Source organism: Streptomyces sp. NPDC050610 (genome assembly GCF_040654875.1).
Taxonomy (GTDB): domain Bacteria; phylum Actinomycetota; class Actinomycetes; order Streptomycetales; family Streptomycetaceae; genus Streptomyces.
The window spans coordinates 287,662-343,344 of the sequence record NZ_JBFAIV010000005.1 but is presented as its reverse complement, the minus strand read 5'-3'; the positions used below and the strand labels follow the sequence as shown (position 1 = coordinate 343,344).

Below are 55,683 nucleotides of genomic sequence, written 5' to 3'. Positions count from 1 at the left end.
GTGGTATCGGTCCCCGCGCCCGTACGCACTCAGTCCACCGGCGTGCCCACGCGCAGCCGGTTGCCGTCGGGGTCGCGGAGTTCGATTTCGCGGGCCCAGGGGGCTTCTTCCACGGGCACGCCGAACTCGGCGGCGATGGCGTCGACGTCGCGGACGCGGAGGTAGATCAGCGTGTCGGGGCGGGCGTCGCCCTTGTGCTCGGAGAGGAACAGCCGCACCTCGCCCCGGGCGACCTCGACGAACGCGGGGAGGTCCGGCTCGAAGCGGTGCTCCCATTCCCGGGTGAAGCCGAGGCGCTCGTACCAGCCGAGGACGGCGGCGGCGTTCTCGACGCGCAGGATGGGGACGACTTCCTCGACGATTTCCTCTTGGGCCCGTGGTTCCTCTTGGGACTGTCGTTCCTCTTGGGCCCGTCGTTCCTCTTGGGGCTGTCGTTCCTCTTGGGGCTGTCGTCCCTCTTGGGCCTGTTCCTCTTGAGACTCTCGCATTCCGCCATCGTCCCAGGCCCGCCCCCGTCCCAGACCCGCCGCCGCTCCCGTACCCGTCCCCGTCCCCGTACCCGTGTCGCGGAGCGCCTCAGTGCTGGAGCACCTTCGAGAGGAACCCCTTCGCCCGGTCGGTCTTCGGGTCGCCGAAGAACTCCTCCGGCGGGGCGGACTCCACGATGCGCCCGCCGTCCATGAAGACCACCCGGTCGGCGGCTCGCCGGGCGAACCCCATTTCGTGGGTGACCACGAGCATCGTCATGCCCTCGTCGGCCAGGGCGACCATGACGTCCAGGACCTCGTTGATCATCTCCGGGTCCAGGGCGGAGGTGGGCTCGTCGAAGAGCAGGGCCTTCGGCTCCATGGCCAGCGCGCGGGCGATGGCGACCCGTTGCTGCTGGCCGCCGGAGAGCTGGGCGGGGCGGGCGCCGGCCTTGTCCGCCAGGCCGACGCGCTCCAGCAGGGCGCGGGCCCGTTCCTCGGCCTCGGCGCGGGAGACGCCCCGGACCTTCACGGGACCGAGTGTGACGTTGTCCAGGACGGTCTTGTGGGCGAAGAGGTTGAAGGATTGGAAGACCATGCCGACGTCGGCGCGCAGCCGCGCCAGGGCCCGGCCCTCCTCCGGCAGCGGGGCGCCGTTCACCGCGATGGTTCCGCCCTCGATGGTCTCCAGGCGGTTGACGCACCGGCAGAGGGTGGTCTTCCCGGAGCCGGAGGGGCCGAGCAGCACGACGACCTCGCCGGCGCGTACGTCCAGGTCGATGTCGTGCAGGACCTGGTTGTCGCCGAAGAACTTCTGTACGCCGCTGACGCGGATCAGAGGTTCGGCGGCGCTGTCGGGCGGCCCGCCCGCGACCGGCTTCGTCAACTGATTGCCCGTCATATCACTGTCCTCCGGGGCCGTCGTAGACGTTCCACGGCAGCGGCAGGTAGGGCGAGGAGCACGGCAGGCCCGCGACGACGTGGTACTCGCCGGTGGTCAGGTCCACGATATTGGAGGCGATGGTGCTCGTGTGCAGCAGCGGGTCGGTCTCGGCGACGGGGTGGTTGCACACCGAGTGCGGCAGCCCGAAGTGGTCGGTGAGGCCCTCCTCGATCACCTTGCGGATCTCCGCCGACTCACTGCGGTCGCGGGCCTGGCGGAGCGCGGCCTCGATGATCGGGACCCGGTAGAGCGAGTCGACCGAGAACGGCCGGTACGTGCGCTCCAACTGCGGCGGGACGGGGGCCTGGTAGTGGTTTCCGTGGACCAGCATCCCGTCCTGGGGGTACAGCCACTGGTGGCGGCCGGGAGTGGTCTCCAGGTCGATGGCGATGCCGTCGCGGTGGGTGAGGAGGAGGTTGGTGGGGATCTGCTGGCGGGCGGTGAAGGGGACCTGGAGGGCGTCCTTGTAGTTGGCCTGGTCCAGGATGCGCCGCCGGATGAAGGGCTGCGGCACGCCGATCTCGTCGCCGAACCGGCCGCCGAGGCCGTTGGCATTGAGGGCGATGCCGGCGGAGTTCGCGCCGTGCCGGCCGATCTGCCCGGCCTCGACCACCATCACGACGGTCGGCCGGGGCGGCTGGACGATGCGGAGCGCGACGAGGGTGGGTTCGGCGCCGGTGCGCCAGTCCCAGTTCTGCCCGCACCAGACGTGGCCGTCGCCGGCGGCGGGCGGCAGCAGGGCGAAGGAGGAGCAGCCGTCGGCGTCGGGCTCCTGGCCTTCCGCCGCCGGTCCCGCGGGCTCGTCGCTCGTAGCCCCCATCCGCGCGAAGGTGCGGTCGTAGACGATCTCGCCGCGGGCGTTGAGCGCCATGAGGTCGAGCAGCCCGGTGCCCGCGCCCTCGGCCACCCCGCGCAACTCCTCCAGCAGGTCCGGGGCGAAGTCCTCCACGCAGGGCAGCCAGAGTTCGGCGCGGCGGGTGACCTCGTGCCATTCGAGCCCGGGGGTCTTGGCGAACGAGGCGCGGTAGAACGAGAGCGCCGCCTCGATCTGGGGGCGGGCGGCCTCGCCGTACTGGCGGCCGCGTTCGCGGGGCGACCCGGATATCTCGATCAGCGGGATGGGAGGTGTCTGCATGGGCTTCCCTCAGAAGTGGCGCGCTCGGCGTGTGTAGCCGTCTGTAGCATCCGCTACGAGTTGTTCCGGCTCTCGTAGCCGCTTACGGCCCGATAGTAGCGAGCACTACAGAGGAGTCAATAGCTGTCATGAAAACTACCGCCACCGGTTCGGGCGATACCCCGGCCGGCTTCCACGCCCGCGTCGCCGAGCGGCTGGCCCAGCTCTCCCCGGCGGAGCGACAGGTCGCGGAGTACCTGCGCAACCACGTGCAGGACGTGCCGTTCGCCACCGCCGAGCAGCTCGGGCAGGCCGCGGGCACCAGCGATGCCACGGTGGTGCGTACGGCCAAGGCCCTCGGCTATACGGGCCTGCCGGAGCTCAAGCGCGAACTCGGCCGGCGCTTCGTGGACAGCAGCCGGCCGTCCTCGGTGCGCCGCCGGTCCACCTCCGGCGACACCGACGCGACGCTGGACCAGATCTTCGACGAGGCGGTGGACCGGCTCCAGCAGACCCGCCGGCTGGTGGACTCGGCGGCCTTCGGGCAGGCGGTGGACCTGCTGGCGGACGCGCGCGCGGTGACCGCCTTCGGCGTCGGCGCCTCCGAACTGGCGGCCCGCCACCTCGCGCTGCGCATGGGGCGGCTGGGCATTCGGACCCGCGTCGCGGCGGCCACGGGCTTCCAGCTCGCGGACGCGCTGCTGCCGGTGTCCGCGGGCGACGTCGTGGTGGTGTACGCCCCCGGCCGGCTGCTGACCGACATCGAGGTGGTGCTGGACCACGCGACGCAGGTGGACGCGGCGAGCATCCTGGTCACCGACTCGCTCGGGCCGGTGCTCGGCGACCGGGTCGACGTCGCCCTGACCGCCCTCTACTCCGGCGGCGGCATGGCCAGCGAGGAGCTGGCCTCGATCGTCCTCAACGACGCTCTGCTGCTGGCCCTCAAGGAGCGGGGCGGCGCCCGCGCGGCCGACGCGGGCGAGACCCTGAACCGGCTGCGCACCTCGCTGACCGGCCGCGATCCCGCCGTGTACGTACCGCGCAGACAGCGGCGGGACCGGCGCGCGGACACGCTCGGCGACTGACCGGCGACGGGCGGGAACCGCGGGGGCGGACCGGCGCGGGACGGTACGCGACCCTCCGCATACCGAACCCGAACAAACTCTTGACACGGTGCGGGGCCCGACTATGGTGAAGCGCACTACAGAGCTTCATGTGTTCGTAGTTTCTACGACACAGTCTCTGGTTGCCCCCTCCGCCCGGACGCCCCCTTCCAGGGGACAGGTCTACCGTCCGCGGCCGTGAAAGGAACCGGTCATGACTCTCCGGAGACCAGCTGTGCTCGCGGCCGCCATCGCCTGCGCCGCGTCCCTCACCGCCTGCGGCTCCTCGGAGCTGCCCGACAAGCCCGGCGACGGCGCGAAGTCGGGCGACTCCCTGCTCTCGCGCACCCCCGTGGGCAAGGACCTGCCCAGCACGCCCACCCTGGAGCGCATCCGCAAGAACGGCCATCTGACGGCGGCCACCTCGGACACCGACCCCGGCTTCTCCGAGAAGAACCCGATCAGCGGCAAGTACCAGGGCTTCGAGGCGGACCTGACGGCGATGCTCGCGAAGTATCTGCTGGGCAAGCCGGAGGTCAAGCACGTCTCGATCAACGCGGACACCCGCGAGGCGCTGCTCCAGAACGGCACGGCCGACGCGGTCGTCTCCACGTACAAGATCACGCCGGAGCGGATGCACAAGGTCGCCTTCGCCGGCCCGTACATGAACCTCGGCCAGGCCGTCCTGGTCCGCAAGGGGATGAAGGGCATCGACAAGGCCGCCGACCTCGACGGCCGCAAGGTGATCACGACGGCCGGCCCGTCCGTGGAATCCCTGAAGAAGGTCGCGCCGCACGCGACGCCGGTCATCTTCCAGACCATCAGCCAGTGCCTCCAGGCCCTGCGCGACGGCCGCGGCGACGCCTTCATCAACAACCAGGCGGTCATCGTGGCCCGGGCGCAGAAGGACACCGCCCTTGAGGTGCTGCCCTTCACCTTCGGCTCCGCCTCGTACGGCATCGGGCTGCCCAAGAACGACCCGAAGTTCACCGAGATCGTCGACGACTTCCTGCGCACCGTCGAGGAGCAGGGGCTGTGGAAGCAGTCCTGGAAGGACAACGTCAGCCCGCTGACGAAGCAGCCGGTCCCCGAGCCCCCCAAGCCGGGGAACGCGGGCGGCGACCCGTCCGCCCCGGCCAAGCCCACCGCCTCCACCGGCTCCTGAGAGGACGGCCGTGAACGTCGTCGCCGACCACTTCGGGGAGATCCTGACCGGGTTCGGACGCACCGTCCTGCTCACCCTCGTCAGCTTCGCCGCCGCCCTCATCCTCGGCGGCCTGCTCGGCCTGTGCCGGGTGTCGCCGCTGGGCGTACTGCGCTCGACGGCAGCCTTCTACGTGCACACGGTGCGCAACCTGCCCCTGCTGCTGGTCGTGGTGGTGACCGTGTTCGTGCTGCCCCAGCTCGGGCTCACGCTGTCGCTGAACACCTCCGTGACCGTGGGGCTGGCCGCCTACATCGCCAGTTACGTCTGCGAGATCCTGCGCTCCGGCATGGAGACCGTGCCGGCGGGCCAGGTCGAGGCGGCCCGCGCCGTGGGCCTGACCACCTTCCAGTGCCTGCGCCTGGTCGTCCTCCCGCAGGCGCTGCGCTCGATGGTGCAGCCGCTGGGCAACATGTTCATCGCCACCGCGCTGGGCACGGCGGTGGGCTCGGTCGCGGGCGTCAACGAACTGTCCGGGGTCATCCGGCAGCTGAACGTGCAGTACGTCGAACCGCTCGCGCTGTTCGCGTCCGCGACGCTGCTCTACGTCGCGCTGACCCTGGCGGGCGGGCTGATCACCGGAAAGCTGGAGCGCCGGCTGAGGATCCACCGATGAGCGGGACGACTCCGGGCGGGACGACCCCTGGTGGGGCAACCCCCGCTGAGACGCCCCCTGGTGGGACGGCCCCGGGCGGCACGGCACGGGGTACGGGCGGGACGGCGCCTCGGAGCACAAGCGCCTCGGCGCGGGGGAGCGCGAGGAACTCGGCACAGCAGCACACCAGCGGGACGGCACGGAGCACGGAAGAGAGCACAGCAGCGATGACCCAGACCCGGCCGCGGCCCCAGCCGGCGGGCCCCGCCCCGGCCGCCGGAGAAGCCCAAGAGACCAAAGAGGCCAAAGAGGCCGTAGCGGCCGGGCGAGGCGCGCGGGAGCGGCGCTCCCCGCGCCCGGACCGGGCCGGCCGCAGGCCGCTCGGCGGCGCGGCGGGCGTGCTGTTCGAGCCGCCCGGAGCGCGCGGCCGGCGGCAGCGGCGGATCGGATCGGCCGCCGCCGCGGCCCTGATCGCGCTGTTCGCCGCCGTCGTCCTGCTCCAGCTCGGCCGGCACGGCCAGTTGGACTGGGCCCGGTGGCAGCCGCTGACCCAGGCGTCGATCCAGCAGTTCCTGTTCAGCGCGCTGGGCGACACCCTGCTGGCCGGTGTGGTGTCGATCGCCATCGGGCTGCCGCTGGGCGCGGTGATGGGCCTGCTGCGGCTCTCCCGGCGACGGTTCGTATCGCTGCCCGCGGGGGCGGTCGTGGAGCTGCTGCGCTCGCTGCCGCTGCTGTTCGTCGTGTACTTCTTCCTGCTCGGGCTGCCCTCGCTGGGGCTGCGCATGCCGCCGTTCTGGCAGCTCGTCATCCCCATCGTGCTGCACGGCATCGGCAACTTCGCCGAGATCTTCCGGGCCGGTGTGCTCGCGCTGCCGCGCGGCCAGAGCGAGGCCGGGTACGCGATCGGGCTGCGGCACGGGCAGGTCATGCGGCTCATCGTGCTGCCCCAGGCCGTACGGGCGCTGCTGCCGACCATCATCGGGCAGGCCGTGCGCGCCCTGAAGGACACCACCTTGGGTTACGTGGTCAGCTACCCCGAGCTGATGCACCAGGGCAATGTGCTGGGCTCGTTCCTGGAGAACGACTTCCTCCAGGTGTACTTCGAGGTGGCGGTCATCTTCATCGTGATGAACTGGCTGCTGTCCCGGCTGGCCGAGTGGGTGGAGACCCGGACCGGCCGCACGCCCCGGCCGAGCCGCGCCGCCAAGGCGGCACGGCGGACGGCTTCGGCCTGACCCCATAGCGCCGATCGGGGTACGGCGGCGGCCGAATGCCGCCCCCCATATTGGAGTCCAAAAAACCAATTAGCTAGAATACGGACGTGCGACTGACCAAGAGCACCGACATCGCCCTGCGCATCGCCATGCGCCTGGCGGTGGCGGGCGACACTGAGGCCCCGACCACCCGCGAGGTGGCCGGGGCCGTCGGAGTGCCGTACACGCACGCCGCGAAGGTGGTCAGCAGGTTGCAGCACCTCGGCGTCGTCGAGGCCCGCCGAGGGCGGGGCGGCGGCCTCACCCTCACGCTCGCCGGCCGTACGGGCTCGGTGGGCGGCCTCGTCCGCGAGCTGGAGGGCGTCGGCGACGTCGTCGGCTGCGAGGACGATCCGCCCTGCCCGCTGCGCGCGGCCTGCCGGCTGCGTTCGGCGCTGCGCCGGGCCCAGGAGGCGTTCTTCGCCTCGCTCGATCCGATCACCGTTCAGGATCTGGTCGCCGAACCCACCGGTCCGGTCCTCCTCGGCCTGAGCCCCCGCCCCGGCAGCTGATCCCCCATGCCCTGTGCCGCCGGTCTTCCGCACCACCTAAAATACGAATTCAAAATGCAAGTTTGGAGCCGCTGATGTTGTCACCCACGTCGGCCGAGACCGTCCGCGCCACCCTGCCCGCGGTCGGAGGCGCCATCGGAGAGATCACCCCGCTCTTCTACGACAAGCTCTTCGCCGCCCACCCCGAGCTGCTGCGCGACCTCTTCAACCGCGGGAACCAGGCCAACGGCGCTCAGCGCCAGGCCCTCGCGGGCGCCTTCGCCGCCTTCGCCACCACGCTCGTCACCCACCCCGACACCCGGCCCGACGCGCTGCTCTCGCGCATCGCGCACAAGCACGCCTCGCTCGGCATCACCGCCGACCAGTACCCGATCGTGCGCCACCACCTCTTCGAGGCCATCGCCGAGGTGCTCGGCGACGCGGTCACCGACGAGGTCGCCGCCGCCTGGGACGAGGTGTACTGGCTGATGGCGAACGCCCTGATCAGCATCGAGTCGAAGCTGTACGCGGAGGCGGGCGCCCCGGACGGCGACACCTGGCGGCGCTACCGGGTCGCCGCCCGCATCCCGGAGACCGACGAGGTCGCGACCTACGTCGTACGGCCCGTGGACGGGGGCCCGGCGCCCGCCGCGCGGCCCGGCCAGTACGTCTCCGTGCGGGTGCGGCTCCCCGACGGCGCCGGGCAGATCCGCCAGTACAGCCTCTCGGGCGAGCCCGAGGGCGGGCTCCAGTTCTCGGTCAAGCGCGCCACCGGCTCGCCGGACGGCGAGGTCTCCAACCATCTGCACGACCACGTCGGACCGGGCGAGACGCTGCTGATCAGCGCCCCCTTCGGCGATGTCGCCCTGGCCGACGGCGACGGCCCCGTGCTGCTCGCCTCCGCGGGCATCGGCTGCACCCCGATGATCGGGATGCTCACCCGCCTCGCCGCCACCGGCTCCACGCGCCGCGTCCTGGTCGCGCACGCGGACCACAGCGAGCGGACCCACGCCTTCCGCGACGAGTTGAGCCGACTCACCGCCGTGCTGCCCGCCGCCACCGCGGACGTCTGGTACGAGGACCCCAAGGGCGACTGGCCGGCGGACTGTACGGGCCTGGCCGACCTGGCCGCGCTCGACATACCCGCCGGCACCGTCGCCTACCTCTGCGGCCCGCTCCCCTTCCTGCGCGCGGCCCGCACCCAACTGCTGTCCGCCGGGGTACGCCCCGCCGACGTCCACTACGAGGTCTTCGGGCCCGATCTTTGGCTCGGCGGGGATGAGTAATGGGTCGCCCGTCAGCCTGGCGAGACGGCCATCCACCACCGAGTGTTACCAGTCCGTAACTCGCTGATGGGTTACCCCAAGTAAGAACCTCTGGTGACTCTCCAGCCACTTCGGCACCCCCACAGTCATGCGAAGTCTGGAGCGGCTCATGGCGTCCCCACGCGTCCCCCACCCCCGGCAGCCCCTGCGCGCGGCAGCGGCCGGCGCCGTGTCCGCCGCCGCCCTCGTCGCGGCCGGCCTCGGCACGGCGCCGAGCAAGCCCTTCGGCGTCGATCTGGAGCTGTTCTCCACGATCAATAGGTGACCGTGATCCGGCGCGCCGGCCCGTCGACCCGGATTCGTCCTCCGACGGGGATCACGAACTGCGGGTCGGTGTGGCCGAGGTCGACGTCGAAGACCAGCATGGCGTCGGGCGCGTACTCCCGGAAGGCCCGCAGGACGGCCTCGCGCTGGCCCCAGCGGTAGCCCGCCTTCTCCTCACCGGCGAGCCGCTTCTCGAACGACCAGCTCTTGGCCCTGCCCATCAGCAGCGCGGGGAACTGCTGAAGCAGCCCGCGTTCGCCCATGTTCCGCAGAATCCGGTAGACCTCGTCGGCTGACGGCAGCTCCTCGGACGTCTCCAGGAAGAGCACGTCGCCGGCGTACGCCTCGACCGGCCGCACCTCCCGGTCGGCCATCAGCAGCCAGGAGATGATCTCCAGGTTGCCGCCCCAGCTGATGCCCTCGACCACCCGGTCGCCGTTGTGCCAGGTCCAGCCGTCGGCGGGTCCCAGCTCCGGTTCGGAGTCGAAGGTACGGGGGTCTTCCCAGGGCCGGTTGACGTCGCCGGACGCGCTCGCCGGGGTGAGTTCGTACGGGCCGGAGGTGAACAGCGCCGCCCTGAGCGAGTCCGCGGTGAGCGGGTGCATGGCGCCGGGGCGTCCGTACTCGGCCATCACCGTGCCGCCGTGGTAGCCGACGATGCCGGAGTTCCGCAGGAACAGCAGCAGGTTGGTGTTGTCGCTGTAGCCGAAGAACGGCTTGGGGTTGGCGCGGATCAGGTCGCGGTCGAGGTGGCGCAGGACGGTCAGCTGGTCGTCGCCGCCGATGCTGGCGATCAGCGCCTTGATGTCGGGGTCCGCGAAGGCCGCGTGGAGGTCGGCGGCCCGCTCCTCGGGCGTCGCGCCCATCGTGCGGGTGGTCGGGTACTCCACCGGCTTCAGCCCGAAGTCCTCCCGGAGTCTGCGCAGCCCCAGTTCGTAGGGCTGGGGGAAGACGCCGGGCAGGCCGGCCGCGGGGGACAGCACCGCGACCGAGTCTCCAGGGCGGGGCTTGGCGGGGTAGGAGGGGTCCGTCATCCGGTGATGGTAGGAGGCGCGGGGCCCTCGCGGCAGCGAATTTCGCCGGGCCCTCCCCCTCGCACGAGAAACCTTGCGTGGCACGCATCTTTGCGTGGCGCGCACTTTTTGCTACGGTCGTTCCATGGGGCTACGCGAACGGAAGAAGGCCGAGACACGCGCCGCGCTCAGCTGGGCGGCGGTACGGCTGGTCGTCGAGCGCGGGCTCGACGACGTCAAGGTCGAGGACATCGCCGAGGCGGCGGGCGTCTCGCCGCGCACGTTCAACAACTACTACTCCAGCAAGGGCGAGGCGATCGTCGCCCGCCACCTCGACCGCTGCCTCGGCATCGCGGAAGCGCTGCGCGAACGCCCGGCGGAGCCGCTCTGGGAAGCGATCCCCCGCGCCGTGCTCCCCCAGTTCGAACCGGACGCCGCGGCGGCGGCCCACCCCGTTCCCGACTCCGCGAAGTGGACGGAGGGCGTGCGCGTGATGCTCGCCGAACCGGCCTTGCAGGGCGAGATGCTGCGGGCAGGGGCCATCGCCGAGGCCGAGATCGCCGCGGCCGTCGCCGAGCGTACGGGCACCGACCTGGAGCAGGACCTGTACCCGCACCTCGTCGCGTCCGCGGTCGTCGCCGCCATCAACACCGCCATGGCCCACCATTCCCGTACGGACCCGCCGGTATCGGTACGGCGGCTGCTCGCGGACGCCCTCGCCCGAATGGCGGCGGGTCTGCCCACTCCCTGACCATCCATCGCGAAGGAACAGCCCGGCGGGCCGCCGGGCCGATGTTCCCTGCCCGGAAAAGGAGTTCAACCATGATCGACGTCGTCATCGCGGGCGCCGGCCCCAACGGCCTGATGCTCGCCTGCGAACTCGCCCTGGCCGGTGCGCGCCCGCTCGTCCTGGAGCGCCACCCCGAACCGGTCGACGAACAGCGCGCGAACGGCCTGGTCGGCCAGGTCATCCGGATGCTCGACCGGCGCGGCCTGTACGAGCGGCTGACCGAGCCGGGCGCCGTGCCCGAGCCGGCGCCCGGCTTCGTCTTCGGCGCGTTCCCGCTCGCACTGCACGACCTGCCGGACAACTCGCTCTACGTCCTGCCGGTGCCGCAGCTCCGGATCGAGAAGATGCTCGCCGAGCGCGCCGCCGAACTGGGCGTCGAGATCCGCCGCGGCCACGAGGTCGTGGGTCTGACGCAGGGCGAGCGTTCGGTAGTGATCGAGATACGCGACCGGGAGCCGGTCGAAGCGGCGTTCCTGGTCGGCGCGGACGGCGGGCACAGCGCCGTCCGCAAGCTCGTCGGGATCGACTTCCCCGGCGTGACCGCGGACGACTCGGTGTCGCGCACCGGCCATGTGAGCGTGCCCGAGGACATGGTCGGGGCCGACGGCGGGCTGACCGTGCCCGGCTTCGGCGTCGTACCGCCGTTCCAGCATCTGCGCACCGAGCGCGGCCTGTTCACCTGGGCGCCCTTCCCGGGCCAGGACCCGAAGGTCAGCACGGCGGAGTGGGACCAGCCGGCCGAGGGCGAAGCGTCGCTCGGCGAACTCCGGGCCAGCGCCTCCCGCGTCCTCGGCGTGGACGTGCCGCTCGCCCCGCCGACCGGCCCCGGCCCGCACCTGATCCGGCGGCTGTTCGGCGGCAACACCAGGATCGCGGCGCGGTACCGCGCGGGCCGTGTCCTGCTGCTCGGGGACGCCGCGCACGTGCACTCGGCGATCGGCGGTCCGGGGCTCAACATGGGCCTCCAGGACGCGGTGAACCTCGGCTGGAAGCTGGCGGCGGAGGTGCGCGGCCACGCGCCCGCGGGGCTGCTGGACACCTACGAGTCGGAGCGGTCCCCGGTGGCGCGGCGGGTCGCCATGCACACGCAGGCGCAGTCGCTGCTCACCCGGCCGGGCGGCGATGTGACCGCGCTGCGCGAACTGTTCGGGGAACTGCTCGGCCACCCCTCGGCCCGGCAGCACATCGCGGACCTGCTGTCCGGTGCGGACACCATGTACGACATGGGTCCGGCGGCCGGTCCGCTCGTCGGCCGCTGGGCGCCGGACCTGCCGGGTCTGCGCGAGCTGACCCGTACGGCCCGCCCGCTCCTCCTGGACCCGACCGGCGCCCTCGACACGGGCCCCTGGGCTCCGCTGGCCGACACGGTGACCGTCCCGGAACTCGACACCGCGCTCCTGCTCCGCCCCGACTGCTACATCGCCTGGCAGGGCACCACGGACGACGGCCTGCACAAGGCGCTGGGGGCCTGGTTCAAGCCCGCCTGAACAGCGCGAACGTGCCGCGGCCCCGCTACTGCTGCGGAGCGCCCGGCAGCAGCGTCCCCGGCTCGGCGGCGTTCACCTCCACCGCCTCCGTCTTGAGGTTGCGCTGCTGCCGCCTGGCGACCCAGTTGGCGAACCAGGACAGCAGCATGCACATGCCGATGTAGATCGGCGAGATCACCATGACGACGGGGATGAACGGCAGGTCGTAGTCCAGGTTGGAGGCGATCAGCTTGCCCGCGTGAAGGAACTCCTCATAGGTGATGAGGTAGCCGAGCGAGGTGTCCTTGAGGGCCACCACCAGCTGACTGATGATCGTCGGCAGCATGGCCCGTACCGCCTGCGGCACCAGGACATGCGTCATCACCTGCGTCTTGCGCATCCCCAGCGCGTAGGCCGCCTCGCGCTGCCCGCGGTCGACGGAGTGCACGCCCGTACGGAACACCTCGGCGAGCACCGAGCCGTTGTACAGCGTCAACCCGGTGACCAGGGCGGGCAGCGGCTGCACCTTGAGCGCCACGAAGACGAAGAAGATCATCACCAGTACGGGCATCGCACGGAAGAACTCGACCAGCAGCGTCGCCGCCCAGCGCACCGGCCGGTGCTCCGAGAGCCGCCCCGCCGCGAGCACGGCGGCGAGCGCCAGGGCGAGCACGGCGGAGTACGCGAACGCCTTCAGCGTGTTGCCGAGGCCGCGCAGCAGCAGCTCCTGGATGCCCTGGTAGATGAACGGCGTCCACTTGCGGGAAGTGAACTGGTCGGTGTCGAAGAGGAGGTAGAGGGCCCAGCCGATCAGGGCGAGGATCGCGGCGGTCGCCAGCAGCCCGTAGACCCGGTGGCGGCGCCGGGTCCGGGGGCCCGGCACGTCGTACAGGACGGTGTCGCTCATCGGGCCACTCCCCAGCGCTTCTCCAGCACGTTGAAGACCGCGCTGATGGTCAGGGTCACGATCAGATAGCCGACGGCGATCCAGACGAAGGACCAGATGATGCTGTAGCCCAGCTCGTTGAGCGTCTTGTACGTCCCGAGGAGTTCGGTGACGCTGAACGAGCCGGCGATCGCCGAGTTCTTGGCGAGGGCGATCAGCGTCGAGCCGATCGGCGGGATGACGGAGCGGAACGCCTGCGGCAGCACCACGCCGCCGAGCGTCTGCCCGAAGGTCATGCCGAGGCTGCGCGCCGCCTCGCCCTGCCCGACGGGCACCGTGTTGATGCCGGAGCGGACCGCCTCGCAGATGAAGGCGGAGGTGTAGCAGCCGAGCGCGAGGACGGCGAAGAGCTGGAAGGGCAGAACGAGCCCGAACCTCGGCAGTCCCAGCAGGACCGCGAAGAACAGCAGCGTCAGGGGGGTGTTGCGCAGCACGGCCACCCATACGGTCCCGAACGCGCGCAGCGAGCCGACCGGCGCGACGCGGAACGAGGCCATCACGAAGCCGAGCACGAGCGAGAGGAGCCCCGCGTAGACGGTGAGTTCGACGGTGCCGAGCAGGCCCTTGCCGTACAGGGAGAAGTTTTCGGTGAGTACGTCCATGGCGGTCCTTGCCTCAGCTCGCCGGGTAGCGGTCGACGGCGGGCGGCTTCGGGGCGGGGACCCCGGACAGGCCGAGGGTCGCGTCGTACGCCTTCTTCCAGTCGCCGTTCTTCTCGTGCGCCTCGATGGCGTCGTCGAGCGCGAGGCGCAGCGCGTTGTCGGCGCGCGGGACGCCGATGCCGTACGGCTCCTTCGAGAACGGCTTGCCCGCCAGCTTCAGCTCGTCGGGCACCTTGGCCGCGTAGCCCATCAGGATGCTGTCGTCGGTGGTGACCGCGTCCACCTGATAGGTGAGCAGGTTGTCGACGCAGATCGAGTACGTGTCGTACGCGACGGCGTCGGCCTTGGGGTAGTCGGCCTCCAGGCGCTGGAGCGGTGTGGAGCCCGCGGCCGAGCAGACCTTCTTGCCGTCGAGGTCGCGGGGGCCGTGGACGTCCTTCTCGTCGGTCCGTACGAGCAGCCCCTGGCCTGCCATGTAGTACGGGCCGCCGAACCCGACCTGCTTCTTGCGCAGGGCGTTCACGGTGTAGGTGCCCACGTAGTAGTCGATCTGGCCGTTCTGGAGCGCGGTCTCGCGGTTGGCGGAGGCGATGGTCTTGAACCGGATCGTCTTCGGGTCGAAGCCGAGGGAGGCCGACATCATCTTGGCGATCTCGACGTCGAAGCCCGAGTAGCGGCCGCTGGCGGGGTCCTTCTCGCCCAGATAGGGCTGGTCCTCCTTGGCGCCGACGACGAGGTGGCCGCGGGCGCGGGCGCGCTTCCAGGTGGCGGAACCGGGCAGCCGGAAGCCGTCGGCCACCCGGTAGACGGGCAGGGCGCTGGCCGGCGGGCCCTTGACGGGCGGGCTGCCGGACTTGCCGCAGGCCGCGGCGGCGAGGGCGAGCCCGGTGAGGGCGAGGGCCGCCGCGATCCGGCGGGGCCGGGGCGGGAGGCCCGCGGGGCGGGAAGCCGTGGGGCGGGCGGTCATGGATCGGACGGCCGTGGGGCGGACGGCCGCTGGGCGGGGAGTCGTGCGGCGGGAGGCCGTGCTGCGGGAAGCCACGGTTCGGGAAGCCGAGTTCATGTCCGCTCCCCCGCTCAGTGCTTGAGGATCTTGGACAGGAAGTCCTTGGCGCGGTCGCTCTCCGGCGCGGTGAAGAACTCCTCGGGCTCACGGTCCTCGACGACGCACCCGTCGGCCATGAACACGACCCGGTTGGCGGCCGAGCGGGCGAACCCCATCTCATGGGTGACGACGACCATCGTCATCCCGTCGCGGGCGAGTTGCCGCATGACCTCCAGCACCTCGTTGATCATCTCCGGGTCGAGCGCGGAGGTCGGCTCGTCGAAGAGCAGCGCCTTGGGGTCCATGGCGAGCGCGCGGGCGATGGCGACGCGCTGCTGCTGGCCGCCGGAGAGCTGGGCCGGATACTTCCCGGCGTGCGAGGCGAGCCCGACGCGCTCCAGCAGTTCGCGCGAGCGCTTGTCGGCCTGTTCCTTCTTCCGCCCTCTGACCTTGATCTGCGCCAGGGAGACGTTCGCCAGCACGCTCTTGTGGGCGAAGAGGTTGAAGGACTGGAAGACCATGCCGACCTCGGCGCGGAGCCGCGCGAGGCTCTTGCCTTCTTCGGGCAGCGGCTTCCCGTCGAGGAGGATGGTGCCGGACTCGACCGGCTCCAGGCGGTTGATGGTCCGGCACAGGGTCGACTTGCCGGAGCCGGAGGGGCCGATGACGACCACCACCTCCCCGCGGCCGACGGTGAGGTTGATGTCCCGCAGGACGTGCAACGAGCCGAAGTGCTTGTTCACATCACGCAGCTCGATCAATGGATCGACGGCCATACCCAGCTCTACCCACTCTCAACCGTGTCGCGGTCACCGCAAACTATCCATCCCAATACGGGACTTCCGGGACGACACGCACACGACGGGGATTAACCGACTTTTGGCGACAGAACCTAGGTACGCAGAGCGGGCCTGGGTACCTAGCCTGAGGGGCACTTCGTGCGAAAGGACCCCAGGTGTGTGACCTCAGGCCCGTCTACCAGCGCATCGCCGACGACCTCCGGCAGCGGATCGACGAGGGCTCCCTGAGCGTCGGCGACCGCATCCCCTCCCGCTCCGAGCTCAAGCGCGCGTACGACGCGAGCGATCAGACGGTGGACCGCGCGGTGCGCGTGCTGAAGGCCGCCGGGTACGCGGAAGGGCAGTTCGGGCGCGGGGTGTTCGTCAGCGACCGGGCGCCGCTCGGCGCGCTGCTGCGCTCCACCGGGGCCGTCGACTCCCCCTTCGCGACGGTGATCCGCGGGTACGACCCGGAACGCGAGCGCGACGCCGACATGTGCCCGCCGCTCGACCGGGCCGCTTTCGACCGGGCCTCTTTCGACCGAGCGTCTTTCGACGGGGCCTCGGACACATCGCTGACCTGGGAGGCCACCTCCACCGAGATGGCCGCGCCGGACCGGATCGCCGTCCGGCTGGGGCTGGCCCCGGACACCGGCGTGCTCTGCACCCAGTACGAGTACCTCGCCAACCGGCGCCCCGTGCAGCTCGCCACCAGCTGGGAGCCGCGGTCGGTGACCGAGGGCACGGACGTCGCCCACCCGGAGCGCGGCCCGTACGCCCGGCGCGGGGTGCGCGGGCGGCTGGCCGCCATCGGCATCCGGGTCGTACGGGCACAGGACCTGGTCGGGTCGCGGCCGGCGACCAGCCGGGAGGCGGAGGCGCTGGGCTGCGCGGTCGGGCAGTGCGTGACGGTCGTCGAGCGCACGCACTTCGACTCCGACGACCGGGCCGTGGAGACCGCCGACATCGTGGTGCGGGCGGACCGGTGGCGGCTGGAGTACTCGATTCCGTTCGTCAGCTAACGGGGCGGGGACCGGGAGGCGGCCGTCGGCCGACAGCCTTCCGGGGCCTGAGGACCCGTCGCCGACCGACAGTCTTCCGCGGTCCGAGAGCCCGACGTCGGCCGGCGGCTGTCCGGGGTCCGAGAGCCCCGTCGTCTGCTAAAGAGCCGTCCGGGCCCGAGAGTCCCGTCGTCAGCCAGGGGCAGTGCCCGAGAGCCCGTCATCCCTCCGTCCCGTCCCGTCCGCGCGCACGCAAGAGCGCCGGCATGCCGGGCGTAGTCCGCCGTCCGGACGGTCCTCCGTCCCACCGTGCCCGAGGGCGCCCGTCAGCTCTCCGCGATCTCCGCGTACAGCTGGGACAGCTCGGGCGCGCCCTCGGCCGCCCACGCCTGTCCCGCCTCGACCACGTCGGCCTCCCGGCCGTTGCCGAGCAGGACGACGGGCTGGCCGTCCGGCCGGACGCGCCAGCCCGCGCCGGCGACCGTGCGGACGACGACCGTGCCCAGATACAGTCCGGCGTCGTTGCCGAGCCACGGCAGCAGCTCCGGGTCCTCGCGCCAGCGCGGCTGCAACTGGTCCAGCGCCGCCAGCGACGCGGCCGAGTCGTCCAGCACCACCCCCGCCGACTGGGCCTGGGCGCGCAGCAGTTCGCACTCCGAGAGCAGTTCGGCGATGCCTTCCGGATCCATGTCGAGCGCCCCGGCCGGCGTCATCCCGTGTTCCGGCCCGTGCCGCTTGCGCCAGTTGTCCAAGAAGGGAATGTTCATACCGCACAGGTTCCCACCCGTGCGGACGCCCTCACCACAGGCGCGCGGCACACCCTCTTGGCCCATTGGGCCTCCTTGACGTCGCCCAGGCGCCTCTTTAGCTTCATCCCGCCATAGCAGGGTCGCCACCGGGGCCTCTGGAGCGCCCCCTCTTCACACACCGGCTTCATGGACCGGCGCGCGCACGGGCCGCACGGACCGGTTCACGCGCCGACGGGATACGGGAGGCAGCACACATGCTCGTACACACGTTCCACGGAGCGCGCGGCGGGAACGGCCGGCACAGACCCGCGGCCGCGGCCGGGCTCGTCGCGACGGGCGTCGCACTGACCCTGGCCGTCACGGGCGCGCCCGCCCTCGCCGCACAACGCCCCGCCGAGCCGCTCCCGTTGGAGCGGCTCTTCGACAATACGGCCGTCAGTGACGACGCCCGGCCCGGCGCCGCGGACTTCGACGGCGGCGGCAACTCGCTCTCCGCCCAGGACCTGGCCGCCGCGGGCTGGACGCCGGGCCGCGCCCTCGGCTTCGACGGGGCCCGGCTGCGGCTGCCGCGGTCCGCCGCCGGGACACCCGACAACGTGCGCGCCGACGGGCAGCGCGTGCGGCTGGCCGGGCGCGGCGACGCCGTCTCCTTCCTCGTCGCCGGTACGGGCGGCGGCGCGGCGAGCGGCAGCGGCACGGTGCGCTACCGGGACGGCTCGCGCGGTACGTACGTGCTGACCGCGCCGGACTGGCGGACCGGCCCGCTCGCGACGAAGGCGGTCGCGCTGCCGCACCTCAACTCCCCCGCCGGGCAGCGCACGGAGAAGGCCCGGCTGTACGTGGTGACGGTGCCGGTGGCGCGCGGCCGGGAGATCGCGTCCGTGGTGCTGCCGAAGGCCGCCGGCGCGGCGGCCGGTCTGCATGTGTTCGCGGTGGCGGTACGGGCCGAGCCCAAGGGGTGGACGGGGAGCTGGGCGGCGTCCGCGTCCGGGTACACGGCGGTCGGGCCGTGGCGGGACCGGACGCTGCGGCTCGTCGTGCATACGAGCGCGGGCGGGCCGCGGGCCCGTATCCGGCTGGCCAACACCTTCGCGGGGCGGCCCGTTGCGATCGGGCACGCGAGCGTGGCGCTCCAGGCGAGCGGCGCCGAGGCGGCGGGCCGGCCCGTGCCGCTGCGGTTCGGCGGCCGGGCGGGGGCCGAAGTCGCGGCGGGGGCCGAGCAGTTCAGCGACCCGGTGGGGTTCCGGGTGCCCGCGGGGGCCAATCTGCTGGTGAGCGTGCACCTGCCGGGGACGGTGAGCGCGCTGCCGGTGCACACCCTGGCCCTGCAGCGCTCCTATCTGAGCGCCGACGACAGCGGGGACCGTACGGGCGAGCGCGCCGGCGGCTCGTACGGCCAGTCGCTCGCCACCTGGCCGCTGCTGACCGGGGTGGACGTCGGGGGCGGGCCGGGGTCGGTGGTGACGCTCGGCGACTCGATCACCGACGGCGCCAACTCGACGCCCGACGCCAACCGGCGCTGGCCCGATCTGCTGTGGCGCCGGCTCGCGGCGCAGCACGCGGTGCCGCGGCTGGGGGTGCTCAACGAGTCCATCTCCGGGAACCGCGTGGTGACCGACCGCTATCCGGGGGACGGCGTGTCGACGATCGCCAGCGGGGTGAGCGCGCAGCACCGGCTGGACCGCGATGTGCTGGGCCAGACCTCGGCCCGTACGGTCCTCGTCTTCGAGGGCGTCAACGACGTGCGCGCGGGCACCTCGGCCGAGGAGGTCGTCGCGGGGCTGCAGGCCGTCACGGCGCGGGCGCACGCGCGGGGGCTGCGCGTGGTGATGGCCACCGTCGCGCCGTGCGCGGGCGAGACGTACTGCACGCCCGCGGCCGACAAGCAGCGTGTGAAGGTCAACGCCTTCATCCGCTCGGGCGAGGGCCGCTTCGACGCCGTGGTGGACTTCGACGCCGTGATCCGCGACCCGGACCGCCCCGAGCGGATGCTGCCCGCCTACGACAGCGGCGACCATCTGCACCCCAACGACGCGGGGATGCGGGCGTTCGCCGACGCGGTCGAGCTGCGGGATCTGCTGGGGTGAGCGGGGCGGGGCGTCCCGCCGCTCACAGGTCCAGGTCGACGACGACGGGGGCGTGGTCCGAGGCGCCCTTGCCCTTGCGCTCCTCCCGGTCGACGTAGGAGTCGGAGACGGCCTTGGCGAAACCGCCGTTGCCGTAGACGAGGTCGATGCGCATGCCCTTGTTCTTCGGGAAGCCGAGGGAGCGGTAGTCCCAGTAGGTGTACGGGCGGTCGTACTTGAGCGGGCGGGGCACCACGTCGGACAGGCCGGTCTCGCGGAGGGCGGCGAGCGCGTCGCGCTCCGCGGGGGTGACGTGCGTCGCGCCCTCGAAGAGGGCCCGGTCCCATACGTCCTCGTCGGTGGGCGCGACATTGAAGTCGCCGAGGACGGCGAAGGGGCGCTCCCCCGCGGCGTCGTCCGCGACCGCCGCCTTCAGCGCCTCGAACCAGCGGAGCTTGTACGCGTAGTGGGCGTGGTCGACCTCGCGGCCGTTGGGCACGTAGACCGACCAGACGCGGGCGGGGCCGCAGGTGGCCGAGACGGCGCGGGGCTCCTGCGCGCCGTCGTACTCCGGGCCGCCGGGCAGCCCGACGACCACGTCGTCGAGGCCGACCTTGGACAGCAGGGCCACGCCGTTCCACCGGCCGGTCGCGTTGACGGCGGCCTCGTAGCCGAGCTCGCGCAGCGCGTCGAAGGGGAACTGCGCCTCGGCGCACTTGGTCTCCTGGACGCACAGCACATCCGTGCCGCTGCTCTCCAGCCAGGCCAGCAGCCGGGGCAGCCGGGCGGTGATCGAGTTGACGTTCCATGTGGCGATGCGCATGCCCGTAAACCTACCGCCCGGGTCCGACAGTCACCGTCCGGCGGTGCCGGTCCAGGTCATCGCCCGAGTCACAGCCCCGGTCACGGCTCGGGCCGCGGCTCCCGTCACGGCTCGGGCCGCGGCTCCGGTCACGGCTCGGGCCTCAGATCCGGTCACGGTTCGGGCCTCAGCTCCGGTCACAGCCCGACGCTCTCGCCCGGGGCGAGCCGGAGGTGGTCCGCCCCGGCGACCCCGGGCCCGTCCGGGCCGAGCATCCGGTCGTAGACGGGCCGGGCGAGGCCGGTGAGCAGCGCGTCGTGGACGTCGAGGGCGCGCCGGGGCCCGATCTCGCGGACGTAGTCGATGATCTCGCCGACCTTGTTCCACGGAGCCATCACCGGGACCAGCAGAGTGTCCACGGACTGCCCGGGGAGGGTCAGCGCGTCGCCGGGGTGGAAGACGGAGCCGTCCACCAGATAGCCGACATTGGTGATGCGCGGGATGTCGGGGTGGATGACGGCGTGCAGCTGACCGTGGACCTGCACGTCGAAGCCGGCGGCGGTGAAAGTGTCACCGTCGCCGACGGTGTGGACGCGGCCCGGGAAGGCCGCGGAGACCTGGTCGGCGACGCTGCGCAGCGTCCAGATCTCGGCGGCCGGATTGGCGTCCAGGGCGGCCCGGAGCCGGCCCTCGTCGAAGTGGTCCGGGTGTTCGTGGGTGACCAGCACGGCGTCCGCGCCGACGGCCGCGTCCTGCTCGCTGAAGCCGCCGGGGTCGATGACGAGGGTCTGGCCGTCCTTCTCCAACCGGACGCAGGCGTGGCTGTGCTTCGTGAGGTTCATGCTTCCATCCTGCTACGCGTGCGGGCTGGTCTCCTCCCGGATCACGCGCTGCGCCACGGCGAAGGCGGAATTGGCGGTCGGCACCCCGCAGTAGACGGCGGTCTGGAGCAGCACTTCCTTGATCTCCTCGGGGGTGAGGCCGTTGCGGAGCGCGGCGCGGGTGTGGAAGGCCAGCTCGTCGAGGTGGCCGCGGGCGGCCAACGCCGTGAGGGTGATCACGCTGCGGGTGTGCCGGTCGAGTCCGGGGCGGCTCCACACCTCGCCCCAGGCGTAGCGGGTGATGAAGTCCTGGAAGTCGCCCGTGAAGTCGTCCTTGGCCGCTTCGGCGCGGTCCACGTGGGCGTCGCCGAGCACTTCGCGCCGTACCTTCATGCCCGCTTCGTACGCCTCAACGGCGGGGCCGCCGGTCGCGACGGGCTGCTCGGCGGAGGCGATGGCGGCGACGGGGCCGCTGGGCACGGCGGGCGCCGCGGTGGGCGGCGGCGGGGGCGTGAGCTGCGGCTTGGGCACGGGCGGGGTGATGGCGTGGGGGCCGGTCTGCTCGTAACCGCTCTGCCAGGAGGTGGTGAAGTGCCGGACCAGCAGATCGGTGACGGCGGCGGGCTGCTCGACGGGCGCGAGATGCGAGGTGCCGGGAACCAGGGCGAGCCTGGCGTCGGGTATCCCGGCGACCAGGACGCGCGCGTCGGCGGGCGGGCTGACCTGGTCTTCCGCGCCGACGAGCACCAGGGTCGGCACGCCGACGCGGCCGAGCTCCGCACGCACGTCGAAGGAGGCGAGAGCCTCGCAGGCGGCGATGTAGCAGCCGGGGTCGGTGGTACGGACCATCTGTACGGCCCATTCCACGATCGCGGGCTGGGCCGCGGCGAAGCCGTGGGTGAACCAGCGCTCCGGCGCGGAGCGGGCGATCGGGTCGAGCCCGTTCGTACGGACCACCACGCCGCGCTGCCGCCAGGCGTCCGCGGTCCCGAACCGGGCGGAGGACGCGACGAGGGCCAGCGAGGCGAGGCGGTGCGGGTGGCGCAGGGCGAGGTCGGCGCCGATCGCCCCGCCGATCGAGCAGCCGACGTAGCCGAATCTCTCGATGCCCAGCTGGTCGAGGGTGACCAGCAGCCGGTCGGTGAGGTCCCCGACGGCGGTGGCGGGGTGCGCGGGCGCACCGCCGTGGCCGGGCAGGTCGAAGCGGAGCACACGCCAGTGGCGGGTCAGCTCCGGGATCTGCCGATCCCACATATGCCAGGTCGTCCCGAGGGACGGTCCCATGATCAGGACCGGGGCCTGCTCCGGCCCGTCACACCGGTATTGCAGGGCTTCAGTCGTCGTCTCGCTCACGCTCCGCACGCTCTCATCTCTCACAATCAGTCACAACCGCCGGGCCGTGCCGCCTGCGCGTCCGGCACCGCCCAGGGGTCAGTTGTGCAGGTCGCGCCCGGTGCGGACCGTTTTGATGGTAGTCGCGGCCTGCCCGGCCCCGGTGCCGATCACCAGCCGATCGTCTCGACGGGAGTGGTCATGGTAGCGGTGCGCTCCGCGGACGCCCGGAGGTACGTACGTGCTCCTCTCGGCGGCGGGCCCGGGGAACTGGGCGCGGTACGGGAACTCGGCGGGCTCCGGGCCGTCCGGTGAAGGCCGGGTCGCCGGTCGCCGGGCACGAACAGGAACGTACGGGCGGCGGCGAGGGCGGCCGTCATCGGTCCAGTCTCCGCAGCGTGCCGGTCGCGGTTCGCCGCCCGTAGGCGTCGCGGACCGCGGTGACGGTCTCGCCGTCCTCGCCGGGGGCCGCGCCGACCACCATGCCCTGGTCGTCGAAGAGCGGGGAGGTCAGCCGGTAGTCGAACGACACCCGGCCGGAGACGCCGCCGGCGCGTGCCTTCTCGGCCATGGCGATCGCCTGCAGCGGGCCGTGCGTGAGCAGGCCGGGGTATCCCTCGACGTCGCGGCAGTAGTCGCGGTCGTAGTGGATGCGGTGCGCGTTGTACGTCAGGGCCGAGAACCGGAAGAGCAGTACGGGCGAGACGTCGATGGCCCATTCGTCCGGGGAGGCCGCCACGGGCGCGCCGGGCTCAGCGGCCGCGGAAGGCTCAGGGCGCTCAGCCGGCAGCGGCCGGTACACGATGTCCTGCTCCTCCTCTACGACCACCTCGCCGCGCTGTTCGATCCGGTGCCCGACCACCACGAACGTGAGCGGCCCGGAACGGCCCTTTTTCTCATGGACGGAGAGGACCTTCGTGCGGCGGACCGCCTGTTCGCCGCAGCGCAGCACGCCCCGCAGCCGGACGCGCCCGCCTGCCCACATGCGCCGGCGCCCGGGCCCCGGGTGCGCGGGGACGCCGCCGCGGAACGGGTGCCCGTCGGCGGCGAGGTCGGTCAGCGCCGGGCGGTCCAGCAGGTAGAGCCAGTGCCACAGCAGCGGCAGCCCCTCCCCCGCGTCCAGGTCGGGCACCGTGACGCCGAGCAGCACGCCCAGGTCCCGGGCGGGGCCGGGCAGGATGGTCTCCCGGCGTTCGACGGTTTCCTCCGCGTCCCTGCGCCCATCGGCCGCGCCCCCGTACCGCCCGGTCGCGCGCGGGCCGAACTCCGTACGCAGGGCGGTGTTGTGCTCGCCGAGGGCGGGCACCGGGCGCATCAGCGCTTCGCGGCCCTCCACCTCGACCGGTGGCAGCAGTGCGCGCACCGGCCCGCCCGGGGTGTCCACGGCCCGCCAGCGGTCGCGCGCGGTCAGCTGGGGGTGGCCGATCAACTCGTCCGGGGTGCGCAGCGTGGCGTTGGCGATTCCGGCGGCGTCGAGCAGGTCGACGGCTTCGGCGGCGGTCAGCCGGGCGAACGCCGACTCGATCGCCGCGGTGACCTCGGCGTCGTGCGCGACTCTGGCCACATTGGTCGCGAACCCGGGGTCGCCTTCGAGCTCCGGCCTGTCGAGCACGGTCCGGCACAGCGCGGACCACTCACGGTCGTTCTGGACGCCGAGGAAGACCGTTCCGTCGCCGGTGCGGTAGGGGCCGTAGGGCGAGATCGAGGGGTGCCGGGCCCCGGTCCGCCGTGCGAGTTCGCCGCCGTAGTGGGAGAAGTAGGCGGGCTGGCTCATCCATTCCCCGAGCGCGTCGAGCATGGCCACGCCCAACGTCGCGCCCCGGCCAGTGCGTTCGCGTTTGTACAACGCCGTCAGGATGCCGCTGTACGCGTACATGCCGGTGGCGATGTCGGCGATCGAGAGCCCGGCCTTCGCCGGTTCCGCCGGTGTGCCGGTGGCCATCACCAGCCCTGTCTCGCACTGTACGAGCAGGTCGTACGCTTTCTTGGCGCGGTACGGCCCGGTGGGGCCGTAGCCGGACAGCGAGCAGTGGATCAGTCCGGGCCGGGCCGCGCGGAGGGTGGCCGCGTCGAGCCCGAGGCGGTCGGCGGCGCCCGGCGCGAGATTCTGTACGAAGACGTCGGCACGGGCCAGCAACGCGTGGAGCAGCGCCCGGTCCTCGGGGGCCTTGAGGTCCAGTTCGACGCTTTCCTTGCCGCGGTTGAGCCAGACGAAATAGCTGGACTGCCCGTGCACCGTACGGTCGTAGCCGCGGGCGAAGTCGCCGGCGCCCCGGCGTTCCACCTTGATGACCCGTGCGCCGAGGTCGGCGAGCTGGCGGGTGGCGAACGGCGCCGCGACGGCCTGTTCGAGCGAGACGACGGTGATGCCGTCGAGCGGGTGCGACACGTCGGCCCCCTTTCAGGTGCTCGGATGCTGAGGTGGTGAGGTGCTCGGTCGCTCGGTTTCCCGGCTACTCGATTGCCCGGCTGCTCGATTCCTCGGAACGCTCAGATGCGGTGGCGCTTGACCAGTTGGCGGGCGATGACGTTGCGCTGGATCTCGTTGGTGCCCTCGCCGACGATCATGAGCGGGGCGTCCCGGAAGTAGCGTTCGACGTCGAACTCCGTCGAATAGCCGTAACCGCCGTGGATGCGAACGGCGTTGAGGGCCACCTCCATCGCCGTCTCCGAGGCGAAGAGTTTGGCCATCCCGGCCTCCAGGTCGGCCCGTTCGCCGGAGTCGTAGCGGCGCGCGGCGTAGCGCACGAGCTGGCGGGCGGCCTCCAGTTTGGTGGCCATGTCCGCCAGGTAGTTGCCGATCGACTGGTGCTGCCAGATCGGCTGCCCGAAGCTCTCGCGCTCCTGGGCGTAGCGCAGCGCGTCCTCCAGCGCCGCGCGGCCGACGCCGACCGCGCGGCACGCGACCTGGATCCGGCCGATCTCCAGGCCGCGCATCATCTGCGCGAACCCGTGGCCCTCCGCGCCGCCGAGCAGCGCGCCGACGGGGACGCGGAGGCCGTCGAAGGCCAGCTCGCAGCTCTCGACGCCCTTGTAGCCGAGTTTCGGCAGGTCGCGGGAGATCTGGAGACCCGGGCCCTGTTCGACCAGCAGGATGCTCACGCCCTTGTGGGCCGGTTCCGCCGAGGGGTCCGTCTTGCACAGCAGCGCGATCAGCTGGGAGCGGCGGGCGTTGGTGATCCAGGTCTTCGAGCCGTCCACGACGTACTGCTCGCCGTCGCGGCGGGCGACCGTGCGGATGGCCTGGAGGTCCGAGCCGCCGCCCGGCTCGGTCAGCGCCATGGTCGCGCGTACCTCGCCGGTCGCCATCCTCGGCAGGTACGTGTCCTGCTGCTGCCGCGTGCCGAACGCGGTGATCAGCTTGGCGACGACGGTGTGCCCGCCCATCGCGCCGGCCAGGCTCATCCACCCCCGGGCCAGTTCCTCGGTCACGGCCGCGTAGCACTGCGCCGACACCGCCGCTTCCCCCCAGGGCTCCGGGACCGCGAGGCCGAAGACGCCCATGGCCTTCATCTGCTCGATGAGCTGCTCGGGGTAGGTGTCGGTGTGGTCCAGTTCCCGCGCGACCGGCTTCACCTCACGGTCGACGAACTCGCCCACCAGCGAGACGATCGCGCTTTCCTCTTCGGTGAGCCCGTCCATGGTGTGGTCTCCGCTCCGCCTCGGAAGGTGCCGGCCCCGCCATCATGAATCATGATTCTCCGGGGAGAGAAATACCTTCTCGTGATGGAGGCATGCGCGGCCGCGATGGACCTGAGACAGCTCAAAGCCCTGGTGACCGTCGCCGAGGCGGGCAGTGTGACCCGCGCGGCGGAACTGCTGCATCTCGTCCAGCCCGCGGTGACCAGGCAGATCAAGTCGCTTGAGGACGAGCTCGCCGTCCCGCTGTTCGAGCGCACCCGCACCGGCATGCGGACGACCGAGGCCGGCGAACTGCTCGTGGCACGCGCCCGGCGGGCCTTCGCCGAGCTCGACCGGGCCCGTGCCGAACTCGCCCCGACTGCGGGTGCGTTGACGGGCATCGTGACGCTCGGGCTGCTGGAGAGCACCGCCGAACTGCTCGCCGAACCGCTCGTCGACCGGATCACCCGCGCCCACCCCGGCATCGAACTCCGGCTGCGGATCGCCTACTCCGGGCATCTGCGGCGCTGGCTCGACGAGGGCGACCTGGACCTGAGCCTGCTGTACAACCTGACCGGCTCACCGTCGCTGAACGTCACCCCGCTCGTCCGGGAACGGCTCTGGATCGCCGCGCCGCCGCAGGCCGGTCTGCGCCCGGACACGCCCGTACCGTTCGCCGACGCCGCCGCGCGGAAGCTCGTCCTGCCGGCCCCGGGCCACGGACTGCGCACCCTGGTCGACGGCGGCGCGCGGCGGGCCGGCGCCGCGCTGAGCAGCAGCGTGAGCACCAACTCGATGAGCCTGCAGAAGAAACTGACGCGCGCCGGTCACGGCTGGACGATCCTGCCCGCGGTCGGTCTCACCGAGGAGATCGCCGCCGGGCTGCTCTGCGCCGCTCCCCTGTGCGCGCCCGAGGTGTGGCGGTCGGTCGTGCTCGCACGACCGCGCACCGGGCGCGTACCGGCCGCGGTGGACGTCGTCGCGGGCGAAGTGATCCGGCAGGTCGGGGTCGCCGCCGCCGAGGGCCGCTGGCCCTCGGCGGAACCGCTCTCCGACGCCGGGCAGCGGTGAGCGCCCGGTCCGGCCCGTCGGCGGAAGGACACGTCATACGGGCAGCGGTGAGCGCCTGTCCCGCCCGTACCGCACGTGCCTCAGGCGAGTGTCTGTGCCACGCCTGTCATAGGAGGACGCCTGCGGCACCCGCGTCACACGCTCGTCCCCGCCCGGCGCGCGTCACGGTGCGCTGGTCGAGACGATGAACACCCTCGGGTGCTCCGGGTCGTCCGCGTTCGCCGTGATCTGGAGGGTCGGCAGCGGCTTCTTCTGCGTGTGCACGGTGCCGCGCCATTTGTGGTCGCCCTCGAACTTCCAGCCGACCTCGTCGGCCTGGTCGTCGTCGATGGTGACCTCGCCGTCCTTGAGCTCGTCCGGCGCGCTGCCGACCTTGTTCAGGAAGGTCTCGAAGCCCTCGGCGGAGGTCGTGAACTGGAGGTACAGCGAGCTGTGCTTCCAGGAGTTGGTCTCGTAGCTGGCCACGTCCGCGGAGTACGGCGGAATCCAGACGCCGTAGACGCGGCGCTGGAGCCGGGAGGGCCAGCCCTCCTCCAGGCCGGTCTTGGCGGCCTGCTCCTGCTTGGCGTCGCCGCCACCGCGGCTCTGCATCGCGGAGATGTAGAGGTAGCCGGCCGGGATCGCGATCAGCAGGAAGACGATGAGGGGCTTGAGCCAGCGGCGCGGCGGGCGGCGGCCGGGGCCCGTGGAGCCGCCGCCGCCCGCGTCGTGCGGCGGGTCGGACGCGGCGGTGCGGTCGGCGGCGATCATCCGCGGCCCGTCTGCCCGCGCGGCGCGAGCCGCACGGTGACCCCGGCGCGCTCGTACCGCTCCACGCGGCGGCGGTTCGCGCGCCGGAAGCGGCGGGCGACGAGCCGGGCCAGGTCGGCGGCGCCCACCATGCCCGCCTCAGGGCCCAGCTGGGCCTTGACGATACGGGCCTCCGGCCGGTAGCCGCGGCCGGTGAGGTGGCGGCGGAAGGCGTCCCGGGCCGGGCCGATAAGCAGGTCGTCGGCGGCGCTGACGCCGCCGCCGATGACGAAGCAGGAGGGGTCGAGGGCGGCGGCGAGGTTGGCGATGCCGACGCCGAGCCACTGGCCGATGTCCTGGAGCAGTTCGACGCACATGGCGTCGCCCTGTCGGGCCAGCTCGGTGATGAGCGGCCCGGTGATCTCGTGGACGTGGCCGCCGACCCGCTCGATGATGGTGTGCGCGACCGGGGAGTCGGCGGCGGCGAGCTCGCGCGCCTCGCGGACCAGGGCGTTGCCGGAGCTGTACTGCTCCCAGCAGCCGCGGTTGCCGCACGGGCAGCGGTGGCCGCCCGGCACGACCTGCATATGGCCGAACTCGCCCGCGACCCCGTATTTGCCCCGCTTGACCTGGCCGTCCTCCAGGATCGCGCCGCCGATGCCCGTACCGAGCGTGATCATGACGAGGTGGTCCTCGCCGCGGCCGGCGCCGAACCGCCATTCGGCCCAGGCTGCGGTGTTGGCGTCGTTGTCGACCATCACGGGCACCGCGAGCCGGCCGGCCAGCCGGTCGCGGAGTGGCTCGTCGCGCCAGGACAGGTGGGGGGCGAAGAGCACGCGGGAGCGGTGCGCGTCGACCCAGCCGGCCGCGCCGATGCCGACCGCGTGCACATCGTGCCGGTCGGAGAGGTCCAGGACCAGCTCCGTGATGGTGTCCTCGACGACCTTGGGGCTCTTGGACTTGTCCGGGGTCTCGGTGCGCACCTGCTCCAGGATGTTGCCGTCCGCGTCGACGACCCCGGCCATCACCTTGGTACCGCCGATGTCGATGCCGACGGTCGGCACCCGGGGCGCGGTCAGGTGCGAGCGCCGCTCGCGCGTCCCCACGGTCTTGAGCACGGTCGCCCGGGCGGAGCCCCGGTGCACCCGTTCGCGGTACATGCTCATCGCCTGCCCCCTTCGCCGGATTCTGCGCCGGCCGCTCTGCGCGCCGCGCTCGCCGCGCGGCCGGTGCGGGCCACGCTCACGGTGCGGGCGGTGCGTTCGCCTGGGGTGCGTGGTCGCACGAGTCGTCGTCCCTGCGGGTGTCTCGGGAGGCGCGTCGCCTCGGTCCTGCGGTCGGGCGTGGCGGGCTCGGCCCGCCGTGGCCGATTGTGCCTCACACGTGGTGTGCGGCGCGCGGTCACTCCTGGTCGCGGTCCGCCGTGGAGGCGCCGGACGGCCGGTCGCCCCTTTCGCCGGACGGCGGTACGTCTTCCGCGGCGTCCCCCTCGACCGGTTCTTCCACCGCGCGGCCCCCGATGACGTCCGGGCCCGGCGCGCGCGCCAGCTCGTGGCTGAGCTGCTCCAGCTCGCTGCCGCCCGCCATCTGCCGGGTGAGCTCGTCCAGGGCGATCTCGGATTTGGCGTGGCTGCCGGCCATCGCACCGCGCTTGAGCAGGATGAACCGGTCGCCGACGAGGTAGGCGTGGTGCGGGTTGTGCGTGATGAGGACCACGCCGAGACCGGCGTCACGAGCGGCGGCGACGTACTTGAGCACCACTCCGGACTGCTTGACGCCGAGCGCCGCGGTGGGCTCGTCGAGTACGAGCACCTTGGCGCCGAAGTAGACGGCGCGGGCGATGGCCACGCACTGCCGCTCGCCGCCGGAGAGGGTGCCGATCGGCTGGTCGACGTCGCGCAGGTCGATGCCCATGCGCAGCAGCTCGGCGCGGGTCGTCTCGCGCATCCGCTGGACGTCGAGGCGCTTGAAGGGCCCGGCGCCCTTGGTGGGCTCGGAGCCGAGGAAGAAGTTGCGCCAGACCGGCATCAGGGGGACGACGGCGAGGTCCTGGTAGACGGTGGCGATGCCGCGGTCCAGGGCCTCGCGCGGGGAGCCGAGGCCGGCCGGTTCGCCCTCGATCTCGAAGGTGCCCGCGTCGTGCCGGTGCAGCCCCGCGATGATCTTGATGAGGGTGGACTTGCCGGCGCCGTTGTCGCCCAGCACGCAGGTGATCTCGCCCGCGTGGACCTCCAGGGACACCCCTTCCAGGGCGCGGATGTTCCCGTAGAACTTGCTGACGTCGGTGAGCTCGACGAGAGCCGTCACTTGCTTGCCTCCGCACGCTTGCGGACCCATGCGTTCAGCAGGGTCGCCAGGAGGAGCATCCCTCCGAGGAAGAACTTGAACCAGTCCGGGTTCCACTGCGCGTACACGATGCCCTTGCTGGTCATGCCAAAGATGAACGCGCCGACCGCGGACCCGATCGCCGAGCCGTAGCCGCCGGTCATCAGGCAGCCGCCGATGACGGCCGCGATGATGTAGAGGAACTCGTTGCCGACGCCCTCGCCGGACTGCACCACGTCGTAGGAGAAGAGCAGGTGCTGGCCGGAGACCCAGGCGGCGAAGGCGACCGCCATATAGAGGCCGATCTTGGTGCGGTTGACGGGGACGCCGACCGCGCGGGCCGCGTCCGCGCCGCCGCCGACCGCGAAGATCCAGTTGCCGACGCGGGTGCGCAGCAGCACCCAGGTGGCCAGCGCCACCAGGGCGAGCCACCACACGATGGTGACCTGGAGGTCGACGGGGCCGAGGGAGAAGTGCGAGGCGAAGAGGGCGCGGGCCGAGGAGAAGCCCTCCATGTCGCCGATGGACTTGGTGGAGACCGTGCCGCTGATCAGCTTGGTGAACCCCAGGTTCAGGCCCGTGAGCATCAGGAAGGTGCCGAGCGTGATGATGAAGCTGGGCAGCTTGGTGCGGGTGAGCATGAAGCCGTTGAAGAACCCGATGGCGAGGGTGACCAGCAGGGACACCCCGACGCCGACCCAGACATTGGCCGTCATCTGGTAGCTGAACATCGACGAGATCAGCGCCGACGAGGTGACCATCACGCCCGTCGACAGGTCGAACTCGCCGCCGATCATCAGCAGCGCCACCGGCACCGCCATGATGCCGATCGTCGAGGACGCGTACAGCACGGTGCTGAGGCTGGACGCCTGGAGGAAGTTGTCGGCGACGATCGCGAAGAAGACGAAGACGGCGATCGCGCCGACGACCGAGCCCAGCTCGGGGCGGCCCATCAGGCGGCGCGCCGGCGAGCGGTGCACCAGTCTCTCGTCCCCCGCGGCCGGTGGTGTGTCGGTCGGCGGGGCGCTCATCGGGTCCCCCGCTTCGTGTACTTCTCCAGGTCGGCCGAGTCGTCCTTGGTGATGATCTGGGGGCCGGTGAGGACCGGCTTGCCGCCGCCGAGCACGTCGGCGTTGTACTTGTAGAGCCACAGCACGTCGACGGCCTCGTACCCCTGAAGGTACGGCTGCTGGTCGACGGCGAACCCGAGGGAGCCGTCCGACAGGGACCGGGCGACCTTGGCGTTGAGGTCGAAGGTGTCGACCTCGGCCTTGCTGCCGGCCTGCTCGGCGGCCTTGACGGCGGTGGGGGCGAAGGGTGCGCCGAGGGTGACGACGGCGTCGACGTCCTTGTCGGACTGGAGCTTGGCCTCGATGGAGGCCTGGACGTCGGGCATGTTGGTGCCGTCGACGTAGAGGTTCTCCAGGTCGCCCTTGAAGGTCTTCTTCGTGCCCGCGCAGCGCTGCTCGTGGCCGACGTTGCCCTGTTCGTGCAGGACGCAGACGGCCTTCTTCTTGCCGCGCTCGTTCAGCTCCTCGCCGACGGCCTCGCCGGCGATCGTCTCGTCCTGGCCGATGTGGGTCAGCGCCCCGAACCGCTTGGACTCCTCGGAGCCGGAGTTGACCGTGATCACGGGGATGCCGGCCTTCTCCGCCTTGGCCACGACGGCCTTGAGCGCGTCGGGCTTGGCGAGGGTGACGATCAGCCCGTCGACCTTCTGGTCGATGGCGGCCTGGACGAGCTGGGCCTGCTGGTTCGCCTCTTTGTTGTGGGAGTAGAGGAATTTGATGTTGTCCTTGGCGGCGGCCTGCTTCGCACCGTTCTGCACGATGTCCCAGAAGGTGTCGCCGTCGCCCGAGTGGGTGACCATCGCGAAGGTCCAGCGCGGCGTGTCCACGGCGGCCCGTCCCTGGGCGGCCTTGGCGGCCCGCTCCTCCGCCCGTTTGCCGCCCGTACTGCTGCACCCTGCCAGGGTCGCGCCGAGCACCGCTGCCAGCACGGCGCTGAACGCACGTACCCCTGTCCGAACCCTTGCCACGAGGACTTGCCCTTCTCACTGTCTGTCACGGTGCGGCCGGGCCCGAAAGGATTCGGGCCCGGCCGCCCAAGTATCCGTTACCAGTGTTCGCCGGGGGGCCAGCGGGTCCCGCGAGCGGCGAACTCCTCCAGAGCCGGCACGTCCGTATCGGTGACGGCGGCGGGGCCCGCAGAGAGCGGTTTTCCGCCATCGGGGAGGTCGCGCGGTCCGCGGCGAGGCCGCCGGCGCGCGTACCGGGAGCCGCTGCCGTACGGGTCCTACGCATCGTGGTCCGCCTTCCGCCGCGGCCGCCCGATGGCGGCTGGGGGTGTTCTAACGGCGCGCGGACCGCCGCGTCAAGACTTTGTCAGAACATTCTGACCGCCGGGCCGCACGGGCGTACGCGCCGAAGTGCGGCCGAGCACTCACGGCCGACGGCCCACGACCGACGGCTCACGACCGACCGCTCACGACCGTACGAGCAGCTGGAACTCGAAGGCGTACCGCGAGGCGCGGTAGACGTGCGAGCCGAACTCGACCGCCCGCCCGGTGTCGTCGAAGGTCGTCCGCTCCATCGTCAGCAGCGGAGCGCCCACCGGCTCGCTCAGCCGCTCCCCCTCCTCGGCGGTGGCGGCGCGGGCCCCGACGGACTGCCGGGCGCTGTGCAGCGTGATACCGGCCGCGCGCATGAGGCGGTAGAGGCCGGTCTCCTCCAGCGCGGCGCCGTCGAGGTCGAGCAGCCCGGCGGGCAGGTGGTTGCGCAGGTGGGCCATGGGTTCGCCGTGGGCGAGGCGCAGCCGCTCGACGAGGACGACGTCGGCGCCCTCGGGGACGCCGAGGGCCGCCGCGACCTCCGCGGTGGCGCTCTCGGCGGAGTGGCGCAGCACGCGGGTCGCGGGTCGCTGGCCCGCCGCTTCGAGGTCGTCGTAAAGGCTGCTCAGCTCCAGCGGGCGCTTGACCTGGCTGTGCAGCACCTGGGTGCCGACGCCCCGGCGGCGGACGAGGAGCCCCTTGTCGACCAGCGACTGGATCGCCTGCCGGACGGTGGGCCGGGACAGGCCGAGCCGTCCGGCCAGCTCGATCTCGTTGCCGAGCAGGCTGCCCGGCGCCAGCTTGCCGTGCTCGATCGCCGCTTCGAGCTGCTGGGAGAGCTGGAAGTAGAGCGGCACCGGACTGCTGCGGTCCACGCTGAACTGGAGGGGTTGATCCTTCGCCACGCAGGGAGCCTAGCCGGATGAACTGATGACGGGAAGTCCTGAGGTCTGATTGTCCGGACAAATGAGACCGGGGTGAGCCGGTGCCTTGGGACGTCGGCGGGACGGGGTGTCTAATGATCGCCGTCCGCGGCCGCCCGGCCCGGACAGGGCGACGCGGAAGGACTGGCTTGATGAACGGCATGAACAGCATGAGCGGCATGAACCGGCGCGCGGCGCGCCTGGCCGTCGTGGGCGCACTCGGCGCGATGTTCGCGGTGGCGCTCCCCGCCGCTCCGGCGCTCGCCAAGAGCGGCACCGAGATCCGGATATCCCAGCACATGGTGCGGGTGGGGCACATGTTCGGAGTCCGCGTCAGCGGCTCCGAGAGCGGCGGCCGCGGCCGCTACCTGCGGGCCTGTGTGCAGGGGCGCTCGGGCTACCACGGCCGCTGGCGGACGGTGAAGTGCGGCAAGGTCACGGCGCACCGGGCCCGCGTCGACGCCCGGCTCACGGGCCGGCACCGCGGCACCTTCCAGTTCAGGGGCGTGCTCTACGTCCTGTCCGGGCCGCACGACACACACCCGAAGGCGGGGCCCGCCTCGGCCCCGCAGACCGTGCGCGTGCACTGACGAGAACGTGCGCTGACCGTACGAGCACCTCTGCCCGTACGGGCGCTCTGACCGTACGAGCGCCCTCCGCGGTGGCCCGGTGGCCGTCACTTCATCCACTCGTCCCGGAATTTGGCGAACGTGCCGTCGTGGGCGGCCAGATGGACCCATTGGTCGACGTAGTGCTTGAACTGCTCGTCCCCGCGCGGCAGCGCGTACGCCTTCTCCGAGAAGGAGAAGGGCTTGTCGGGGTGGACCGAGCACAGCTCGGGATGGAGTTTGGCCTGGTACCGGGTCTCGCTCGCGTCCGTCATCATCACATCGGCGCGGCCCGCGACGATCTCGTCGAAGATCGTGGTGTTGTCCGGGTGGACGGTGAGCGCGGCGCGCTTGATGTGCGCGCGGGCGAACTGCTCGTTGGTGCCGCCCGGGTTGACGATCACCCGCACGCCCGGCCGGTCGATCTGCCGCAGGGTCCGGTACGCGTCCTGGTCCGCGCAGCGCACGACCGGCGTCTTGCCGTCGGTGAGGTAGGGCTCGCTGAAATACGCCTTACGGGCACGGGCCGGCGTGATGGAGACGCCGCCCATGCCGATGTCGCAGCGCCCGGCCGACAGGTCGTCGACCAGCTTCGCCCAGGTCGTGGCCACGAACTTCGCTTCGGCGTCGAGGCTCTTGGCAAGTTGCCCGGCCATCTCGACGTCGATGCCCCGGTACGTGTGCGTCCGCGCGTCGAGACGGCTGAACGGCGCGTAGTCGCCGGTGGTGCAGACGCGCAGCACCCCGCGCCGCGGCACGGCGTCGAGCAGCGAGCCGTGCCGCGATTCGGGCCGGGCGGCCGTACCGGAACCGACGGCGAGGGCCGCGCCCGCCGCGGTCGCGGCGAGTGCGGCGGCGAGGGCGGACAGGGTGACGGCACGTCGCACGGCTTCTCCTTGGCGCTCGTACGCACACCGGTCCGGCGGTGTGCGTGATCGTCGAGGCGCTCAGCGTGGCAGAGCGGTGCGCTGTGGTGAAGGACGCGCGGAGCGGCGGTCGCGCGTGCGCGTCAGGGCTGATGAGGTGTCAGAGGAGCACGGGCCGGGGTTCAGAAGCTCACCGGCAGCCGGTACGGCCCCCGGATGAGCATGCCCTCGCGCCAGGCCAGCGCGGCCGGGTGGGCGTCGAGCGCGAGGTCCGGGCAGCGCTCCAGGAGCGAACGGATGGCGACACGAGCCTCCAGCCGGGCGAGCGGAGCACCGAGGCAGTAGTGGATGCCGTGGCCGAAGGCGAGGTGGCCGCGCGCGTCGCGGCGGATGTCGAACCGCTCGGGCTCGGTGAAGCGGTCCGAATCCGTGTCGGCGTCGGCGATCGTGGCCAGGACCACCTCGCCGCCGCCCGGGATCAGGGTGCCACCGATCTCCATGGGTTCCGTGGTGAACCGGAACGTGGAGGTCTCGACCGGGCCGTTGTAGCGCAGCATCTCCTCGACGGCGTTGTCGAGGAGCGAGAAGTCGGCGCGCAGGTCTGCCAGTTGATCGGGGTGCCGGAGCAGGGCGAGGACCCCGTTGGAGATCAGGTTGACGGTGGTCTCGTGCCCCGCGACCAGCAGCAGCCAGGCCGTGGCGAGCAGTTCGTCGTGGGAGAGCCGGTCACCGTCCTCGTCGATGGTCCGGATCAGACCGCTCAGCAGATCCTCGCCGCCCTCGCCGCTCTCACCGCTCTCACCGCTCTCAGCGCGCTTTTTGACGATCAGCCGGTCGAGGTAGGTGCGGACCTCTTCCATCGCCTCCATCTTCTCCGGGTACGGCGCGGGCCCGACCACGAAGTTCGACCAGGTGCGGAACTCCTCGCGGTCCGCGTAGGGCACGCCGAGCAGTTCGCAGATGACGCTCATCGGCAGCGGGAAGGCGAGCGCGTCGACGAGGTCCGCGCCGCGCGCGCCGTCGGCGACCATCGCGTCGAGGAGTTCGTCCGTGAGCTGCTGCACCCGCGGCTCCAGCGCCGCCACCCGGCGCGGAGTGAACGCTCGTACCACGAGCTTGCGCAGCCGGGTGTGGTCCGGCTGGTCGGTGTTGAGCATATGGGAGCCGAGCGGCTCGAATCCGAGGTTGGCGTTCTCGGAGGCGTTCTCCAGCCGCTTGGACAGGCGGTCGTCGCCGAGCGTGGCGCGCACCTCGTCGTAGCCGACGACCAGCCAGGCCGGGATGCCGTCGGTGAGCAGCACGCGGTGGACCGGGCCGCGCTTGCGCAGCTCGGCGTAGACGGGGTACGGGTTGCGTACGAAGTCCTCGCCCATCGCTGACAGGTCGATGATTTCGAATGCTTCGGTTGTCACGGGGACCCCCATTCGACGGAATATCACCGGAGTAACGCCCGGACGGATCACGATCGTTCCCAGGTTTCCTCAATGCTGCTGATGGTAAGGGCAGTTCCGGACGGTTCAGCCGGAACTGCCCTTTGTTTTTGCTCCCCGCCCCGTTGCGTAGCCGCCCCACCGCCCGAGCCGTTCGGCTACCCGAGCCGTTCGGCCGCCCAAGCCGATCGGCTGCCCGAACCGTTCGGCGACGGCGCGCGTCGGCACGCGGTCGGCACGAGGGGCAGTAGCCGCTAGCCGAGGACGGCCGGCTTGAGCACCTCCTCGCACCACTGGCGGAAGCCGGTGGGCGTGGCGTCGGGGGTGCTCGGCTGGGCGGCGCCGTAGAAGCCCTGCTCGTTCAGGGCCGCCATCATGTCGGCGGCGCCCCGCGCCCAGTTCTCGCTCGCTCCGGCGCCCAGCAGCTGCGCCCGGTAGGCCGGGCCGTCGACCGGTTGGAGGCGGACCGGCCGGTCCAGCACCTCGGAGACGATCCGGACCATGTCCTCGGGTGACAGATCGTCAGGCCCCGCCAGCGGTACGTCCTCGCACCCGGTCCAGGAGTCGTCGAGGAGCAGCCGGACCGCCATGGCGGCGATGTCGCGGGTGGTGCAGGTGCGCAGGACGCCGTTCCCCGGCAGGGCCAGCAATCCCGCGTCGCGGATCAATCCGGTCTGGCCCAGCAGGTTTTCCATCAGGAACGGGGCGCAGAGCGCCCGGTAGTGCACGCCCATCTCCGCGATCGCCTCGTCCATGGCGAGCGAGGCCGAGATGATGCCGGCGTTCTTCGCCACGCCGCGGCCCAGGGTGGAGACGCCGACGACCCGCTCGACGCCGAGACCCTGCGCGCCGGTCACCGCGCGCAGCGGCTCGGTGAAGTCGCGGAAGTGGCCCTCCACACTGGGGACCGCGGGCGTCGGGGGAACCAGCCAGAACACGCGGTCGGCCCCCTGGCACGCCTTCTTCAGTGTGCCGGGGTCGGCGTGCGTTCCCTGTACGACCTCGACGTTCTCGCGCACGTGGGCGGGGAGGCGGGCGGGGTCGCGGGCGATCACCCGGATTCCGGCCGCGCCGCTCGCGCCTGCCCCGGCACCGGCGCCTTCCCTGACACTTTTCCCGGCACCGGCGGCGTTCGTGCCGCCCGTGGCGTCGAGGAGGCGGTCGAGGACCTCCCGGCCGATCTGGCCGGTCGGGGTGGTGACGACGATCATGAACAACTCCACTGAAGGATGCGGGGGAACCGCTGCTGAGGGGTGCGGGGGAACCGCTGAGGAATACCCGCACCGACGAGTGCGCGGCGGGGATGTCGTCGAGCCTGGTGCACGGGCGCCCCGAACAGAAGGACCCATCCGCTCCCGCTTGTTACCCTCAGGGCAATACCGTCCCGCCACCGCGCCGCGGGGACCGAACAGAAGGGGTGAGGGCATGGAATCCCGACCGCTGCGCTACTTCGTCGCCGTCGCCGAGGAGCTCAACTTCGCCCGCGCCGCCGAGCGGCTCGGCATCTCCCCGCCGCCCCTGTCCCGCGCGATCCGGCAGCTGGAGACGGAGATGGGCGTCACGCTCTTCGAGCGGAGCACCCACAGCGTGGCGCTGACCCCGGCCGGCGCGGTGCTGCTCACGGAGGCGAAGATCGCCCTGGACGCCCTCCAGGCCGCCGAGCGGCGGGCCCAGCGAGCGGCGGCCGCGGAGCCGAAATTGATCCTGGCCGTCAAGGCCGACGGGGACGCGGGGCTCCTGGAGCCGATCCTGACGCGCTTCGCGTCGGAGCCCGAGGCCGTACCGGTCGCCGTCCGGCTGTGCGGCTGGCACGAGCAGGCGAACCTCCTGCGCCGCGGGGAAGCCGACGCGGCCCTGGTCCACGAGCCGTTCGACCGTACCGGCCTGGACAGCGAGGCGCTGACCGCCGAACCGTGCGTCGCGGCCCTCGCCGCCACTCACCGGCTCGCCGGCCAGGACCACCTGACCCTCGCCGACCTCGGCCTGCTCCCCGAGGAGCTGCCCGGCTTCGTGCACAAGACCCGCACGGCAGGCCGCGACCTCGCCCAACTGCTCACGCTCGTGGCCCTGGGCGGCCCCACTCCCCTGCTGCCCACCTCCGTCGCCGCCCGCTACCCGCGCCCCGGCGTCGTCTACCGCCCGGTCCCGAACACACCGCCCGTGGTCCTCGCCATCGCCTGGCCGCAGCAGTCCCGCTCGACGGCCACGGCGGCACTGGTCCGCACGGCGCTGTCCGTGGCGGAGGACTTCACGCGGAACGCGTCGTAGGAGCCTCTTCCCAGGAGCCGCTCAACCGGACGTCGACCGGACGCCGGCCGGGCGTCAACCGGGTGTCAGCCAGGTGTCAGCCGGGCGCTCACACTTCGCACGGGGCTTGAGCAGGTCCTCGAAAAGGGCGTCCACCAGCTCGTCGGGGATGCTCGCCCCCATCAGAGCGCGATAGACGATCGGGCCGAGAAGAGCGTCGAGAGCGGCGTCGGGTCCGAGGCTCGGCGCGACCTCGCCGGCGTCGATGACCTGCGCGAGCATGGCGCGTTCCTGGTCCCGGCGCGGGCCGAGACAGCGCTCGTGGAAGCTCTTGGCCGTGGCGGGGTGGTGCTGCGCCTCGGCGATGAGCGCGAGCAGGACCTTGCCCGCCGGGTCGTGGGTGAGGAAGCGCGCGTAGCCGCGCAGGTAGCCGCGGACGGTTTCGGCCGTGGGCCGCTCCGTCGGGACGGGGAGGCTCTTCTCGCTGTCCGCGATGAGCGTGTCGAGGAGGATCTCGACCTTCGACGGCCACCAGCGGTAGATCGTCTGCTTGGCGACGCCGGCACGGCGCGCGATGGCCTCGACGGTCAGGGCGCCGAAACCGTGCTCTTCGAGCAGATCGTCCGCCGCGTGCAGCACGGCCAGCCGCGCAGCCTCGTCGCGCCGACTGCCGGAGCGCGGTCTGCGGGGCTGTGAGCTGGTATCGGGCACGCGGGACACCCTACCCGCCGCCGCCCAGCGCCTCAGGGCGTTGTCTAGACGCGACGTCGCGTCTACTCTAAATCGCACCACGGCAAAGGAGCTCATGTGTCCACCACGCCCAACCGCCAGGCCCTCGTCATCGGCGCCTCCAAAGGACTGGGGCTCGTCCTCGTCGACGAGCTCGCTCGCCGCGACTGGCACGTCATCGCCACGACGCGCCAGGACGGCGGCGAACTGCGCGCGGACGCCGACGCCTCGAACGGCCGGCTGACCGTCGAATCACTGGAGATGAACAGCCCGGAGCAACTGGCCGCGCTGCGCGAGCGCCTGGCGGGCCGCCGGTTCGACCTGCTCTTCGTCAACGGCGCGATAGACCGGGGCAACCTGTCGATCGACCAGGTGCCGACCGACATGTTCACCGAGGTGATGATCACCAACGCGCTGAGCCCGCTGCGCGTCCTGGAGTCCCTGCGCGACCTCGTCGCGCCCGGCGGAACGGTGGGGGTCATGTCCTCCGAGCAGGGCAGCATCTCGCAGAACACCGAGGACGGCTACGAGCTCTACAAGGCCAGCAAGGCCGCGCTCAACCAGCTGATGCGCAGCTACGCCACCCGGTACGCCGACGACGGGCACACCAAGCTGCTCATCGACCCCGGCCACAACCGGACCGGGCTCGGCGGCTTCGACGCGCCGCTCGACCCCAAGGAGAACATCCCGGCCGTCGTCGACGTCCTCGAAGCCCAGGCCGGCGCCCCCGGCCTGCAGTTCCTGGACCGGCACGGCGAGCCCGTGCCGTGGTAGAGCTCCGGGCCGAAGCGGCGGGGGGCGTTGCTCCGGCCCGTTCGCCGGCGCCCTCTCCGACCGCCCCCCCTTCGGCCCCTCAAGAAAGCTCGGCTCAGGAAAGCTCGGCTTAAGGAAACTCAGCTCAAGGAAGCCCGGCTCAAGGAAGCCCGGCTCAAGGAAGCTCGACGTCCGCCAAGCGGGCCAGCAGGTCCGACGCGCGCTTGGCCACGGCGTCGCGGTCGCCTTCGGAGAGGGCGCTGCCCATGCCGCAGGCCACGGCCCCGGCCGCTATCCACTCCGGGGCGTTCTCAAGGGTCACGCCCCCGGTGGGCAGCAGGGCGGCCTGCGGCAGGGCGGCCCGTACGTCCTTGATCCAGCGGGGGCCGTACGCGGAGGCGGGGAAGAGCTTGAGGGCGTCCGCGCCCAGTTCCATGGCGGTAACGATCTCGGTGGGCGTGGCGACGCCGGGGAAGACGGGGATGCCGTACCGGTGGCCGGTGCGGATGACCTCGGCGTCCAGCCCCGGGGAGACCAGGAAGCGGGCCCCGGCGTCGATGGCCATACGGGCGGCCGGCGCGTCCAGCACCGTGCCCGCGCCGATCATCACGTCGTCGCCGACCTCGCGGGTCAGCGTGGTGACGGACTCCAGCGCGAACGGTGTCGTCAGCGAGATCTCCAGACTGGTGATGCCCGCGGAGAGCAGGGTGTCTGCCGTCGCCGTCGCGTGGTCGTAACTGTCACTGCGGATGATGGCGAAGACCCGTTGCGCGAGCGCGGCCTGGGTGATCTCCCAGCGGTACACGGCAGTTTCGCCGCCCTTCTTGATCTGGGTTCCTGCGGTGGTCGGTGGTGGAGGCCCGCGGTGGCGCGGTCGGCGGTCGCCGGCCGGCGGGGCCGGTGGTCAGCGGTGCACGGCGTCCGTGCCGTCGGTGAAGGCGGCGAGCGCCCGGTCGCGGGCCGCCGCGGTGGGCAGCCCCTCGGTGTCGGTGGCGGTCTGCACGCAGAGCGCGGCGACGCAGGCGGCCTCGGCGAGCGCGCGGGGCTCGGGCAGCCCGCGCAGTACGCCGGAGAGGTAGCCGGCGGCGAAGGCGTCGCCCGCGCCCACCGGGTCGGCGACCGGCACATCGTAGGGCGGCCGGTCCCAGCGGCCCTCGGCGGTGACGGCGGTGGCCGAGTGGTCGGCGCGTTTGATCACGACCGTACGGGCCCGGCCCGCCAGCAGTTCGGCGGCAGCCTCGTCGGCGGGCCGGCCGGTGAGCGTCTCCAGCTCGCCGTCGCCGGCCAGCACCAGGTCCGCCTCGGCCAGCAACGGCCCGACGATCTGCGCCCACTGGGCGGCGCCGCCCAGCTTGCGCCGCACGTTGGGGTCGAAGGAGACCAGTGCGCCGGCGGCGCGCGCGAGTTCGATGAGCCGCTGGGTGGCGGCTGCGGCGGACGGCGAGAGCATCGGGGTGATGCCGGATATGTGCATCAGCCGGGCGCCCGCGAGGGCCTCGGGGCGGATGTGCTCGGGCGCGAGCTGGGCGGCGGCCGAGCCGGCGCGGTAGTACTGCACGTCTATGGCGCGGTGCGGGTGGCTGTCGCGCAGCAGCAGGCCGGTGGGGGCCGTCTCGTCCAGGTCGACATGGCCGACGTCCACGCCGTCGGCGCGCAGTTCGCGCAGGACCGCCTCGCCCGCGGGGTCCGTGCCGAGCCTGCCGATCCAGCGCGTGCGGTGCCCGAGCCGGGCGAGGCCGGTCGCCACGTTGGACTCGGCGCCCGCTACGGAGCGTCGAAACCGCACGGCCCGCTCCAGCGGGACACCGGGCTCGGCGAGCATGAGCAGCATCGCCTCTCCGCAGGTGACCGCCTCGGGCGCGTTTGTCACCGATGCCACTGATGTCACCGAGTGCCTCCCCGATCGCTGTTTCTACCGAAACGTTATCGGGAGGTTCTGACAATCGGACCCCGGGGGGAGCCGCCGGTTGCGAGAAGGCGTGCGAGAGGAAGCGTAGCGGCGCCCATGGTAACGGCGTCGGGCCCGGCCCGGCCCAGTTCGATCGCCGTGCGCTCGTAGGGGTGGCGCAGTGCGTAGGCGGCGGCCGCCGCCCGTACGTCGGGCAGCAGCCGGGGGCCGAGCAGCAGCCCGGCCCAGCCGCCGAGCACGATGCGCTCGGGGTTGAAGAGGTTGACCAGGTCGGCGATGCCCGCGCCGAGGTACTCGGCGGTCTCTTCGAGCAGCCGGACGGCGGTGAGGTCGGCGGCGTCCGCGGCGGCGAGCAGTTCGGCCAGCGCGCTCTCCTCGGTGTGGGCGCCGAAGCCGCCGGGCGGCGCGCCGCCCGCCTCGCGCCAGCGGTCCAGGATCGCCACGGCCCCGGCGTACGCCTCCAGGCAGCCGCGCGCGCCGCAGCGGCAGCGCCGCCCGCCGACCTGGAGCGTCGTGTGCCCCCACTCGCCCGCCCCGCTGGTCGCGCCGGCGTACGGGCTGCCGTCCGCGACCACGCACGCGCCGACGCCGGAGCCGATCAGCGCGATGACGGCGTTGCGGGCGCCGCGCCCCGCGCCGAACCACAGTTCGGCCTGGCCGAGGGTCTTCGCGCCGTTGGCGATGTGGAGCGGGAGGTCGGTGGAGCGGCGCAGCAGCGCTTCGAGGGGGACCGCGTCCCAGCCGATGGTCTGCCCGTGCACTACGGCGCCGCCGCCTACGAGGCCGGGGCCGGGGCCGCCGACGGCTTCGCGTACGGGGCCGGCTTCCCGTACGGGGCCGCCGTCGCGTACGAGCCCGGGGCCGGGTCCAGATGAACTCGCCGCCGTCCGGCGGCCGTTGCGGGCGAGCGGAATACCGGCGCGGCTCTCGACGGGGCGGCCGTCGTCCTCGGCGGTCCCGTACTCGACGATGCCGGGCACGCCGATGCCCACGCCGAGCACCGCCCCCGCGTGCTCCGGCGCCTCGCCGAGGACCGTGGAGAGTCCGTCGAGGATCAGCTGGACGACGAGGCCGACGTCGTGGCCGCGGGGGCCGTCGTGGGGGCCGTCGTGGGGGCGGTCGTGGGGGCGGTTGTGAGCATGGGGATGGGCGCGGTCGAGGGCGGAGGCGCCGCCGGGAGCGTGCCCGGCGATGTCCAGGGGCCGGTCCGTACGGGATATCTCGCGCAGGGCCAGGTCGAAGAGGCCCACCCGGATGCGGGTCTCCCCCACGTCCACGCCGATGAGGCAGCCGCTGCGGGGTGCGACGCGCAGGAGCGTACGGGGGCGGCCGCCGTCCGAGCCGACGGTGCCGGCCTCCTCGACGAGGCCGTCCGCGAGGAGTTCGCCGACGACGTTGGTGATCGAACCGGAGCTGAGGCCGGTGACCGGGCCGAGTTCCTGTCTGCTCAGCGGGCCCTCGAAGTACAGCCGGCGCAGCACGGCGGACCTGCTGCCGCGGCGCAGGTCGCGGACTGTGCGCTGATCGCGTTCACTCATCGTGACTTCCTCCCTGGCCTGAACATATCGCTGCGCGGAGTCTTGACGCGACCTTCTCTCACTACTTAACTCACGGTTTGAATTAAGGCACGAAAGGGACACGAAAGAAGCACGGAACGATTCAGCTCACGAAATGCGGCTCTTGAAAAAGCGATGCCATCGGACACCGGACCCAACCACCCTTGAGAGGGGCCACCGACCATGCGCAGAACCCGGGCCACCGCAGCCGCCACCCTCGCCGCCGCCCTCGCCGGAGCCGCCACCGGCTGCGGCGGCGGCGGCTCCGCGGGAGGCGGCGGCAGCAGCAACGACAACCCCGAGCAGCTGACGTACTGGGCCAGCAATCAGGGCGCGACCGTCGAGGAAGACAAACGGGTGCTGATCCCCGAGCTCAAGAAGTTCCAGCGGCGGACGGGCATCGCCGTCAAACTCGAAGTGATCCCCTGGAGCGATCTCCTCAACCGCGTGCTCGCCGCCACCATTTCCGGCCAGGGCCCCGACGTCCTCAATATCGGCAATACCTGGTCCGCCTCGCTCCAGGCAGGGGGCGCGCTGCTGCCCTTCGACGACGCGGCGTTCAAGGCCATCGGCGGCAAAGGCAGGTTCGTACCCTCGGCGCTCGCCGCCACCGGCACGGCGGGCAAGGACCCGGCGGCCGTGCCGCTCTACTCCCTCGCCTACGGCCTTTATTACAACAAGAAGCTCTTCGAACAGGCCGGGATCGACGCCCCGCCCGCCACCTGGGACGAATTGGTGGCCGACGGCAGAAAACTCACCGGCCACGGCCGTTGGGGCCTCGCCATCGAGGGCGCCAGCTACTCCGAGAACTCCCACCACGCCTTCGTACTCGGCAAACAGCACGGCGCGGATTTCTTCGACCGCGCCGGCAGACCCCGTTTCGACTCGCCCGGAGCGGTCGCGGCCGTGAAGCAGTTCGTCGATCTCCTCGGCAAGGACGGAATCGTGGCCCCGGGCAATGCCGAATACGCCACCCAGCGATGCGTACGGGATTTCGCCGCCGGAAAGGCCGCCATGCTGATGTGGCAGTCCGCGGCCGGCGCCCTCAAGGCGCACAACATGACCCCGAAGGATTACGGAGTGGCGCCCGTGCCCGTACGGACCAAGGGCGCCACCGGCGGAAAAGGCGTCAACTCGATGGTCGCGGGGATCAATCTCGCCGTATTCAAGAACACCGACAACCACGACGGCGCGCTGAAATTCGTGGAGTTCATGACCTCGACCGAGGAGCAGAAGCGGCTCAACAGCAGTTTCGGCGCGCTTCCCCCGGTGAAGGAGGCGCAGCGGGACAAGGCGTTCGCCACGCCCGATCTCACCGTGCTCCGCGAAACGCTGGCCAAGAGCGCCGCGCCGCTGCCCATGGTGCCCGAGGAGAGCCAGTTCGAGACACTCGTGGGCACGGCGATGAAGGAGCTGCTCGCCGACGCCGCCGCCGGCCGCAAGGTCGGCGAGGCGAGCGTCAAGGAGCGGCTCGCCAAGGCCCAGCAGCAGATGCCCCCGCGGTGAGCCGGGTCAAGAGCCGGGCCGCGAGCCGGAGCGAGCGCGGGACCCGGGACGAGAGCAGGGACCGGGGCGGAAGCGGGCCTCGGGACGAGAGCGGGAGCCGAGGCACAAGCGGGACCCGGTTTCGCGCCGTCGTCGCCCGGCTGCGCCGCGTCGGACTGCCCTACCTCCTCCTGCTGCCGGCCCTCGTCCTCGAACTCCTCGTCCACCTGGTCCCCATGGCCGTCGGCGTCGTGATGGCGTTCAAGGGCCTCACCCAGCAGTATCTGCGCGACTGGACCACCGCGCCCTGGGCCGGGCTCGGCAACTTCCGGATCGCCGTCGACTTCGACGCCCCCGTCGGCGCGGCCCTGCTGCACTCCTTCTGGGTCACCTGCTGCTTCACCGTCCTCGCCGTCGGCCTGGCCTGGCTGCTCGGCACGGCGGCGGCGGTGCTGATGCAGGACCGGTTCCGCGGTCGCGGCCTGCTGCGTACGGCCTTCCTCATCCCGTACGCGCTGCCCGTCTACGCGGCCGTCATCACCTGGTCGTTCATGTTCCAGCGCGATACGGGGCTCGTGAACCATGTGCTCCACGACCAGCTCGGCATCCTCGGCTCCCCGCCGTTCTGGCTGATCGGCGACAACAGCTTCGCCGCGCTGGTGACCGTGTCCGTCTGGCGGTCCTGGCCGTTCGCGTTCCTCATCCTGACGGCGGGGCTCCAGAACATCCCGCGCGAGCTGTACGAGGCGGCCGCCATGGACGGCGCGGGCGTCTGGCAGCAGATCCGCCGGATCACCCTGCCCTCGCTCCGCCCCGTCAACCAGGTGCTGGTCCTCGTGCTGTTCCTGTGGACCTTCAACGACTTCAACACGCCGTATGTGCTCTTCGGCAAGTCCGCCCCCGAACCCGCGGACCTGATCTCCATCCACATCTACCAGTCGTCGTTCGTCACCTGGAACTTCGGTTCCGGCGCGGCCATGTCCGTACTGCTCCTGCTGTTCCTCCTCGTGGTGACGGCCGGGTACCTGCTGGCCACCGCGCGCGGCAGAAAGGAAACCGATGGGTGACACCGCGCAGTACTGCCCGCAGCACGCCGTTCGGCACCGCTCCCCCGACGCCTGCCGCGACGCCGTGCGGCGCCGCTCCCCCAACGCCCCGCCCCGCTCGTTCCTTTGGACCCGGCGGATCGTTCTCACGCTGCTCGCCGTCTTCGCGCTCACCCCCGTGTACGTGATGCTGAGCAGTTCGCTCAAGCCGCTCAAGGATGTTCAGGGCGCGTTCAGTTGGATTCCGAGTGGCTTCACTCCGCGCCCGTATCTCGACATCTGGCACACGGTGCCGCTCGCGCACTACTTCATCAACTCCCTTGTCGTGGCGGTCTCTTCGACGCTGTGCGCGGTGGTGGTCGCGGTCTTCGCCGCCTACGCGATAAGCCGCTACCGCTTCGCGGGCCGCCGCTTCTTCTCCGTCACGGTGCTCTCCACCCAGATGTTCCCGGGCATCCTCTTCCTGCTCCCGCTCTTCCTGATCTTCGTCGGCATCGGCAACACCACGGGGATCGCGCTGTACGGGTCGCGCGGCGGGCTCGTCCTGACCTACCTGACCTTCTCGCTCCCCTTCGCCATCTGGATGCTCATCGGGTACTTCGACTCGATCCCCCGCGACCTCGACGAGGCGGCGCTCGTCGACGGCTGCGGGCCGATCGGGGCGCTGCTGCGCGTCGTCGTGCCGGCGGCGGTGCCCGGCATCGTCGCCGTCTGCGTCTACGCGTTCATGACGGCCTGGGGCGAGGTGCTCTTCGCCTCGGTCATGACCAACGACACCACCCGCACCCTCGCCGTCGGCCTCCAGGGGTACGCGACCCAGACCGACGTCTACTGGAACCAGGTGATGGCCGCCTCACTGGTCGTCAGCGTTCCGGTGGTCGCCGGATTCCTGCTCCTCCAGCGCTACCTCGTCACCGGGCTCACCGCCGGAGCCGTCAAATGAACCGCCGGATACGCGCGCGGCGCGCAGGGTGAACGAGATACGCGCGTATCCGAAACAGCCTGTCTTCAGGGGTAGTTGACGAGATTCGCCACGCTGCGAGAGGAATTCGAGGGCCCGCCGGCGCCGTTGATGATGTGGTGGATCGTTCCGGTGCCGCCCAGCGACACCGTCACCATGTCGTGGAACCTGACCCCCGGTGCCCGCGGCACCTCGAAGGCGTGCTCCGCGGCGACGGCGGGGTTCACGTTGAAGAAGCAGTAACTGCCCAGCCCCCACGCCTCATGGCGGGTGACGGAGTCGGCCACCTTGTACGCCGCGTAGCCCTTGGTCTTCCCGTTCATCCACGCGCCTTGGTCCGGCGGGTCGTACGGCATCTCGTTCTGGAAGAAGTACGTGCGTCCGCCGTCGCCGTTCCAGACGGTCTGGTGCTTCTGGTAGTGCTCGACGAACAGCCCGTACATGGTGACGTCGGCGCCGTTCACGATGAGCCCGTTCGCGGCGGTGTTGGTCTTCCAGCCGACGCCGTCGCCGTGGTCGGCGCGCCACAGCCACAGGTGGTCGCCGATGACATCGGAGCTGTTCACGACCAGGCTCTCGGCCGCCTTGCCGACGCCCGCGCCGCCGATCCGGAAGAACACGTCGTGCAGTGACGTCGGGTTCGCGGTGTGGCGCCTGGCGGAACCGGCCGGGCCGACCTCCATCAGGACGGGCGACTCGACCGGGCCCGCGTCGATGAGCAGGCCCGCGATCTTCACCCCGTCGACGTCGCCGACGGACATCGCTGTGACGCCGCGGTCGGGGACGAGGGTCGCCAGGCCCAGCCCCAGCACCACCGTGTCGGGCCGGGTGACCTCGATCGTCCGGTCGAGGTGGTAGACGCCGGGCGTGACCAGCAGGTCCTTGCCCTGGGCGAGCGCCGCGTTGATGTCGGCGGCGGTGGCCCCCGGCTTCACGACGTAGAACCGGCTCAGCGGCAGTGACGAACCCGGCTGCGCGCCGCCCGCCCAGGTGGTGCCCCGCGTGCCGGTGCGCAGTGCGGGCACGAAGACCTGGTACGCGCCGCTCTTATCGATGTAGAGGAAGGGCTTCTCGCGGACGACGGGGGTGCGGTCGACCCTGGTGTACGCGGGGTCGGGGAAATCGCCGGCGGGCGCGTTGCGCGCCCCGACGAAGACCATGTTCCAGTTGGCGCGCGTCCAGCCGCCCCACTCGGTGTTGCGGGAGATCCACTGCTGCTGGGTGCCCGGCAGCACCTTCCCGTCGACCTTGGAGTCGGCCATGAACCCGCCGCTCGCCCAGCCGCCGTCATCCAGCCGCAGGTCGCCGCGGACATGCATCCGGCGGTACGGGGCGGCCTGCGACACGGCCCAGCGGTCCGCGCCCGAGGCGGGGGTGACGGACAGGTTCTCGGCGCCGCGCCAGAAGTTCTGGGTGGCGTTGCCCTGGAACCAGTCGGCCTCCGCGTGCACCGCGCCCTTGATCGTGACGTCGTCGGGCGAGAGCCCGAGCCCGGCCACCTGGGTGTAGAAGCCGACGTTGGCGTCCACGTCGTACGAACCGGGCTTGAAGAGCAGCGCCTGGCGCGCGCCGCCGAACTGGCTGCTCTCCTGCCGCGAGAACACCCCGTTGAGCTTGGCCTGCACGGCGGCCCGCGGCATCGAGAGGTCGAAGACGCTCACATTGGGGCCGAGGTCGGGGGTGCCGGGCGGCCGGCCCAGCGTGCCGAAGACGAAGGACTGCGCGGCGGTGCCGTTGCAGGTGCGCTGCTGGAGCTGGACGCTGTCGCCGGTGGCGGCGCCGGGCACGTCGAGGCACTTGCCGCTGTGGCGGTTGACGAAGTGGTACGAGCCGCCGGACTCGGCGACGGTCCGCCACTGCTGGTTGCCGCCCCCGCCGTACGCCCAGAGCCGCACCGGCGCGCCGACCGCGGCGGACACGTCGGCCACGTCGGTCACGTCCCAGGACCGCGCGTCGTCGCCGCGGCTGCCGACGCGCTGGTATCCGTCGCCGACGGCGGTGAGCCGCCACTGCTGGGCGGCGGTGCCGTTGCAGGTGTACTGCTGTACGGCCGTGCCGTTGGCGGTCCCCGCGCCGCGCGCGTCCACGCACTTGCCGCTGCCCACGCTGACGACGGGCGTCCAGTCGGTGGGGGGTGCGGCGGAGGTGGCGAGGTGGGCGGCGGGGGTGGCGGGTTCAGGGGCGGGGACGGCGGGCGCGGGGGCGGCGGGTGCGGCCGCTTGGGGGGATGGGGCGAGTGCCGTGGGCGCGGTTGCCCGGGGCGTGGCAGCGGCCGGGGTCAGCGGCAGGAGCGCCGCGAAGGTCATGGCCACCGCCGCCGGTACGGCCGTGAGTGACCACGCCCGTCTCCGATGGGGTGGAGCAGGAGTTGCGTGTGGGTACGTCACGGCGGGCTCCTCGGCAGGGCGGTGGCCTTGTCTGCGTTGTTGGCATGCACCTGACAGGCTGACAGGCCGTCCAGTGCACAACGCCGCCGCGTCGAGGCCCTTATCCACACTCATTTCACGACTTAGCCCATCGGCCTCGCCCATCCGCTTCCGCTTCCGCTTCCTTCATGGGTTAATCCAGGGCTTAATTCACTACTTAATTCACGCCTTAATTCACGCCTTGATTTAACTCATGAGGTTCTGGAGCGTCAAGAGTCACGGAACGCCCCCAGTTCACCCGGCGCGGCGCGGTACGGCGCGGTCCAGCACGACGCGACGAGATCCAGCACGACCGACGAAGCGCGCCGCATCGCAGCACCGCATCGGGGGACCGCAGCCGGGCGCCGCACCGCAGCACGGAACAGCACTGCACGGCGCGACACACGAGGGCGCGGCAGAGCAATGGCGCGGCGCACGATGACACAACGCAAGACGGCGGCCGCGTCGCGATCGGAATCCCGGAGCGGCCGCCGAATGGGTGACGGTTGATCAGCAGCTGTAGTCGACCTCGTTGAAGCTGCGGTAATGGTCGGAGGTGTAGTAGTCCTCCTGCTTCTTCTCACCGGCGACGATGCGGCGTGCGCCCCGGTCGGGTGAGCCCGGCGTGATGACGGTGTACTCGTGGTAGTAGCCGCTGGACTGCTTCGGCAGCAGCCCTTCGCGGTTGGAGAAGACGGTCCCGTCCTTCGGGTACGGGAAGGGTCCGCCGGCCTTGATCAGGTCGAGGGTGTCGTGGGCCTGGCTCGGCAGCGCCTTGTAGCAGACGGTTCCGACCGACTTCACGGCGGCGGAGTGGGCCGCCCGGGCGACCGCGTTCGCCGGAGCCGCCACGGCCGCCGGAGCGGCCGCGGCCGTGGGGGTGACCGTAGGCGCGGCGGCCGAAGTGGCCGCGATGGCGGGCGAGGAGACGAAGAGGGCCGAGGCCAAGGCGGCGACGGCGCCGATGCGGGTGATGTGTGGGGGGATTCGCATGTATCCCAGCATGACGCGCGTAGACCGGGACATGTCAATGCCAAGTAATCGATGTTTCCCATCCGTTCACACGAAAACCGGAGACGTCGGAGGTCTAGGCGCGAGACGCACTCGGGCGTCACCATGCCGGAGAGGTTCAGCATTGCGAACTGGAGGCAGATACGTGACCGGACTTCCTCGCAGATCCTTCGTCGGCACGGCCATCGGCACAGCCCTCGGCGTCGCCGCGGGCGTCGGGACCACGGGCTCGGGCACCGCGTGGGCGACATCAGGCACCGCCCGGGCCGCCTCGAACACCGCGTGGGCCGCGCCGGGCGCCGAAGGCCACGCCGCCGGAGGCTCGTACAAGGATGTGCACGAGAGCGCCGTGCGCGCCGCCGCCCTGCGCTGGCGGGCGCTGCCCGCGAGCTGGCGGGAGGGCCCGTTCCTCGCCGATGGATTCCTCGGCTGCCAGGTCTACCGGGGCGAGCGTCCGTCCACGCTCACCGTGATGATCAGTCACACCCAGGCGCAGGACGAGCGCGGCCGGTGGCGGGCCGGTACGGGGTACGCGCGCATGCCCATCGGCTCTTTCACGCTCACCCTGGCCGGGGAGATCACCGCCGTCGACTGGACGCTGGACCTGTGGGACGCCGAGCTGCGCGGCACGGTCACCACCACCCGCGGCAGCCTGCGGTTCTCCGCGCTCGTCCACAACTCCCGCTCCACGCTGCTGATCTCCACCCGGCCGAGCCCCGGCGAGGAGGCCGCGGCCTGGACGTTCGACTGGCTGACCGCGGCGACCACCCGCAACACCGACGACCGCACCGGGTACACGCCCAACCCCGACCCGCGCGTCGGGACGGCCGGCGGCACGCACTTCGTCGAACAGCCGCTGCTGGCGGGCGGCGGCTGGACCACCGCCTGGCGCGAGCGCCGCACCGGCACGGGCCGGATGTTCGCCGCGCACCTCGCGCACCGCTTCCCGGGCGACACGGCGGAGACGACGCGCCGGGCCGTACGCGAGGTCGCCCACGCACTCTCGGCCGACCCGGACGAACTGATCGCCAGTCACCGTGCCTGGTGGCACCGCTACTTCCGGCGCAGCTTCCTGTCCGTGCCCGACAAACGGCTCCAGAGCTTCTATCTGATCCAGCTCTACAAACTGGCGTCCGCGACGCGCGCGGACGGCCCGGCGCTGTCGGAGTGGGGCCCGTGGTTCCCGGCGGTGGGCAACAACTGGACCGCGCTGTGGTGGAACCTCAATGTGCAGATAGCCAGTTGGCCGATATACGGCTCCAACCATCTCGAACTGGACTCGGTGACCGGCGCGTTCCGTCGCTTCGAGAGGAATCTGGAGCTGTCGGTGCCGGAGGAGTACCGCGACGGGCGCAGTTACGCGCTCGGCCACCCCTCCGACTGGCAGCTGCGCCCCGGCGCGTGGACCGTGGGCGTACCCGGCACGGACCACATCTCCGACAACTTCGGCAACCTCACCTGGGGCCTGCACAACGTCTGGCTCGCCTACCGGCACTCCATGGACCGCCGCGCACTGCGCGACGTCCTCTTCCCGATCCTGGCGAAGGCGGTCAACTACTACGCCCGCTTCCTCCACGAGGGCCCCGACGGCAAGCTGCACCTGCCGATGACGCGCTCGCCGGAGTACGCGAACGCCGCCGACTGCACGTACGACCTCTCGCTCATCCGCTGGGGCGCCGCCACCCTGCTGGAGTCCGCGCGGCTGCTGCGCGTCCCGGACCCGCGCGCGAAGCAGTGGCGGGCGATCACCGAGCGCCTCGTGCCGTACGCGCGGGACCCCGAGGACGGCGTGATGATCGGCGCGGGGGTGCCGCTCGCCGGCTCGCACCGGCACTTCTCGCACCTGCTCTGGCTCTATCCCTTGCGCGAATCCACCTGGGAGCGGAGCGCCGACCGCGCGGTGATGCGGCGGACGTTCGACCACTGGACGAGCATGCGCGACGCGTGGCACGGCTACAGTTTCGCGGCGGCCTCGTCCATGTGCTCGGTGATGGACACCCCCGAACAGGCCCTGGATTTCCTGACGTTCTTCACCGACCGCAATATCGTCGCGGACACGGAACTGCTGCCGAACACGATGTACCGGGAGGGCAAGAACTTCGCCCTGGAGACGCCGCTGACCGCCGCGCAGTCGCTGCTGGACATGGCGGTGCAGAGCCACGGCGGCGTGGTGAAGGTGTTCCCGTCCGTCTCGCGCCGCTGGTCCGACGCCTCGTTCGCGTCGCTGCGCACCCAGGGCGCGTTCCTCGTGGACGCCGACCGCGGCCACGGACGTACGAACTGGGTACGCGTCCACAGCGAGGCCGGGGCGCCGCTCGTGCTGGACCACGGGATGCGGGGCGACCTGGACGTACGGCGCGAGGACGGCCGCCGGCTGCGCTGGCGCCGGGTCGGCGCGGGCCGCATCGCGGTGGAGCTGCGGCGGGGCGAGACGGCGCTGATCACCAAGCGCGGGCAGCGCGCGCATCCGGGCCCGCGCGACGTACCGGCGAACGGCGAATCGGCCCCCTGGGGGCTGCCCGGCTGATTCGGCGCGCTTCGTCTGATTCCGCGACGCGGGCCGCCGGTTTCGCGACCGATTCCGCGACGCGGGCCGGCCGGTTCCGCGACCGATTCGCGCTGGTTCCGCGACACGATTCGACTGGTTCCACGACGCCGGTCGACTGATTCCGCGACACGATTCGGCCGGTGCCACTCTGCGGCGGCTGGTTCCGCTCGGTGTCTTTGCCTGTGAGGCAATACTTTTGCCGCTGAGGCACGACCGGGCTATACCGGACACATGACCATCCAGTCCGACACCGAGGGCGCGGGCCCTGCCGACGACGTGCCCGCCGTCGCCCCTCAGCTCCGCGCGCTGCGCAAGCGGAGCAATATGACGCTGGAGCGCGCGGCCCAGCGGGTGGGGCTGTCGCCCGCCCACCTGTCCCGGCTGGAGACGGGGCAGCGGACGCCGTCCCTGCCGATGCTGCTGGCGTTGGCACGTACGTACGGGACCACGGTATCCGACCTGCTGGGCGAAGTCCCGGCCGAGCGGGACCCCATCGTGCGGGCCGACCGGATGGAGCCGCAGGAGGCGGCCGGCTGGACGTACTGGCGGGCCGGCGGCTCGGGCCGCGCGATGCAGGCCCTGCGGCTCCGGGTGCCGCAGGGCGAGGGCCGGCAGGAGTCGCTGGTCAGGGTGCATCCCGGCGAGGAGTGGCTGTACGTGACCGAGGGCCGGCTGCGGCTGACGCTCGGCGAGACGGTCTACGCGCTGGGCCCCGGCGACGCGGCCCACTTCGACTCGCTGACCCCGCACCGGATCGCGGCCGCCTCGCCGGGCGGTGCGGAGCTGCTGTTCGTTCACACGCTGATGCAGAGCGGGGTGGCCGAGCTGTGCCTCGGCGACGTCGCGCAGGCCAGGAGGGGAATGCCATGAGCGATGCCACGCGGGACCTCGAAGCGGAGCGGGTCACGGGCTCCGGGACGGTGCCAGAGGCCGCGGGCGCGGAGGCGACCCCGAAGGCCGCGGGTTCCGAAGCGCCGGTGAGGGCCGGGAGCGCGGAGCCGACCGGAGCCGCCGAGTCCGCTCAGAGCGCCGCGACGCCTGCTGAACCTGCCGAGAGCACTGGCCCCGCCGAGAGCACCGGCACTATCGAGGGCGCTGCGCCCGCCGAGGGCGCCGGTCCCGCCGAGGGCGCCGACGGCTCCGTACAGCCGTCGGCGGAGAAGACCGCGGAGAAGGTGCCGGAGCAGATGGTCGAGGAGGACCGGGCCCCGATGGCGTTCACGATCCGGGTCTTCATCTACCTGGTGGCGGTCCACTTCATCGTCGGCTTCTTCTTCCTGATCTTCTACCTGGCCGGCGCACGGTCCCACTAGCCGACCGGGCGGTCCGGTCGTTCACGGCGCGCGGGTCGGACCCCGGGGGCCGCACGGCAAGGTGGTTCTGGGTCCACCTCTGTAGGGGTGCTGGACCACTGGTGGGGCGAACGGGCCGTTCATAGCGTTGTGTTCATGATGGATGACACGAACGAAGAACGAAAAGGTGCCACCCGGCGGACGGCGCTGCGTGGGCTGGGACTCGTGGTGGGTGGCACGGCGCTGGCCACCGGGCTCGGAGCCTCGCCGGCCGCGGCGGCCCCGCGTCGCAGGCTCGGAACTTACGTGCTGGTGCACGGTACCCACAGCGCCGGCGCGTTCTGGATGCCGATCGCGCGGGAACTGGGGCTGCGCGGCCACCGCGTCGTCATGGTGGACCAGCCGCGGCACGGCGCGGAGGCTTTCGTGGCGGAGTCGTACCAGCGGCAGGACCTCGCAGCGATGGCGGTCGAGCCCTCCCCGCTGAAGGGCCTCGGGCTGGACGACTACGAGGCGCGCGTCACGGGCATCGTGCGGCAGGCCGCGCGGAACGGCCCGGTGGTGCTTGTCGGGCACAGCCTGGGTGGCGTATCGGTCAGTCGTGTCGCCGACGCCGTCCCGCACCTGCTGCACCACATCTGCTATATGGCGGCCTTCTGTCCCAGCCGCGTCCTGCCCACGGCGGACGCCTGCACGGCGGCGCCCGAGAACGCGAACGCCGTCAGCCCGGTGGAGCTGACAGTGGGTGACCAGGACCGGCTCGGGGTATTGCGGCTGAACTTCCGTACGGGTGTCAGCGGTGAGTTGGCCCTCCTGAAGGAGATGATCTGCGCGGACTACCCCGATCCCGACTTCCGCCGGTTACTGGCCGGCATGCAGACCGACGAGCCCGCCGCCGCCTATGCGGGCCGAGCGGTCGGCCGGGCCGGCACCTGGGGACGCGTTCCCCGCACGTACCTGCGTTTCGGCAAGGACCGTACGATCGCCACCGCGCTCCAGGACAGAATGATCGCGGAAGCCGACGCGTCCACACCCGGCAACAGCTTCCGCGTGCACGACTTCCCCGGGGCGTCACACGTCGGCCCGCTGGATCCCACCCCGGTCGCGGACGTCCTGGACACGCTCGCAGGGCAGAGGGGCTAGGGCCTGTGCGGCGGATTATGTGACCTTCTAATTGACCGCTCATTTGTGGCCTTGGTCAGGTCATGCGTCGGGGGGGATCTGACGATCCGCCGGACAGGGCCTAACCCGCGTGCGTGGAGAACAGTCCGCCGGTCGGTCCCTGCTTGTCGCCGCCCTGCGCCTTCTTGAGCGCGTTGGCGAGGCCTTCGATGGTCAGGGACTGGAGGATGACGCGGCCGTCGCCCTCCAGCGTGGCGAGGGAGAGGCCCTCGCCGCCGAATACGGCGTTCATCAGCCCCTGGCGGTTGAGTCCGCCGATGCGCTGCACGCCGTAGTGGATGCCTTCCTCGAAGGCGACGATGCAGCCGGTGTCGACCTCGATCTTGCCGCCGAAATCGGCCGGGTTGAGGTCGATGAAGTTTCCGGCGCCGCAGATGACGACGGTGCCGCGGCCGGTGAACTTCTCCAGGATGAAGCCCTCGCCGCCGCTCATGCCCTGCCGTCCGCCTTGGAAGGCGATGCCGAACTCCACGGTCGACTCGGCGG

51 protein-coding genes and 1 pseudogene (1 of these 52 only partly in view) are annotated in these 55,683 nt (G+C 71.8%); 22 read left to right on the top strand and 30 right to left on the bottom strand.

Annotated elements, in window-relative coordinates:
* Positions 1 to 29: 29 nt before the first annotated feature.
* The 3 genes from AB0I22_RS09375 to AB0I22_RS09365 all read right to left on the bottom strand — a co-directional run bounded on the left by AB0I22_RS09375 (position 30) and on the right by AB0I22_RS09365 (position 2,545).
* Positions 30 to 362: a glyoxalase superfamily protein gene (locus AB0I22_RS09375; RefSeq protein WP_363130109.1), complete on the bottom strand. Its 333-nt coding sequence runs from the start codon at positions 360 to 362 to the stop codon at positions 30 to 32.
* A 214-nt stretch (positions 363 to 576) separates the two neighbouring features.
* Positions 577 to 1,368, bottom strand: a complete 792-nt coding sequence (locus AB0I22_RS09370; protein WP_363130075.1) for an amino acid ABC transporter ATP-binding protein — start codon at positions 1,366 to 1,368, stop codon at positions 577 to 579.
* Position 1,369: 1 nt separating this feature from the next.
* Positions 1,370 to 2,545, bottom strand: a complete 1,176-nt coding sequence (locus AB0I22_RS09365; protein ID WP_363130074.1) for a C45 family peptidase — start codon at positions 2,543 to 2,545, stop codon at positions 1,370 to 1,372.
* 128 nt (positions 2,546 to 2,673) lie between these two features.
* Here AB0I22_RS09365 and AB0I22_RS09360 point away from each other — a divergent pair, with 128 nt between their 5' ends.
* The 7 genes from AB0I22_RS09360 (at position 2,674) to AB0I22_RS09330 (ending at position 8,760) form a co-directional block, all read left to right on the top strand.
* Positions 2,674 to 3,609, top strand: coding sequence for a MurR/RpiR family transcriptional regulator (locus tag AB0I22_RS09360; RefSeq protein ID WP_363130073.1), 936 nt, complete (start codon positions 2,674 to 2,676; stop codon positions 3,607 to 3,609).
* A 232-nt stretch (positions 3,610 to 3,841) separates the two neighbouring features.
* Positions 3,842 to 4,792, top strand: a complete 951-nt coding sequence (locus AB0I22_RS09355; protein WP_363130072.1) for a glutamate ABC transporter substrate-binding protein — start codon at positions 3,842 to 3,844, stop codon at positions 4,790 to 4,792.
* Positions 4,793 to 4,802: 10 nt separating this feature from the next.
* Entirely contained in the window at positions 4,803 to 5,447 is a 645-nt protein-coding gene (locus AB0I22_RS09350) for an ABC transporter permease subunit (protein ID WP_363130071.1), read from the top strand.
* A 206-nt stretch (positions 5,448 to 5,653) separates the two neighbouring features.
* Positions 5,654 to 6,661 carry an amino acid ABC transporter permease gene (locus AB0I22_RS09345; RefSeq protein WP_363130070.1) on the top strand — a complete coding sequence of 336 codons (1,008 nt, stop codon included), beginning with the start codon at positions 5,654 to 5,656 and terminating at the stop codon, positions 6,659 to 6,661.
* A gap of 86 nt (positions 6,662 to 6,747) precedes the next feature.
* The gene (locus AB0I22_RS09340) at positions 6,748 to 7,191 is read left to right on the top strand and encodes an Rrf2 family transcriptional regulator (protein WP_363130069.1); all 444 of its coding nucleotides are present in this window, start codon (positions 6,748 to 6,750) and stop codon (positions 7,189 to 7,191) included.
* Between the two features lie 74 nt (positions 7,192 to 7,265).
* Positions 7,266 to 8,456 (top strand): globin domain-containing protein, encoded by a 1,191-nt coding sequence (locus tag AB0I22_RS09335; protein WP_363130068.1) that lies wholly within the window; start codon positions 7,266 to 7,268, stop codon positions 8,454 to 8,456.
* 148 nt (positions 8,457 to 8,604) lie between these two features.
* Positions 8,605 to 8,760, top strand: a complete 156-nt coding sequence (locus AB0I22_RS09330; protein ID WP_363130067.1) for a hypothetical protein — start codon at positions 8,605 to 8,607, stop codon at positions 8,758 to 8,760.
* Here AB0I22_RS09330 and AB0I22_RS09325 read toward each other — a convergent pair.
* A complete protein-coding gene (locus tag AB0I22_RS09325; protein ID WP_363130066.1) occupies positions 8,750 to 9,793 on the bottom strand; it encodes a S66 peptidase family protein in 1,044 nt (347 codons plus the stop codon). The two genes, AB0I22_RS09330 and AB0I22_RS09325, sit on opposite strands and share 11 nt — an antisense overlap.
* A gap of 124 nt (positions 9,794 to 9,917) precedes the next feature.
* On the opposite strand from AB0I22_RS09325, the gene AB0I22_RS09320 reads away from it, so the two are divergent.
* Both AB0I22_RS09320 and AB0I22_RS09315 read left to right on the top strand, forming a co-directional pair.
* Positions 9,918 to 10,523, top strand: coding sequence for a TetR family transcriptional regulator (locus AB0I22_RS09320; RefSeq protein ID WP_363130065.1), 606 nt, complete (start codon positions 9,918 to 9,920; stop codon positions 10,521 to 10,523).
* Between the two features lie 71 nt (positions 10,524 to 10,594).
* A complete protein-coding gene (locus AB0I22_RS09315; RefSeq protein WP_363130064.1) occupies positions 10,595 to 12,049 on the top strand; it encodes an FAD-dependent monooxygenase in 1,455 nt (484 codons plus the stop codon).
* A gap of 25 nt (positions 12,050 to 12,074) precedes the next feature.
* Here the strand turns inward: AB0I22_RS09315 and AB0I22_RS09310 are convergent, their stop codons facing one another.
* From AB0I22_RS09310 to AB0I22_RS09295, 4 genes are all read right to left on the bottom strand, one after another.
* Entirely contained in the window at positions 12,075 to 12,935 is an 861-nt protein-coding gene (locus AB0I22_RS09310) for an amino acid ABC transporter permease (RefSeq protein ID WP_363130063.1), read from the bottom strand.
* The gene (locus tag AB0I22_RS09305) at positions 12,932 to 13,576 is read right to left on the bottom strand and encodes an amino acid ABC transporter permease (RefSeq protein WP_363130062.1); all 645 of its coding nucleotides are present in this window, start codon (positions 13,574 to 13,576) and stop codon (positions 12,932 to 12,934) included. The genes AB0I22_RS09310 and AB0I22_RS09305 overlap by 4 nt, the downstream gene beginning before the upstream one ends.
* A gap of 13 nt (positions 13,577 to 13,589) precedes the next feature.
* Positions 13,590 to 14,543, bottom strand: coding sequence for a glutamate ABC transporter substrate-binding protein (locus AB0I22_RS09300; RefSeq protein WP_363130061.1), 954 nt, complete (start codon positions 14,541 to 14,543; stop codon positions 13,590 to 13,592).
* A 110-nt stretch (positions 14,544 to 14,653) separates the two neighbouring features.
* Entirely contained in the window at positions 14,654 to 15,397 is a 744-nt protein-coding gene (locus AB0I22_RS09295; RefSeq protein ID WP_363130060.1) for an amino acid ABC transporter ATP-binding protein, read from the bottom strand.
* A gap of 179 nt (positions 15,398 to 15,576) precedes the next feature.
* Between AB0I22_RS09295 and AB0I22_RS09290 the strand changes: the two genes are divergently transcribed.
* Complete coding sequence (locus AB0I22_RS09290) at positions 15,577 to 16,422, top strand: GntR family transcriptional regulator (protein ID WP_363130059.1); 846 nt, start codon at positions 15,577 to 15,579, stop codon at positions 16,420 to 16,422.
* Positions 16,423 to 16,727: 305 nt separating this feature from the next.
* Here AB0I22_RS09290 and AB0I22_RS09285 read toward each other — a convergent pair whose 3' ends face one another.
* Positions 16,728 to 17,168 (bottom strand): DUF6278 family protein, encoded by a 441-nt coding sequence (locus AB0I22_RS09285; protein WP_363130058.1) that lies wholly within the window; start codon positions 17,166 to 17,168, stop codon positions 16,728 to 16,730.
* A 236-nt stretch (positions 17,169 to 17,404) separates the two neighbouring features.
* Between AB0I22_RS09285 and AB0I22_RS09280 the strand changes: the two genes are divergently transcribed.
* Positions 17,405 to 19,237 (top strand): SGNH/GDSL hydrolase family protein, encoded by a 1,833-nt coding sequence (locus tag AB0I22_RS09280; protein WP_363130057.1) that lies wholly within the window; start codon positions 17,405 to 17,407, stop codon positions 19,235 to 19,237.
* Between the two features lie 22 nt (positions 19,238 to 19,259).
* Here AB0I22_RS09280 and AB0I22_RS09275 read toward each other — a convergent pair whose 3' ends face one another.
* From AB0I22_RS09275 to AB0I22_RS09255, 5 genes are all read right to left on the bottom strand, one after another.
* A complete protein-coding gene (locus tag AB0I22_RS09275) occupies positions 19,260 to 20,039 on the bottom strand; it encodes an exodeoxyribonuclease III (RefSeq protein ID WP_363130056.1) in 780 nt (259 codons plus the stop codon).
* A 176-nt stretch (positions 20,040 to 20,215) separates the two neighbouring features.
* A complete protein-coding gene (locus tag AB0I22_RS09270) occupies positions 20,216 to 20,860 on the bottom strand; it encodes an MBL fold metallo-hydrolase (protein WP_363130053.1) in 645 nt (214 codons plus the stop codon).
* A 12-nt stretch (positions 20,861 to 20,872) separates the two neighbouring features.
* Complete coding sequence (pcaC, locus tag AB0I22_RS09265; protein WP_363130052.1) at positions 20,873 to 22,192, bottom strand: 4-carboxymuconolactone decarboxylase; 1,320 nt, start codon at positions 22,190 to 22,192, stop codon at positions 20,873 to 20,875.
* A gap of 355 nt (positions 22,193 to 22,547) precedes the next feature.
* On the bottom strand, positions 22,548 to 24,560 hold the full coding sequence (locus AB0I22_RS09260; protein WP_363130051.1) for a CoA transferase: 2,013 nt from the start codon (positions 24,558 to 24,560) through the stop codon (positions 22,548 to 22,550).
* Between the two features lie 101 nt (positions 24,561 to 24,661).
* Entirely contained in the window at positions 24,662 to 25,813 is a 1,152-nt protein-coding gene (locus tag AB0I22_RS09255; RefSeq protein WP_363130050.1) for an acyl-CoA dehydrogenase family protein, read from the bottom strand.
* An 84-nt stretch (positions 25,814 to 25,897) separates the two neighbouring features.
* Between AB0I22_RS09255 and AB0I22_RS09250 the strand changes: the two genes are divergently transcribed.
* Positions 25,898 to 26,863: a LysR family transcriptional regulator gene (locus AB0I22_RS09250; protein WP_363130049.1), complete on the top strand. Its 966-nt coding sequence runs from the start codon at positions 25,898 to 25,900 to the stop codon at positions 26,861 to 26,863.
* 162 nt (positions 26,864 to 27,025) lie between these two features.
* Here AB0I22_RS09250 and AB0I22_RS09245 read toward each other — a convergent pair whose 3' ends face one another.
* The 6 genes and pseudogenes from AB0I22_RS09245 to AB0I22_RS09220 all read right to left on the bottom strand — a co-directional run bounded on the left by AB0I22_RS09245 (position 27,026) and on the right by AB0I22_RS09220 (position 33,121).
* Positions 27,026 to 27,613 (bottom strand): hypothetical protein, encoded by a 588-nt coding sequence (locus tag AB0I22_RS09245; RefSeq protein ID WP_363130048.1) that lies wholly within the window; start codon positions 27,611 to 27,613, stop codon positions 27,026 to 27,028.
* Positions 27,610 to 28,758, bottom strand: coding sequence for an ROK family glucokinase (locus AB0I22_RS09240; RefSeq protein WP_363130047.1), 1,149 nt, complete (start codon positions 28,756 to 28,758; stop codon positions 27,610 to 27,612). Before AB0I22_RS09240 ends, AB0I22_RS09245 begins: the two co-directional genes overlap by 4 nt.
* A 364-nt stretch (positions 28,759 to 29,122) precedes the next feature.
* Positions 29,123 to 29,929, bottom strand: a pseudogene (locus AB0I22_RS09235) (ATP-binding cassette domain-containing protein); the annotation flags it as partial.
* A complete protein-coding gene (locus AB0I22_RS09230) occupies positions 29,896 to 30,948 on the bottom strand; it encodes an ABC transporter permease (RefSeq protein WP_363130046.1) in 1,053 nt (350 codons plus the stop codon). The pseudogene AB0I22_RS09235 and the gene AB0I22_RS09230, both read right to left, overlap by 34 nt.
* Complete coding sequence (locus AB0I22_RS09225) at positions 30,945 to 31,955, bottom strand: sugar ABC transporter substrate-binding protein (protein WP_363130045.1); 1,011 nt, start codon at positions 31,953 to 31,955, stop codon at positions 30,945 to 30,947. The genes AB0I22_RS09230 and AB0I22_RS09225 overlap by 4 nt, the downstream gene beginning before the upstream one ends.
* Positions 31,956 to 32,401: 446 nt before the next feature.
* Positions 32,402 to 33,121 carry a GntR family transcriptional regulator gene (locus tag AB0I22_RS09220; RefSeq protein ID WP_363130108.1) on the bottom strand — a complete coding sequence of 240 codons (720 nt, stop codon included), beginning with the start codon at positions 33,119 to 33,121 and terminating at the stop codon, positions 32,402 to 32,404.
* Between the two features lie 200 nt (positions 33,122 to 33,321).
* Here AB0I22_RS09220 and AB0I22_RS09215 point away from each other — a divergent pair, with 200 nt between their 5' ends.
* Positions 33,322 to 33,759 carry a hypothetical protein gene (locus AB0I22_RS09215; RefSeq protein ID WP_363130044.1) on the top strand — a complete coding sequence of 146 codons (438 nt, stop codon included), beginning with the start codon at positions 33,322 to 33,324 and terminating at the stop codon, positions 33,757 to 33,759.
* 86 nt (positions 33,760 to 33,845) lie between these two features.
* Here the strand turns inward: AB0I22_RS09215 and AB0I22_RS09210 are convergent, their stop codons facing one another.
* From AB0I22_RS09210 to AB0I22_RS09200, 3 genes are all read right to left on the bottom strand, one after another.
* The gene (locus AB0I22_RS09210) at positions 33,846 to 34,664 is read right to left on the bottom strand and encodes a transporter substrate-binding domain-containing protein (RefSeq protein WP_363130043.1); all 819 of its coding nucleotides are present in this window, start codon (positions 34,662 to 34,664) and stop codon (positions 33,846 to 33,848) included.
* A 161-nt stretch (positions 34,665 to 34,825) separates the two neighbouring features.
* Complete coding sequence (locus tag AB0I22_RS09205) at positions 34,826 to 36,055, bottom strand: cytochrome P450 (RefSeq protein ID WP_363130042.1); 1,230 nt, start codon at positions 36,053 to 36,055, stop codon at positions 34,826 to 34,828.
* A gap of 272 nt (positions 36,056 to 36,327) precedes the next feature.
* Complete coding sequence (locus AB0I22_RS09200; protein WP_363130041.1) at positions 36,328 to 37,284, bottom strand: NAD(P)H-binding protein; 957 nt, start codon at positions 37,282 to 37,284, stop codon at positions 36,328 to 36,330.
* Positions 37,285 to 37,498: 214 nt separating this feature from the next.
* On the opposite strand from AB0I22_RS09200, the gene AB0I22_RS09195 reads away from it, so the two are divergent.
* Positions 37,499 to 38,341 (top strand): LysR family transcriptional regulator, encoded by an 843-nt coding sequence (locus AB0I22_RS09195; RefSeq protein WP_363130040.1) that lies wholly within the window; start codon positions 37,499 to 37,501, stop codon positions 38,339 to 38,341.
* A gap of 54 nt (positions 38,342 to 38,395) precedes the next feature.
* Here AB0I22_RS09195 and AB0I22_RS09190 read toward each other — a convergent pair whose 3' ends face one another.
* Positions 38,396 to 39,031: a TetR/AcrR family transcriptional regulator gene (locus AB0I22_RS09190; RefSeq protein ID WP_363130039.1), complete on the bottom strand. Its 636-nt coding sequence runs from the start codon at positions 39,029 to 39,031 to the stop codon at positions 38,396 to 38,398.
* A 96-nt stretch (positions 39,032 to 39,127) separates the two neighbouring features.
* Between AB0I22_RS09190 and AB0I22_RS09185 the strand changes: the two genes are divergently transcribed.
* Positions 39,128 to 39,823: an SDR family NAD(P)-dependent oxidoreductase gene (locus AB0I22_RS09185; RefSeq protein WP_363130038.1), complete on the top strand. Its 696-nt coding sequence runs from the start codon at positions 39,128 to 39,130 to the stop codon at positions 39,821 to 39,823.
* A 154-nt stretch (positions 39,824 to 39,977) separates the two neighbouring features.
* Here the strand turns inward: AB0I22_RS09185 and AB0I22_RS09180 are convergent, their stop codons facing one another.
* From AB0I22_RS09180 to AB0I22_RS09170, 3 genes are all read right to left on the bottom strand, one after another.
* Entirely contained in the window at positions 39,978 to 40,607 is a 630-nt protein-coding gene (locus AB0I22_RS09180) for a bifunctional 4-hydroxy-2-oxoglutarate aldolase/2-dehydro-3-deoxy-phosphogluconate aldolase (protein ID WP_363130037.1), read from the bottom strand.
* Between the two features lie 99 nt (positions 40,608 to 40,706).
* On the bottom strand, positions 40,707 to 41,633 hold the full coding sequence (locus AB0I22_RS09175) for a sugar kinase (RefSeq protein WP_363130107.1): 927 nt from the start codon (positions 41,631 to 41,633) through the stop codon (positions 40,707 to 40,709).
* 92 nt (positions 41,634 to 41,725) lie between these two features.
* A complete protein-coding gene (locus AB0I22_RS09170) occupies positions 41,726 to 43,249 on the bottom strand; it encodes an ROK family transcriptional regulator (RefSeq protein WP_363130036.1) in 1,524 nt (507 codons plus the stop codon).
* A gap of 201 nt (positions 43,250 to 43,450) precedes the next feature.
* Here AB0I22_RS09170 and AB0I22_RS09165 point away from each other — a divergent pair, with 201 nt between their 5' ends.
* Genes AB0I22_RS09165 through AB0I22_RS09155 form a run of 3 tightly spaced genes read left to right on the top strand, consistent with a single transcriptional unit; the run spans position 43,451 to position 46,741 of the window.
* Positions 43,451 to 44,773, top strand: coding sequence for a sugar ABC transporter substrate-binding protein (locus tag AB0I22_RS09165; protein ID WP_363130035.1), 1,323 nt, complete (start codon positions 43,451 to 43,453; stop codon positions 44,771 to 44,773).
* Positions 44,770 to 45,819, top strand: coding sequence for a sugar ABC transporter permease (locus AB0I22_RS09160; RefSeq protein ID WP_363130034.1), 1,050 nt, complete (start codon positions 44,770 to 44,772; stop codon positions 45,817 to 45,819). The genes AB0I22_RS09165 and AB0I22_RS09160 overlap by 4 nt, the downstream gene beginning before the upstream one ends.
* A complete protein-coding gene (locus tag AB0I22_RS09155; RefSeq protein WP_363130033.1) occupies positions 45,812 to 46,741 on the top strand; it encodes a carbohydrate ABC transporter permease in 930 nt (309 codons plus the stop codon). Before AB0I22_RS09160 ends, AB0I22_RS09155 begins: the two co-directional genes overlap by 8 nt.
* Before the next feature lie 65 nt (positions 46,742 to 46,806).
* Here the strand turns inward: AB0I22_RS09155 and AB0I22_RS09150 are convergent, their stop codons facing one another.
* Positions 46,807 to 49,065, bottom strand: coding sequence for an RICIN domain-containing protein (locus AB0I22_RS09150; protein WP_363130032.1), 2,259 nt, complete (start codon positions 49,063 to 49,065; stop codon positions 46,807 to 46,809).
* A 609-nt stretch (positions 49,066 to 49,674) separates the two neighbouring features.
* Positions 49,675 to 50,157 (bottom strand): ribonuclease, encoded by a 483-nt coding sequence (locus AB0I22_RS09145; RefSeq protein ID WP_363130031.1) that lies wholly within the window; start codon positions 50,155 to 50,157, stop codon positions 49,675 to 49,677.
* A gap of 163 nt (positions 50,158 to 50,320) precedes the next feature.
* On the opposite strand from AB0I22_RS09145, the gene AB0I22_RS09140 reads away from it, so the two are divergent.
* The 4 genes from AB0I22_RS09140 (at position 50,321) to AB0I22_RS09125 (ending at position 55,158) form a co-directional block, all read left to right on the top strand.
* Positions 50,321 to 52,702 carry a glycoside hydrolase family 95-like protein gene (locus AB0I22_RS09140; protein ID WP_363130030.1) on the top strand — a complete coding sequence of 794 codons (2,382 nt, stop codon included), beginning with the start codon at positions 50,321 to 50,323 and terminating at the stop codon, positions 52,700 to 52,702.
* A 252-nt stretch (positions 52,703 to 52,954) separates the two neighbouring features.
* Complete coding sequence (locus AB0I22_RS09135; protein WP_363130029.1) at positions 52,955 to 53,593, top strand: XRE family transcriptional regulator; 639 nt, start codon at positions 52,955 to 52,957, stop codon at positions 53,591 to 53,593.
* A complete protein-coding gene (locus AB0I22_RS09130; protein WP_363130028.1) occupies positions 53,590 to 54,036 on the top strand; it encodes a DUF6126 family protein in 447 nt (148 codons plus the stop codon). Before AB0I22_RS09135 ends, AB0I22_RS09130 begins: the two co-directional genes overlap by 4 nt.
* A 129-nt stretch (positions 54,037 to 54,165) precedes the next feature.
* Positions 54,166 to 55,158, top strand: a complete 993-nt coding sequence (locus tag AB0I22_RS09125) for an alpha/beta fold hydrolase (RefSeq protein WP_363130027.1) — start codon at positions 54,166 to 54,168, stop codon at positions 55,156 to 55,158.
* A 100-nt stretch (positions 55,159 to 55,258) separates the two neighbouring features.
* On the opposite strand, the gene AB0I22_RS09120 is transcribed toward AB0I22_RS09125, so the two are convergent.
* A protein-coding gene (locus AB0I22_RS09120; protein WP_363130026.1) for an AIM24 family protein crosses the window boundary here: on the bottom strand, positions 55,259 to 55,683 show its 3' portion. Its footprint extends 394 nt past the window's final position; only the last 425 of its 819 coding nucleotides appear in the window; the start codon falls outside the window, past its right edge — the gene reads right to left on this strand; it ends in the stop codon at positions 55,259 to 55,261.

What these genes read in the sequence shown, in the direction of transcription:
- AB0I22_RS09315 (WP_363130064.1), top strand. Translation starts at nt 10,595, where the DNA reads ATGATCGACGTCGTCATCGCGGGCGCCGGCCCCAACGGCCTGATGCTC.
- AB0I22_RS09165 (WP_363130035.1), top strand. Translation starts at nt 43,451, where the DNA reads ATGCGCAGAACCCGGGCCACCGCAGCCGCCACCCTCGCCGCCGCCCTC.
- AB0I22_RS09270 (WP_363130053.1), bottom strand. Translation starts at nt 20,860, where the DNA reads ATGAACCTCACGAAGCACAGCCACGCCTGCGTCCGGTTGGAGAAGGAC.
- AB0I22_RS09335 (WP_363130068.1), top strand. Translation starts at nt 7,266, where the DNA reads ATGTTGTCACCCACGTCGGCCGAGACCGTCCGCGCCACCCTGCCCGCG.
- AB0I22_RS09240 (WP_363130047.1), bottom strand. Translation starts at nt 28,758, where the DNA reads ATGAGCATGTACCGCGAACGGGTGCACCGGGGCTCCGCCCGGGCGACC.
- AB0I22_RS09275 (WP_363130056.1), bottom strand. Translation starts at nt 20,039, where the DNA reads ATGCGCATCGCCACATGGAACGTCAACTCGATCACCGCCCGGCTGCCC.
- AB0I22_RS09145 (WP_363130031.1), bottom strand. Translation starts at nt 50,157, where the DNA reads ATGCGAATCCCCCCACACATCACCCGCATCGGCGCCGTCGCCGCCTTG.
- AB0I22_RS09175 (WP_363130107.1), bottom strand. Translation starts at nt 41,633, where the DNA reads ATGCTGCTCATGCTCGCCGAGCCCGGTGTCCCGCTGGAGCGGGCCGTG.
- AB0I22_RS09255 (WP_363130050.1), bottom strand. Translation starts at nt 25,813, where the DNA reads ATGGACGGGCTCACCGAAGAGGAAAGCGCGATCGTCTCGCTGGTGGGC.
- AB0I22_RS09280 (WP_363130057.1), top strand. Translation starts at nt 17,405, where the DNA reads ATGCTCGTACACACGTTCCACGGAGCGCGCGGCGGGAACGGCCGGCAC.
- AB0I22_RS09300 (WP_363130061.1), bottom strand. Translation starts at nt 14,543, where the DNA reads ATGACCGCCCGCCCCACGGCTTCCCGCCCCGCGGGCCTCCCGCCCCGG.
- AB0I22_RS09200 (WP_363130041.1), bottom strand. Translation starts at nt 37,284, where the DNA reads ATGATCGTCGTCACCACCCCGACCGGCCAGATCGGCCGGGAGGTCCTC.
- AB0I22_RS09155 (WP_363130033.1), top strand. Translation starts at nt 45,812, where the DNA reads ATGGGTGACACCGCGCAGTACTGCCCGCAGCACGCCGTTCGGCACCGC.
- AB0I22_RS09250 (WP_363130049.1), top strand. Translation starts at nt 25,898, where the DNA reads ATGGAGGCATGCGCGGCCGCGATGGACCTGAGACAGCTCAAAGCCCTG.
- AB0I22_RS09285 (WP_363130058.1), bottom strand. Translation starts at nt 17,168, where the DNA reads ATGAACATTCCCTTCTTGGACAACTGGCGCAAGCGGCACGGGCCGGAA.
- AB0I22_RS09345 (WP_363130070.1), top strand. Translation starts at nt 5,654, where the DNA reads ATGACCCAGACCCGGCCGCGGCCCCAGCCGGCGGGCCCCGCCCCGGCC.
- AB0I22_RS09310 (WP_363130063.1), bottom strand. Translation starts at nt 12,935, where the DNA reads ATGAGCGACACCGTCCTGTACGACGTGCCGGGCCCCCGGACCCGGCGC.
- AB0I22_RS09325 (WP_363130066.1), bottom strand. Translation starts at nt 9,793, where the DNA reads ATGACGGACCCCTCCTACCCCGCCAAGCCCCGCCCTGGAGACTCGGTC.
- AB0I22_RS09135 (WP_363130029.1), top strand. Translation starts at nt 52,955, where the DNA reads ATGACCATCCAGTCCGACACCGAGGGCGCGGGCCCTGCCGACGACGTG.
- AB0I22_RS09150 (WP_363130032.1), bottom strand. Translation starts at nt 49,065, where the DNA reads ATGACCTTCGCGGCGCTCCTGCCGCTGACCCCGGCCGCTGCCACGCCC.
- AB0I22_RS09305 (WP_363130062.1), bottom strand. Translation starts at nt 13,576, where the DNA reads ATGGACGTACTCACCGAAAACTTCTCCCTGTACGGCAAGGGCCTGCTC.
- AB0I22_RS09295 (WP_363130060.1), bottom strand. Translation starts at nt 15,397, where the DNA reads ATGGCCGTCGATCCATTGATCGAGCTGCGTGATGTGAACAAGCACTTC.
- AB0I22_RS09195 (WP_363130040.1), top strand. Translation starts at nt 37,499, where the DNA reads ATGGAATCCCGACCGCTGCGCTACTTCGTCGCCGTCGCCGAGGAGCTC.
- AB0I22_RS09355 (WP_363130072.1), top strand. Translation starts at nt 3,842, where the DNA reads ATGACTCTCCGGAGACCAGCTGTGCTCGCGGCCGCCATCGCCTGCGCC.
- AB0I22_RS09245 (WP_363130048.1), bottom strand. Translation starts at nt 27,613, where the DNA reads ATGATCGCCGCCGACCGCACCGCCGCGTCCGACCCGCCGCACGACGCG.
- AB0I22_RS09215 (WP_363130044.1), top strand. Translation starts at nt 33,322, where the DNA reads ATGAACGGCATGAACAGCATGAGCGGCATGAACCGGCGCGCGGCGCGC.
- AB0I22_RS09230 (WP_363130046.1), bottom strand. Translation starts at nt 30,948, where the DNA reads ATGAGCGCCCCGCCGACCGACACACCACCGGCCGCGGGGGACGAGAGA.
- AB0I22_RS09365 (WP_363130074.1), bottom strand. Translation starts at nt 2,545, where the DNA reads ATGCAGACACCTCCCATCCCGCTGATCGAGATATCCGGGTCGCCCCGC.
- AB0I22_RS09320 (WP_363130065.1), top strand. Translation starts at nt 9,918, where the DNA reads ATGGGGCTACGCGAACGGAAGAAGGCCGAGACACGCGCCGCGCTCAGC.
- AB0I22_RS09330 (WP_363130067.1), top strand. Translation starts at nt 8,605, where the DNA reads ATGGCGTCCCCACGCGTCCCCCACCCCCGGCAGCCCCTGCGCGCGGCA.
- AB0I22_RS09360 (WP_363130073.1), top strand. Translation starts at nt 2,674, where the DNA reads ATGAAAACTACCGCCACCGGTTCGGGCGATACCCCGGCCGGCTTCCAC.
- AB0I22_RS09130 (WP_363130028.1), top strand. Translation starts at nt 53,590, where the DNA reads ATGAGCGATGCCACGCGGGACCTCGAAGCGGAGCGGGTCACGGGCTCC.
- AB0I22_RS09170 (WP_363130036.1), bottom strand. Translation starts at nt 43,249, where the DNA reads ATGAGTGAACGCGATCAGCGCACAGTCCGCGACCTGCGCCGCGGCAGC.
- AB0I22_RS09370 (WP_363130075.1), bottom strand. Translation starts at nt 1,368, where the DNA reads ATGACGGGCAATCAGTTGACGAAGCCGGTCGCGGGCGGGCCGCCCGAC.